Raw genomic sequence first — 57,080 nt, forward strand, 5'->3', positions numbered from 1 at the left:
ATCGGCATCGCGCCGAGGGAGACACCGGCCTCCAGGGTGATGGCGACCGAGGAGTCGACACGTGCCAGTTCCTCCAGGGCCACGCCGAGGGCCAAGTAGTCGCCGCCCATGCCGCCGTACTCCTCGGGGAACGGCAGGCCGAACAGGCCCATGCGGCCCATCTCCCGGACGATCTCGTACGGGAACTCGTGCCGCTCGTAGAAGTCGCCGATCTTCGGCGCCACCACCTCGTGTGCGAACTCCTCGACCGTGCGGCGGAGTTCCTCCAGCTCGGGGGAGAGACGGTAGTCCATGGTGATCAGTGCTCCTCGGTGTCCTCGTGGGACAGGGCTCGGACGGTGCGGGAGGGGCTGGGTCGGCCCAGTCGGGCGGCCATCCACGCGCTCGTGGCGACGAGGCGGCCGAGGTCGATTCCGGTGTCGATGCCGAGGCCCCGCAGCATCCACACAAGGTCTTCGGTGGCGAGGTTGCCCGTCGCCGACTTCGCGTACGGGCAGCCGCCCAGGCCACCCGCGGAGGCGTCGACCGTCGTCACGCCGTGCTGGAGCGCGGCGAGGGTGTTGGCGAGGGCCTGGCCGTAGGTGTCGTGGAAGTGCACGCCGAGGGCCGGCACCGGGACGCCCGCCTCGTCCAGGGCCGCGAGGAGTGCGACCACATGGCCCGGGGTGGCCACGCCGATCGTGTCACCCAGGCTCAGCTCGTCGCAGCCCATGTCCAGCAGGGCCCGGCAGACCTGCACCACCTGGGCGATGGGGACCGGGCCCTCCCACGGGTCGCCGAAGCACATCGAGAGGTAGCCGCGGACGTGGACCGACTCGGTCTTCGCCCGGTTCACCACCGGCTCGAACATCGCCAGGGCCTCGTCCACCGTCCGGTTGAGGTTGGCCTTGGCGAAGGACTCCGTGGCGCTGGCGAAGACCGCCACCCGGCGGGCTCCCAGCGTCAGGGCGCGGTCCAGGCCCCTCTCGTTCGGCACGAGGACCGGGAGCGCCACCGGGAGGTCGCCGACGAGTGGGAACAGCTGCTCCGCGTCCGCCAGTTGGGGCACCCACTCGGGGTGGACGAAGCTCGTCGCCTCGATCGTGGTCAGGCCCGCGTCGGCCAGGCGGCGGATGAACTCCGCCTTGATCTGCGTGGGGACCGTCGCCTTCTCGTTCTGCAGGCCGTCGCGCGCGCCGACCTCGTGGATGCGGACCCGGGTGGGGAGGTCCCCGGCCGGGACGGCCATCGGGAGTCCTGGGGCTGTCATTCCGCCGCCTCCTCGTGCGGTGCGATGACCGCCAGGACCTGGTCCATGGCGACCGTGCTGCCGGGTGACACGTCCAGTTCGGCGACCTTGCCGGCGTGCGGGGCGGAGATGACGTGCTCCATCTTCATCGCCTCCACCACCAGCAGGCTCTGACCGGCGCTCACCTCGTCGCCCACCGCGACCTTGACCACCGTGACCGTGCCGGGCATGGGCGCCGTGAGGGAGTCGGCGCCCGCGTGCGCCGACCGGGTCAGGGACGCGGCCACCGGGTCGTGGTCGCGCACGTGCCAGGCGTCGCCGTCGCGGCCGAGCCAGTCGGCGGCGCGGTGGAAGGTGTGCCGGACGCCGTCCAGCGTGACGGTGACCCGGTCGTCGGTGACCGTCGCCGTGCCGCGCGGGGTGCACTCCGATGGTTCCCGCACCCGGAGGTGGAAGGCGGGTGGTTTGCGGGCGCCGCCCAGACGCCAGCCGCTCGGCACCGAGAAGGGGTCCGTCCAGCCGCCCGGCTCGGGCTTCAGGGCCTCAAGGCGTACGGCCGCGGCCGCCTCGTACACCTCCTCCGGTACGTCCGCGGTGACCAGGTCCTCCACCTCGCGCTCGACCAGCCCGGTGTCCATGTCGCCGGAGACCACCGCCGGGTGGGCGAGCAGGCGGCGCAGGAAACCGGCGTTGGTCTGCACGCCGAGCGTGACCGTCTCGGCCAGGGCCGCGCGGAGCTTGCGCAGGGCGGTCGCGCGATCGGGGCCGTAGGCGATGACCTTGGCGAGCATCGGGTCGTAGAGGCTGCCGACCTCCGTGCCCTCGGTGAGGCCCGAGTCGGTGCGGACGCCGTCGCCCTGCGGCTCGCGGAGCCTGAGGACCGTGCCGCCGGAGGGGAGGAAGCCGCGGGCCGGGTCCTCGGCGCAGATGCGGGCCTCCACCGCGTGGCCGGTCAGCGTCACGTCCCGCTGCGTGAAGCCGAGAGGCTCGCCGGCCGCCACCCGCAGCTGCCACTCGACCAGGTCCAGGCCGGTGATCAGCTCCGTGACCGGGTGTTCCACCTGGAGGCGGGTGTTCATCTCCATGAAGTAGTACGACGACGGGTCGGTGCCGGGGACGATGAACTCCACCGTGCCCGCGCCGCGGTAGCCGCAGGAGCGGGCCGCCTGGACCGCCGCCTCGCCCATCGCGGAGCGCGTCTCCTCGGTCAGGAGGACGCTCGGCGCCTCCTCGATGATCTTCTGGTGGCGGCGCTGGAGGGAGCACTCGCGCTCGCCCAGGTGCACCACGTTGCCGTGGCCGTCGGCCAGGACCTGGATCTCGATGTGGCGGGGGCGGTCGATCCAGCGCTCCACCAGCAGGGTGTCGTCGCCGAAGGAGGCGCGGGCCTCGCGGCGCGCCGAGGCGATCTCTTCCTCCAGGCGGGTCAGGTCCCGCACCAGGCGCATGCCCTTGCCGCCGCCGCCCGCGCTGGGCTTCAGCAGCACGGGCGCGCCCAGTTCACGGGCCGCTTCCGCCAGGTCGGGATCGCGTCCACCGGGCACGACCGGCACCCCGGCCTGCTGGACCGTCTCCTTGGCGCGGATCTTGTCGCCCATCAGCGCGATCGCGTCCGCCGGAGGGCCGATGAAGACCAGCCCGGCCTCGGCGCAGGCACGCGCGAAGGCGGCGTTCTCCGCGAGGAAGCCGTAGCCCGGGTGGACGGCCTGCGCGCCCGTGCGGGCCGCCGCCTCCAGCAGGCGCTCCACCGAGAGATAGCTCTCGGACGCCGGGGCCGGTCCGATCCGCACCGCCGTGTCCGCCTCGCGGACGTGCCGGGCGTCGGCGTCCGCGTCGGAGAAGACGGCCACCGAGCGCACGCCCATCGACCGCAGCGTACGGATCACCCGTACGGCGATCTCGCCCCGGTTGGCCACCAGTACTGTCTCGAACATCGTCGTCCGTCCCCTCACATCCGGAAGACGCCGAACTGGGGGTCACCCAGGGGCGCGTTGGCGCACGCGGTCAGGGCCAGGCCCAGGACCTGACGGGTGTCCAGCGGGTCGATGACACCGTCGTCCCAGAGGCGGGCCGTCGCGTAGTAGGCGTTGCCCTGGCGCTCGTACTGGGCGCGGATCGGGGCCTTGAAGGCGTCCTCGTCCTCGGCCGGCCAGGCCTCGCCGCGGGCCTCCAGCTGGTCCCGCTTGACGGTGGCGAGGACCGAGGCGGCCTGCTCACCGCCCATGACCGAGATCTTGGCGTTCGGCCACATCCACAGGAAGCGGGGGGAGTACGCCCTGCCGCACATGGAGTAGTTGCCCGCGCCGTACGAGCCGCCGACCACGACCGTGAGCTTCGGTACGCGCGTGCAGGCCACGGCCGTGACCATCTTGGCGCCGTGCTTGGCGATGCCGCCCGCCTCGTAGTCCTTGCCGACCATGAACCCGGAGATGTTCTGCAGGAACACCAGCGGGATGCCGCGCTGGTCGCACAGCTCGATGAAGTGGGCGCCCTTCTGGGCGGACTCGGCGAACAGGATGCCGTTGTTGGCGACGATGCCCACCGGGTGGCCGTGGATCCGGGCGAAGCCCGTGACCAGGGTCTGGCCGAACTCGGACTTGAACTCGGCGAAGCGGGAGCCGTCGACCACCCGGGCGATGATCTCGCGCACGTCGTAGGGGGTGCGGGAGTCGACCGGGACCGCGCCGTAGAGGCCGTGCGGGTCGACTTTGGGTTCCGTCGCCTCCGTGGCCTCCCAGGGGAGCGGCCCCCGGGCGGGGAGCGTGGAGACGATGGTGCGGACGATGCGCAGCGCGTGCGCGTCGTTCTCCGCGAGGTGGTCGGTGACGCCCGAGACGCGGGAGTGGACCTCGCCGCCGCCGAGCTCCTCGGCCGTGACCACCTCGCCCGTGGCCGCCTTCACCAGGGGCGGGCCGCCCAGGAAGATCGTGCCCTGGTTGCGGACGATCACCGCTTCATCGCTCATCGCCGGGACGTACGCCCCGCCGGCCGTGCAGGAGCCCAGGACGGCGGCGATCTGGGGGATGCCGGCGCCGGACATGCGGGCCTGGTTGTAGAAGATGCGGCCGAAGTGGTCGCGGTCCGGGAAGACCTCGTCCTGCATGGGGAGGAAGGCGCCTCCGGAGTCCACCAGGTAGACACAGGGGAGGCGGTTGTCGAGGGCGACCTCCTGGGCGCGGAGGTGCTTCTTGACCGTCATCGGGTAGTACGTGCCGCCCTTGACCGTGGCGTCGTTGGCGATGACCACCGTCTCGCGGCCGCTGACCCGGCCGATGCCGGCGATGACTCCGGCCGCCGGGGCCTGGCCCTCGTACATCCCGTCGGCCGCGAGCGGGGCCAGCTCCAGGAAGGGCGAGCCCGGGTCGAGGAGGGTGTCCACGCGGTCGCGGGGGAGCAGCTTGCCGCGGGCCGTGTGGCGGGCGCGGGCCTTCTCGCCGCCGCCCTGTGCGGCCGCGGTGAGCTTGCCGCGCAGCTCCTCGACGAGGGCGTGGTGGGCCTCCTCGTTGGCCCGAAAGGCCTCCGACGCGGGGTCTGCCGCGCTCGTGAGCTCCGGTGCCTCGTGCATCCTGCGGGTCCCCTCACTTTGTTAATGAGCGTTAACGCATTTCCTTCAGGTTAACGACCGCTAACCTCCCTGTCTAGAATTGTTTTCATGGCCATCAGAACCGACGCCCCCACCCGCCGTGAGCAGATCCTCAAGGAGGCCGCGCGGCTGTTCGCCGAGCGGGGCTTCCACGGGGTCGGAGTCGACGAGATAGGCGCCGCGGTCGGGATCAGCGGGCCCGGGCTGTACCGGCACTTCGCGGGCAAGGACGCGATGCTCGCGGAGCTGCTGGTGGGGATCAGCGGGCAGTTGCTGACCGGGGCGAAGCGGCGGCTGGCGGAGGCGGACGGGGGTGGGGCGGAGCAGGTGCTCGACTCGCTGATCGAGGGGCATATCGACTTCGCGCTCGACGACCGGCCCCTGATCACCCTGCACGACCGGGAGCTGGACCGCCTCCGGGACACCGACCGGAAGATGGTGCGCCAGCTCCAGCGGCAGTACGTGGAGCTGTGGGTCGGGGTGGTGCGGGCGGTGTACCCGGGGCTCGAAGAGCCCGCGGCCCGGTCGGCCGTGCACTCGGTGTTCGGACTGCTGAACTCGACGCCGCACCTGGGCAGGGCGGGATCGTTGCCGGGGCGGGGGGTCATGGCGGAGCTGCTGCACCGGATGGCGCGGGGGGCGTTCGCGGCGGCGGAGGGCTGACGTGTGCGCCCCCGGCACCCCGCGGAGGTGATCGGCGTGACGAGCGTTACCCCGCGCACTGCGCCCGCGCCCTGGACGCGTCTCGATACTCGCCGGTATCTTTGACTGAGCAAGCGCTTAGACATGCGAAGTCGTGGAGGTGGCGGCGTGCGCCGTACGGTGTTCAACGAGGATCACGAGGCGTTCCGGGAGACCCTTCGCGCCTTCATCGAGGCCGAGGTCGTACCGGTGTACGACGAGTGGTTCGCCGCCGGTCAGGCGCCGCGCGACTTCTACTACAAGCTCGGTGAGCTGGGCATCTTCGGCATCAACGTGCCCGAGGAGTTCGGCGGCGCGGGCCTGGACAGCCACAAGTTCGAGGCCGTCCTCTACGAGGAGACCGCTCGCGCCGGCGTCCAGTTCGGCGGCTCCGGCGTGCACGTGCTGCTCGCCCTGCCGTACATCAAGATGCTCGCCACCGACGAGCAGAAGAAGCGCTACCTGCCGAAGTTCGTCTCCGGCGAGGAGATGTGGGCCATCGCGATGACGGAGCCGGGCACCGGTTCCGACCTCGCGGGCATGAAGTCCACCGCCAAGCTGAGCGAGGACGGCACCCACTACGTCCTCAACGGTGCCAAGACCTTCATCACCGGCGGCGTGCACGCCGACCGTGTGATCGTCTGCGCCCGCACCTCCGCCCCGACCGCCGAGGACCGCCGCCACGGCATCTCCCTCTTCGCCGTGGACACCAAGTCCGAGGGCTACTCCGTCGGCCGCAAGCTCGACAAGCTCGGCCTGAAGACCTCCGACACCGCCGAGCTGGCGTTCGTCGACGTCAAGGTGCCCGTCGAGGACCTCCTCGGCGAGGAGAACAAGGGCTTCCACTACCTCGGCCACAACCTGGCCTCCGAGCGCTGGGGCATCGCCTTCGGTGCCTACGCCCAGGCCAAGGCCGCCGTCCGGTTCGCCAAGCAGTACGTGCAGGAGCGCACCGTCTTCGGCAAGCCCGTCGCGCACTTCCAGAACACCAAGTTCGAGCTGGCCGCCTGCCAGGCCGAGGTGGACGCCGCCGAGGCCGTCGCCGACCGCGCGACCGAGGCCCTGGACGCCGGTGAGCTCACCCCCGCCGAGGCCGCCTCCGCGAAGCTGTTCTGCACCGAGGTCGCCCACCGTGTCATCGACCGCTGCCTCCAGCTGCACGGCGGCTACGGCTACATGAACGAGTACCCGATCGCCCGCCTGTACGCGGACAACCGCGTGAACCGCATCTACGGCGGCACCAGCGAGATCATGAAGACGATCATCGCCAAGGACATGGGCCTGTAAGGCCCCCGACACCGGCACGCGATCACTGGCCGGTACAACTCATCCATGACCCAGGCACTACAGGACCTCCTCGATCTGCTCGACCTGGAGCAGATCGAGGAGGACATCTTCCGCGGCCGGTCCCGGTCCGCCGTCGTCCCCCGGGTCTTCGGCGGACAGGTCGCGGCCCAGGCGCTCGTCGCCGCGGGACGCACGGTCCCCGAGGACCGGCCCGCGCACTCGCTGCACGCGTACTTCCTGCGCCCCGGCGACCCCGGCGCGCCCATCGTCTACACCGTCGACCGGATCCGCGACGGCCGCTCCTTCACCACCCGCCGGGTGGTCGCCGTCCAGCACGGCAAGCCGATCTTCCATCTCTCGGCGTCCTTCCAGACGTACGAGGAGGGACTGGATCACCAGGAGCCGATGCCCGACGCCCCCGATCCCGTGACGCTCCCGACCGGTGCGGAGCGGCTGCGCGGGTACGGGCACCTCGACCCCGTCGTGGTGGAGAAGTTCCTCGAGGCCCGCGCCGCCGTCGATCTGCGGTACGTCGACGAGCCGCCCTACGGGAAGTTCGGCGAGCCGCGCGAGCCGCACTCCCAGGTGTGGTTCCGCACCAACGGCAAGCTCGACAGCGATGTCGACGACCCGCTGCTGCACGTCGTCCTCGCCACCTACGTCTCCGACATGACGCTGCTCGACTCCGTGCTGCTCGCGCACGGGCGCGGCGGCTGGGCCGTCGGGGACGTCGTCGGGGCCTCGCTCGACCACGCGATGTGGTTCCACCGGCCGTTCCGCGCCGACGAGTGGCTGCTGTACGACCAGGAGTCCCCGTCCGCGTACGGCGGCCGGGGACTGGGGCAGGCGAGGATCTACACGCAGGACGGGCGGCTCGCCGTCACCGTGATCCAGGAGGGCGTGGTCCGCGTCCCGCGCGAGCGGGGTCCTAACTGAGGCCCGCCTCCGCCAGCAGGTACGCGGTCATCGGGTCGTAGTGGCGGGGGCTGACCACGTGGTCGTCCAGGGGCACCGCCACCTGCACGGTGCCCTCCGCCTCCGCGAGGAACAGGGCCGGGTCGTTGCAGTCGGCGTAGCCCACGGAGTCCACGCCGTGCCGTCCCGCGTAGCCCGCCCAGCCGTGGTCGGCGACGACCAGGTCGGGCAGCGGGCGGCCCTCGCGCTCCAGGCCCTTCAGGATCGCCTTCATCGGCTCGCCCGAGTGGGTGTGCCACAGGGTGGCGCCGTGCTCCAGCACCGCCACGTCCGCGAACTGCATGACGTAGCCCTCCTCGGTCGTCAGCCCGTCCGGGATGACGACGATCTCGCAGCCGGCCGCGCGCAGGGCGGACGCGGTCGCGCGGTGGACGTCGAGGAGACCGCCGGGGTGACCGGTGGCGAAGAGGACGCGCTGCTGACCGTCCGCCGCCTTGCGCAGCCGCCCGGCCATCCGCTCCAGACCGGCCACGGTCAGCTCCGGGTCGATGGTGTCCTGGCCGTAGCGGTGTTCGGGGTCGTCGTTCACGCCGACACGTTCCGCCATCACCGCCAGAACGTCCTGCTCGTCGCTCCAGCGGTCGCCGAGTTCCAGCCCGAGCCAGTAGTGACGGTCGCCGTTCGCCAGCTTGCGGTAGTGGGAGAGGTTGTTCTCGCGCGGGGTGGCGACGTCGCCCGCGATGCGCGTCCTGACGAGGTGTTCGACGAGTTCGGCGCGGCTGGGTGTCCCGGATATCGGCATGGCATCCATTGTGAGGCAGCGGCCTGCGGGCGTCCCTGGCGTATCGAACGCTGGGACGTGCGTCACGTACTCAGCGGGACCCCGCTCACGTACTCGGATCCGCCACAGCGCGAACCCTGCATGAGCCCCGGTCCTCACACCAGGCGGATGCCCGGATCCCGAACATCGGTCCCGGCGTGATGGACGTTTCCTCCATGCCTTCGCGCTGCGGTGTACGAAATGTACATGTCGCAGTCGTGGGCGGGTGTCTAGTGTCGACCGGACCGGTCGCCCCGGATTCAGACCGGATGTGCTGTGACTGAATGCCGTCGCTCGGGGGCTACGGCGCCGTCTCCTCGAGGGCGAGGCCGGCCGGCGTGGTCGTCTCGCCGCCCGGCGCGAACGCGTCGCCGGGCGGGCATCCGAACCCGTGTCCGAGCCGGTCCCGGCTCCCCGGTAAAGTCGTACGACAAGCAGTACATACGCGATGAAGCGTAGGAAAGAAGGCATTCCTCCATGAGCAGCAACGAGACTCCGCGCGGACCCGTCGACTCCTCCCGCGTCCCGCGGTACGCCGGTCCCGCGACCTTCGCCCGGCTGCCCCGGCTGGACGAGGTCGGCCGGGCCGATGTCGCGGTGGTGGGCGTGCCGTTCGACTCGGGCGTCTCGTACCGGCCGGGCGCCCGCTTCGGCGGCAACGCGATCCGTGAGGCGTCCCGGCTGCTGCGCCCGTACAACCCGGCGCAGGACGCCTCGCCGTTCGCCCTCGCCCAGGTCGCGGACGGCGGCGACATCGCCGTCAACCCGTTCAACATCAACGAGGCCGTCGAGACGGTCGAGGCCGCCGCGGACGACCTGCTCGGCACCGGCGCCCGCCTGATGACCCTCGGCGGTGACCACACCATCGCCCTGCCCCTGCTGCGCTCGGTCGCGAAGAAGCACGGCCCCGTCGCCCTGCTGCACTTCGACGCCCACCTCGACACCTGGGACACCTACTTCGGCGCCGAGTACACGCACGGCACCCCGTTCCGCCGCGCGGTCGAGGAGGGCATCCTCGACACCTCCGCCCTGTCCCACGTCGGCACCCGCGGCCCGCTCTACGGCAAGCAGGACCTGACCGACGACGAGAAGATGGGCTTCGGCATCGTCACCTCCGCCGACGTCTACCGGCGCGGCGCCGACGAGGTCGCCGACCAGCTCCGCCAGCGCATCGGCGACCGCCCGCTGTACATCTCCATCGACATCGACTGCCTCGACCCGGCCCACGCCCCCGGCACCGGTACCCCCGAGGCGGGCGGCATGACCTCGCGCGAACTGCTCGAGATCCTGCGCGGCCTGGCATCCTGCAACCTGGTGTCGGCCGACGTCGTCGAGGTGGCCCCCGCGTACGACCACGCGGAGATCACATCGGTGGCGGCCTCGCACACCGCGTACGAACTGACCACGATCATGTCGCGCCAGATCGCCGCGGCCCGGAAGGACTCGGAAGCCAAGTGACTCACGACCACGACCTGGTGCTCCGCCCCACGCCCGCCCAGACGGAGGCCGCGCTGAACCCTCCTCCGGGCCGCACCGGCGGAGACCTGGTCGTGGAGACGCTGGCCGGGCTGGGCGCGACGACCGTCTTCGGTCTGCCCGGCCAGCACGCCCTCGGCGTGTTCGACGCGCTGCGCCGCTCCGACCTGCGCTACATCGGCCTGCGGGTGGAGAACAACGCCGGGTTCGCCGCGGACGCCTACGGCCGGATCACCGGCGAGGCCGCGCCGCTGCTGCTGTCGACGGGCCCGGGCGCCCTGACCTCGCTCCCCGCGCTCCAGGAGGCCGCGGCGGCCTCCGCGCCCGTGCTGGCGATCAGCAGCCAGGTCCCGACGGCGGGCCTGGGCGGCGGCCGGCACGGCTACCTCCACGAACTCCCGGACCAGGCCGCCTCGTTCCGGGGCGTGGTCAAGTCCGTCCACACGGTCCGTGCCCAGTCCCAGATCCCCTCCGCGATCGAGGCGGCCTGGACGTCGGCGCTGTCGGCCCCGCACGGCCCGGTGTGGGTGGAGATCCCGCAGGACGTCCTGCTCGCCGAGACGGCGATCCCGGTGGTGACGGGCGGCGACGCGTTCCCCGAGGAGCTGCCGCCGCGCCCCGAACTGACCGCCCTGGCCGCCGACCTGCTGTCCAGGGCCGCCCGTCCGGCGATCATCGCGGGCGGGGGCGTGGTCCGCGCGGACGCCTCCGGCAAACTGAGGCAGCTGGCGGAGCGGCTCCGGGCGCCCGTCGTCACCACCCCCGGCGGCAAGGGCGCCTTCCCCTGGACCCACCCGCTGTCGCTCCAGTCCTGGATCGAGGACCGGCACACCACCGACTTCCTGGAGGACGCCGACGTCCTCCTGGTCGTCGGCTCGGGCCTCGGTGAACTCTCCTCGAACTACCACACGTTCAAGCCGCGCGGCCGGGTCGTCCAGATCGAGGCCGACCTTGGCAAGCTGGAGTCCAACCACCCGGCGCTGGGCATCCACGCGGACGCGCGGCCGGCGTTGCAGGCGCTGCTGGAGACGGTGCGGGCCCGCGAGGACGCGACGGCGGCGGACCGCGTCCGGGAGCTGCTCGCGAAGGTCGCCGAGCGCATCGCCGCCCAGGAACTCACCCTGGAACAGGACGTCCTGGCGTCCGTCCGCAAGGCGCTCCCGGCCCACTCCCCGTCCTTCTGGGACATGACGATCCTCGCCTACTGGGCCTGGTCGGCGTTCGACGCCAAGGGCCCCAACCACATGCACTCCGCGCAGGGCGCGGGCGGCCTCGGCTACGCCTTCCCGGCGGCGCTCGGCGCGGCGGTGGCCGACCCGACCCGTCCGGTCCTCGCCGTCTCCGGCGACGGCGGGGCCCTGTACTCCATCGCCGAACTGGCCACGGCCCGCCAGTACGACCTGAACGTCACGTGGCTGATCGTCGACGACGGCGGCTACGGCATCCTGCGCGCGTACATGAACGACGCGTTCGGCGAGGCGACCGCGACGGAGCTGACCCGGCCCGACTACGTGGTCCTGGCGGAGTCGTTCGGCGTCCCCGGGGTGCGTACGACCCCGGAGAACCTGGAGCAGGACCTGGCCGCCGCGCTCGCCGCGCCGGGCCCGCGTGTGGTCGTCCTCCCGGCGATGCTTCGGATGTTCGCGCCGACCCACCTGGGCTCGGACTGATCACCCGATCGGCCGGGCGCGACGACCTTCACGGGATATGTTCCGTGAGGTCGCAGGCGTCCCGGCCGGGCCGATGTCAGATGCGGCCATTACTCTGAGCCCGGAGAGGAGGACAGTGTGCTGCTGCGGTTCCGCGTCGCGAACGTACGGTCCCTGCGAGATGAGCAGGAGCTGTCCTTCGTCGCGCCCGGCGACGAACAGGGCGGGTCGGCGAACCCGGTGGATCTCGCAGGCGGCGGATCCGTCTCCGTTTTCCCGCTGATCGGCATTTTCGGGGCCAACGCCTCCGGCAAGTCCAACGTGCTGACCGCGATGACCGACATGCGCAATGCGGTCCTCAACTCCTACGCGCACTGGGCCTCTTACGACGGCATCCCGCGCCAGGTCTTCTCCCTGGACCCCAAGAGCGAGAGCGAACCCTCCTTCTTCGAGGTCGACGTCGTCATCGACGCGGTCCGCTGGACGTACGGCTTCGAGCTCGGAGCCACCCGCGTCGAGTCCGAATGGCTGCACAGCTACCCGCGTGGTCGCCGTCAGGAATGGCTCGACCGTGACGCCTCCCGGCCGGATGTCTTCAAGTGGCCCGGTGGACGGGTCAAGGACCGATCCCAGCTCGTACGGCGTACGCGGCCGAACGCCCTGCTGCTCTCCACGGCCGGCACGGACAACCACCCGCAGCTCTCCCCACTGTTCCACTGGTTCCGCCGCAACTTCTGGATGATCAACCCGGAGGTCGAGCGGGACGAGCGCGCGCGGTACACCACGAAAGAACTGTCCGGTCCGAGGGCCACCAGGATCCAGGAGCTGCTGAGGGTCGCCGACCTCGGCATCACCGGAGCGACGGTCGTCCAGGACGGCCCGGGCCAGGACACGGTGAAGCTGACGCACCACTCGGCTGCCGGGGACGTCTCCTTCGACTGGCAGGAGGAGTCCTACGGCACCCGGTCCTGGTTCGCCCTCCTGGGCCCACTGCTCCTCGCCCTCGACGAAGGCGCGGTCCTGCTCGTCGACGAACTCGACGCCAGCCTGCACTCCCGGTTCGCGGCCGAGGTCGTCCGGCTCTTCCACGACCCGTACGCGAACCCCAGGGGCGCCCAGCTGGTCTTCACGTCGCACGACGCGACGGTGCTCACCACCCCGAGCGGCGAGCGGCTCCTCGACCCGGCGCAGGTGTGGCTGACGGAAAAGGACAAGGACGGGGCGACCGAGCTGTATCCGCTCACCGATGTGGAGCCGGGCGAGGACGAGGACCTCACGCAGTCCTATCTCGCGGGGGCCTTCGGCGGGGTTCCGGCCCTCTTGGAGGGGCAGATCGCGCGGCGGCTGCTGGTGGCACGCGAGGCCGGCACGTACGACGAGACAGGCGAGCGAGCGGACGGGGCGGGGCGCGACTGATGGGGCGGGCGCAGAGGGGCAGGGACTCGTGGGAGCGTCCGGCCCGGCGGGGCGGACAGCGCAAGCGCCAGGTCTTCATTTTCACCGAGGGCAAGGTGACCGAGCCCTCGTATCTCGACATCCTCAAGGACCAGGGCGTCCCACTCGCCGACGAGGTCCCGGTGGAGATGCACATCGCCAACCGCAGGGCCGACAGCGGACGCAAGCCGCTCGACCTCGTCGAGCAGGCGATCAGTCTGAAGCGCGAAGAGGACCGCAAGGCGAAGCGGGCCAAACTGGAGGAGAAGTACCTGCCTCAGGTCTGGTGCCTCTTCGACCACGACAACTACAAGTACGTCCGCGACGCACTGGATCAGGCGGCGCAGGCGGGCATCGGCGTTGCCTTCTCACACCCGTGCTTCGAGGTGTGGCGCCTCGCGCACTACAAGCCGGTCAGCGGCTCGTTCGCCGGGGTGTGCGGAGGGGCGGCCGACCGGCTCCCGTTCCAGCGGGGCTCCCAGGACGCCAAGACTCCCAAGGTCGTCCTTCCGCACCAGGTCCTGGGCCGCTACAAGGCGGCGCGGAAGAACGCCGAGCGGATGAATGGCCAGCACCCGGCCCATGTGGGCAAGTGGGACAAGGACCCTTACACGGACGTGCACGAGTTCGTGGAGAAGGCACTGCACATCGACACGTACTGACACCTCTCGGCCATGATCATGCGCTGATTTCGGTATGACCCGAACGGGGTCATAGGGTCTCTCCGTCATCACAGGTCGGGTCGTAGGGAGTCGTACGTGGCCAAGCTGACGCTCGCCCAGTTGGAACGGCATCTGTGGGCCGCCGCGGACATTCTGCGCGGCACGATGGACGCCTCCGAATACAAGGACTACATCTTCGGACTGCTCTTCCTGAAGCGGGCCAACGACGAGTTCGAGGCGGCCAGGGACAGGCTCAGGCAGTACGCCGTCGAGGAGCTGAAGCTCAGCGACGAAGATCTTCCCGGCTACCTGGAGCAGGCAGGCCCTTACCGCAAGCGCGATGTGCTGTATGTGCCGGAGGAGGCTCGTTGGCACAACGTCTCCGCTGCCACCTCCAACATCAACGAGATGACCCTGCGTCCGGCTCTCCAAGCACTCGAGGGACAGAACGCGAAGCTCAAAGGCCTCTTCGACCACCTCGACTTCAACCGCATCGGTGGATCGGGTGCCGCGTCCAGCACGGCCAAGCTCGCCGACCAGCGCCTGAAGCTCCTCATCGCGCACTTCGGGCGGATCCGGCTGCGGACGGAGGACTTCGAGTTCCCCGACCTGATCGGTGCCGCCTACGAGTACCTGATCAAGGAGTTCGCGGACACAGCCGGACGCAAGGGCGGCGAGTTCTACACCCCGCGCGCCGTGGTTCGGATGATGGTCGAGCTCCTCGCCCCCACCGAGAACATGAGGACTCATCCACGCGGCGGAGTACGTGGAGGAGCACGGCGGCGACACGTCGTCGATGTTCTTCGCCGGACAGGACGCCAACTCCGGTTCCTGGATCATGTCGACGATGAACATGGTCCTGCACGGGGTACGCCGCTTCGACCTGGCCACCGGGGACACGCTCTCGCAGCCGGCACACGTCCCGCGCTCGGACGAGGACCGATTCGACGGGGTGCTCAGCAATCCGCCGTTCTCCCTGGACTACGCCCTCGCTGATCTGGCGTACTCGGCCGAGCGCGCCAAGTACGGGGCGACGAGCGAGCGCGGCAAGGCCGACCTGATGTTCCTCCAGCACATGCTGTGGGAGGCCAAACGGGAGGGCTCCCGCGGCGGCATGGTGATCACGGTCATGCCGCACGGAGTGCTGTTCCGTGGTGGCGGCGAACAGGCCATCCGTACGGAGCTGCTGGAGAAGGACGCCATCGAGGCGGTCATCGGCCTCGCGCCGAACCTTTTCTACGGGACCGGCATCCCGGCCTGCATCCTGGTGCTCCGCCCGCCGGGCCGGAAGGACCGGGCGCGGGAGGGCAAGGTGCTGTTCATCAACGCCGACCGCGAGTTCCACGCGGAGCGGGCGCAGAACGTCCTGCTCCCCGAGCACGCCGAGAAGATCGTCTCGACGTTCCACGCGTACGAGGAGGTACCCGGCTTCTCGCGGATCGTGACCCGCGAGGAACTTGCCGCCAACGACGACAACCTCAACATCCGCCGGTACGTGGACAACACGCCGCCTCCCGAGCCACAGGACGTGCGGGCGCACCTGGTGGGCGGGGTGCCGCGCGCGGAGATCGAGGCGAAGAAGCCGCTGCTCGACTCGTACGGGATCGGGGTGACCGATCTGTTCGTGGAGCGGGAGCCGGCAGACCCGGCGTACGTGGACTTCCGGGACGAGGCGGCGGGCGGCCGTCCCGAGCTGGGCGAGCTGGCTCGGCCCCAGGAGGAGGCGCTGAGGGCGGAGTTCGGCAAGTGGTGGGAGGAGGAGGCCGCCCTGCGGCTGGAGGCGGTGGCGGCCACGCCCGAAGCTCTCGCTTCGTCCACGTCCTCCGAGCGCAAGGCCGCGTTGATGGCGGTGCGGGGGCAGCTGATGAAGTCGTTCGGGGAACGGCTGGGACGGGTCGGGTTGCTTGACCGGTACGCGTTGGCGGGGGCGGTCGCCGGTTGGTGGTACGACGCGAAGTACGACCTGCTCGCGCTGTCGGAGAACGGGTTCGGGGGTGTCGTCGACGGGTGGGTCGAGAACGTCGACACGTTGCTCTCGCCCGAACAGGACGCGCGGACGAAGAAGCTGCGCACGAGGACGGCGGCGGAACGACGTCAGGCGTACGACCACAAGGTGGTCGCCGCGATTGCTCCGCGGTTCCTGGAGGAGCTGGCGGAGGCGGACGCGCGCAAGGCGGAGGCGGAAGCACGGTTCAAGGAGCTGAGCGCGCGGCTTTCCGGGGGCGGGGAGGAGCCGGAGGCCGAGGGTGATCCGGCCGACGGTGAGGTCGACTCGGAGGAAGTCGCCCTGAGCGCAGAGGAGTTGGACCGGCTCACGGCTGAGCTGGCGAAGGTGAAGAAGGCTCGCACGAAGGCGGGCGCCGACATCAAACGCCTTGAGGCGGACTTCCACCGGTATCCGTACCCGAGCGATCCGCCGACGCTGGGTGAGGAGCCGCCGCGACTGTTCCGGGCGCGGGCGGAGCTGGACGTGGAGGGGGAGCGTCGGGTGGTGCTCGACCTGCTGCGGGACGATCTGGCAGCGAAGTTGGACGGGCATGTGGTGCGGTGGCAGCGGGAGTTGGTGGCGTCTTATGAGACGTGGGAGAAGAAGTACGCGGTGTCATTGAGAGAGATTCGGGCAGGGCGGGAAACTGCGGCGGGAAAGCTGGATGGGTTCCTTGAAGAGATGGGGCTGAATGTCCAGTGAAGGAGGGAAGTGGCCCCTCAAACCTCTCGGTGGTCTGTGCCGAGTGAGTTCTGGAACGACTCCTAGCAGGGCGGCCGGTAGTCGGTACTTCACCCATCAGGGCATCCCATGGGTAAAGACCCTAGATCTTAACGAAGGTTCACTCCACGCGACTGACGAATCACTGACTGAGGTTGCTGTCGCCGAGACGGGAGTGCGTGTATACCCGGCACAGTCGGTGCTCCTCGCCATGTACGGCGGTTGGGAGCAGATCGGCCGCACGGCGATTCTTGCGGTGCCGGCAGCGGTCAATCAGGCAATCTCGGTCCTGGAGGTTGGTCCGCAGATAGAAGCGCGTTACCTATTGCTCGCGTTGCAGCACGGTAGGCCGCGGTGGAGTCGCTATGCGGCGAGTACGCGCAAGGATCCCAACATCACTAAGTCGGATGTCTTGGAGTTTGGAGTTCCTGTTCCACCGCTGCCTGCTCAGCGGCGGATCGTTGAAACAATCGACAGCATCACGGAGATGGAGCGGGCTATCGCGACATCGATCGCCAAGCTTCGCAGCGTTCGGCAGGGCCTGATGGCCTCGTTGCTCTCTCCCTTTGCGGGAGTACGGGGGGCTTGGGTTGTGAGGTCTCTGGAGTCAGTCGCTGAAGTGAGTGGCGGCCTCACTCTCGGAGGAATATCGGCGACTGGTGGCTCGGTTGAGCTTCCCTATTTGCGAGTTGCCAATGTTCAGGACGGTTTCATTTCAACAGCCGAGATGAAGACGGTTCGCGTTACTCCCGTTGACGCGCAAAGGTTCCGACTCAGGCGTGGCGATCTGCTGGTGACGGAGGGAGGGGACTTCGACAAGGTTGGCCGGGGAGCGGTTTGGGACGGGCGGATTGAACCGTGCCTGCACCAGAATCATGTGTTCCGCGTTCGCTGCCGAGAGGGTGTCATGGCCCCTGAATTCCTTGCCTTCTATATGGCCTCACAGGCAGGGCGTGCATACTTTCTAAGCGTGGCCAAGCAGACGACCAACTTGGCGTCGATTAGCTCTTCGCAACTCAAGGCAATGCCGGTGCCCTGCCCGCCGCTGCCTGACCAGAAACGAGTGGTTGAGGTACTCGCTGTCTGTGACAAACAGATCGGCCGCGAAACCAACGAACTCGGCAAGTTGCGGAAACTGAAGCAGGGGCTTATGGATGATCTGTTGTCGGGCCGGGTAGTGGTTTCCGCGGCGGCGGCTTGAGTGAACGATGTCTGGCCCTCCTATGGGAGGGCCAGACAGATCGCGGTGTGTACGTGGTCAGGCAGTGAGGCTTCCACCCTTGACCGCTGAAATGAACGATGTCCAGCCAGCTGACTGGAAGACCAGAGCTGGCCCCTGTGGGACCTTAGAGTCGCGGACCGGGACGCCGGTCGGGTAGCCGTCCAGGACCTCGATGCAGCTGCCGCCTTCGTTGCCGCTGTACGTCGACTTGCGCCAGCCGTGCAGGGAAGAGGCGTCAGGGATGGTGTGTTCATTCACGGGTTTCGTAGTCCTTTGCTGTCGCCCGACTCATGCGCCGATGCTCCCGACGTCTGCCGCTGCGAACCTCAAGCAGCTTTGGCCGCAGCCACATCGCGCGCACGGCGCGCAAGTGCACGTACCGGACTGGCGGCGGGGTGCCGGCGCAGTTCCGTGCTCATCGTGCGGAAGTGGTCGTCACCGCGGTTGGATGAGACGTGTTCGTACTCGTCCAGGAAACGTGACCAACTCTCGCAGGCCGCGTCCAAGTGGCCGACGCGTAGTTGGCGTTGGGCAAGAAGTGCATAGGCGTGCACGCGGCCTTGGCGTTCCTGCTTCGGCTGGAGGCGGATCGACTGTTTCAGGGCTTTGATGGAGCCTGCGAAATCCTTCTCCTCGTACAGGACGTGGGAGACGTGGAAGAGATAGGCGGTTTGGTCGTAGCCGCCGATCGCATCCCTGTTGTTGTCAGCCTTCGACAGTGCGTCCTCCGCTTCTCTCAGGCGGGCGTGGGCTTGTTGCTTCAGCCCCACCATGGACGCGGAGTGGGCCTGCTGGCCGCGTAGGAAGGCCACGAGACGTGGGCCCGCAGAGGGTGCTGCTTCTGCCGCGGAGTCCGCGAGCTCCAATGCCTTGGGGCCGTAGCCCAGGCTGGAGGCTTGGAGAGACATACCGCGCAGGGTCCTGCAGTAGGTGACGTGGTCCTCAGCCTCGCGCGCTAGGCCGAGGGCTTGGACGTAGTAGCGCTGCCCGAGGCCGTGGGCCTTCTCATACATGGCCATCCAGCCGGTCAGGTACGTGAGGTCGGACGCGGCGGCCAGCATGTCCTTGCGGACAGGTTCCGTGGCCTGTGCCTGGAGCCAGGGGCCGACCGTGTTCACGAGGAACGCGGACGCCATGGGCATCGCGTGCCCGGCGCCGAGTTCGTCGAGGATGTCCGCGATCCGGTCGGTCATGGTGCGGATCGACTGCACCTGTGAAGCACCGATACGGACGGTTTTCTTGCCAGGAGTCACCGAGTCGTCCGTTGCTCGCGCGGGGAGGGTGAACGCCGGAACTGACAGTGCGGCAGAGAAGACCGTGGCAGCCAGCACGCTGCGGCGGGACGGATCCATCGTTGCCCTTCCGAGGTCGATCAACTCCTCGACAGCGTCGTTGCTTTGGGAGCCTATGAGTGATGGCGCGGGCTTCAGACCGGCTTCCGCGTGGGTGACGAGGCGTCCCAGCCGTGCCGAGAGCGCCTCGACGATCAGCGCCCTGACCTGAGGTTTCGGTTGGACCCCCGCAATCCAGTGCGCAACTGCGGTGCGGTCGTACGTGAGGTCGAGTCCTGCCTGAGGGCCGAGGCGGTTCACCTGCTGTGCGAGCTGGGTCCTGGTCCATCGTGCCTGGTCAAGCAGGTTGTCCAGGGCGCGGTTGGGGGTGCGCTTCCGTGCCATGTCCTCAACTCCCGACGGCTTGCATGGTGTTCAACGACGGCGTTCACGGTGTTCACGGTCCCACCGTCTCTCAACGGTACCTGCGGAGGGTGTCCGAGCGGTTACCTCTTGCACATGCGCCGAGTGATCTCGGCCGAAAGCAAGGACCCCCGCGACCGCTTGCGACGGCCCGGGGGCATGGCCCTCAACCACTGTGGAGTTGAGAACGTGTTGCACCATATCGCCCGCCTCGTCGAGCCGCTGCTCCGGCTCCTGTGGCCCGCCTCCGGGCGCCACCGCCACCGGCGCCGCGCCGAGGGAGGGGCGCGGCCCACCCCCGTGCCGGCCGCCCCCGTCACACCCCGCCGCCGCGCCTCCTCGCACGAGGCCCTCCTCCGGGGCGAGGGCTCCCCGCTCGTCCGCCCCTACCTCCTCGCCCACGAGCAACGCGAGCAGGCCAAACGACAGCGCGCCCGGCGGCGAGTCCTCTGGCTCGCCGTGCACGGCATCGACGTAGGGCCACGGCGCATCCACGGTGTCGACGTCGGCTCCCGGCGGTGCCACGCCACCGAGGGGGCTGCCGCATGATCTACGAGAGTCACGACATCGCCACCACAGCCACCCGCCCCCGCCTCCTCCCCTGGTCCAACCCCGAAGGCAACCCCTGCTACCTCGTCGCCGACGCCTCCGGCACCGGTCCTCTCTCCCGCGTCGCCGACAACGTCGAGGCCGTTCAACTCGGCATGGCCGGCGACCTCCTCGACCATGCCGCCGATCTCCTCGATGACGCCAAGGCCACCGCGCCTCAACTCCGTTTCCTCGCGGCCCGATTGACCGAATCCCTGCACGACGTGCACCGCATCGCCCGCAGTCGAGGCGCCCGCCTCCCCGTCCCGGACGATGACGACGAGGCTCCTGAGGAGGATCCCGGCGCCTGACCCCCGCCTCCACCGAGCGTGCGGACGTACCGGCCCAAAGCCCCGTACGTCCGCGCGCTCAGCCATGTCCTCTGCCCGGATCCCTTCCCCTCACCCCGACCCCTGGGCACAGAATGGATCTCCGGGGAACGGCGGGACGTACGGAGAGGCGCGGGGCTGTGGTGGTGCACGTCGAACGGGACGAGGTGGAGCGGCCGTTAGTCGCGCAGTTGGAGGCCATGGGGTGGACGCACGTCCCGGGTGCGGAGCTGGACACGCTCGACGCGGCGGTTCCGTTGCTCGTCGACCAGCTCGGCCCCGCGCTGCGGCGGATCAACCTCCGGGGCGGTGACGGTCAGCCCTGGATGGGCGAGGACGACATCCGGCGGGCGGTCAGCGAACTCGCCTCTCTCTCCCTCGGCAAGGGCGTCGTGCAGGCGAACCTCGCCGCCACCGACATGCTGCTCCACGGCTGGACGCTTCCCTCGCCCTCCGCCGCGCACGGCGGCCCGTCCGCCACCGTGCAGTACATCGAGTGGCATCCGGACCTCGTCACGCGCAACACCTTCACTGTCGTCGACCAGCTGCGCGTGCGCAGTCGGTCCGGCGAGTTGTCGATACTCGACCTCGTCCTGTTCGTGAACGGCATCCCGCTCGTCGCAGTCGAGTGCAAGAGCCCCGATTTCGCCGAACCCGTCCGCAGTGCCGTGCTCGATCTGCGGCACTACGCGGGGAACCCCGTTCTGGACATCGACACCACCGGTACCCCGGTCCCCGCCGGTGTGCCGGAACTGTTCCGGACCGTGCAGCTCCTCGTCGCCGCGACCGGCGAGACTGCCCACCTGGGCACCGTCACCTCCGAGCCCGAGCACTTCCACCCGTGGCGCAGCGTCGAACCGGAGGAGGAGAGCAGACTGCGGCGGGAGTTGCGTACCGCCGGACTGCTCGTGGACGGCGCCGACCCGGCCGCGCCCGCGCCGCTCGGCGAACAACAGAAGCTCGTCGGCGTGGTCCTGCGGCCGGCCGCCCTGCTCAACGTCGTACGGCACTACGTGATCCCGATGGCCGTCGAGTCGGGGGCGGACGGCGGGGCCGTGCGGACCGTGAAGGCCGTCGCCCGGCACCAGCAGTACCGGGCCGCAGAGAAGGCCGTACGCAGACTGCTGACCGGGCGGGCCCGTGCCGGGCGGGACACCGAGGACGAGCGCGGCGGTGTCATCTGGCACACGCAGGGCTCCGGCAAGTCGCTGACCATGACGTTCCTGGTGCGACGGGTGCACCTGCACCCTCGGCTCAGCGAGTTCATGGTGGTCGTGGTCACCGACCGCACCCAGTTGCAGACCCAGCTCTCACGGACGCTGAAACTCAGCGAGTCCGACGTCGAGACGGCGAAGACCCGGACGCAGATGGTGGGGTTGCTGCGCGACGCCGGGCGGCGCGTCGTCTTCGGCATGATCCAGAAGTACGGGACGGGATTCACCTTCGCCGGGGACGCGGAAGGCAGCGGGGACGACCGGGATCTGACGGGAGAGGGAGCGGGCCGGAGCGAGGACGAAAGCCCCGGCCCCGTACCGGACTTCCCCGAGTGCAACAAGTCGCCGGACATCCTCGTCCTCGTCGACGAGGCGCACCGCTCGCACACCAGCGTCCTGCACGCCGCTCTGCGCAAGGCGATCCCGAACGCCGCCAAGATCGGGTTCACGGGTACGCCGATCATCACCGGACGCGAGGAGGACACGCGCCGGATCTTCGGGCGGGGCGACTCGCCGCGGGGCTTCCTCGACGAGTACCGGATGGAGGACGCCCAACACGACGGCGTCGTCGTCCGCATCCGCTACGAGGGGCGGACGGGCAAGGGCGAGGTCCGTGATGGAGAGGTCCTCGACAAGGGTTTCGACGACCTCGTCCGGGACCGCACCCCCGAGGAGCGGGCCGCGCTGCTCAAGCGGTGGCCCACCGAGCGGGACGTCGCCGAGTCCGTTCCCATGATCGAGGCGAAGGCCGAGGACATGCTGGAGCACTGGGTGACCACCGTGCTGCCCGGCGGCTTCAAGGCACAGGTCGCCGCCGTCAGCCGGAAGGCGGCCGTGCAGTACCACCACGCCCTGCGCAAGGCCCGCGACGAACTGCTGGCGCAGCTGGCCGGGTTCGACCCGGAATCGGTGACGGGGACACCGCTGGAGAAGCTGTCCGCCAGACAGCGCTATCTCCACCAGGCCCACCGGTTCCGGGCGTTGCTGCGGCGGATCGACTTCGTTCCCGTCATCTCCCCGGGTGCCGGTCACAAACGCGGGGAGTGGCGGGAGTGGACCGACGCCGGCCGCCAGGAGGCCTACACCGAGCGCTTCCAGAAGGCGTTCCCCGAGCTGGCGCCCGATCCGGAGTGGGTCGCCGTGACTCCCTTCAACCCACCGCGGGCCCCGACTCCTCCCACCCGTCCCGCCGGAGGGCTGAACACCCCGTGGTCCGAGGCCGCGAACAGCGAGCCGCCGCCGCTTCCCGCCTCGGTGCCCGACCCCGTGCACCCCGACAGCCCCATCGCGTTCCTGATCGTGAAGTCCATGCTGCTCACGGGATTCGACGCGCCGCGCGAGCAGGTGCTCTACCTGGACCGGCCGATCCGGGACGCCGAGCTGCTCCAGGCCGTCGCGCGGGTCAACCGCACCTCGCCCGGCAAGGAGGTCGGATACGTCGTCGACTACTACGGCGTCTTCGAGCACCTCTCCAGCGCACTCGCCGGGTACCGGAACACCGACGTCACCGACACCATGCGCGATCTCTCCTACGAGGTGGACAAACTCAAACCCGCCGCCCAGAAGGTCCGTGACTTCCTGCGGCAGAACGGCATCGACGACGCGCAGCTCGATCAGCTCGCCCAGCTGGGGCCCGCGGCCCTCGCACTGCAACCCGAAGACCGGCGGTTCGACTTCGACGAGGTGCTGCACGAATTCCTTGCCACCCTCGAACGCGTCCTTCCGCACGAGGACGCCCTGGACTATGTGGCGGACGCCCGGCGCTGGAGCCTGCTCCAGAAGCGGGTGCGGCGGCTGTGCCGGGACGACGAGGGCGGCACGTTCACCCTGCGCCGGTACGGGCGCAAGGTCCGGGCGATGATCGCCGACCACCTCGAAGGGCCGGAGATCGACCAGGTCATCCCGCCCGTCTCACTCACCGCACTCACCTTCGACGACGCCGTGCGGCGGCTGCCGCCGCAGGAGGCGGCGGCGGAGATGGGCCACGCGCTCCGCTTCCATCTGGAGGAGCGGACGAAGCGGGAGGACCCAGCGAAGTACGAGCGGCTCTCCAAGCGTCTGGAAGAGATCCTGCGCACGATGCCGGGGCGCTTCGAGGAGCAGATCGAGGAGTTCGGCCCGCTGATCGAGGAGGCCAGGCAGGAGCAGGAGGAGTCCCCGGAACTCGCCGGTCTCACGCCGCTCGAACAGAGGGTGTACCGGCTCGTGGAGCAGATCCTGGCGGACACACCCGGGATCAGGCTTGCCAATGGCGGAGACGTCAGGCGGCTCACGGGCAAGGTGTGCGACATGGCCACCGGGGTCATGGCCAGGGCGTCGTACCAGGGGCAGCACCAGGACATCAGCATGCTGGCCGGAGACCTCCAGGATGTCCTGCTCAGTAGCGATGTCCGGCCCGTGGGCGGGGACTGGGCGTCGTTGGCGAACGCGGCTGAGCGACTGGCGTCCTTCGCGCAGAACAACCTGCGGCAGTTCCGAAGCAGGGCGAGGGGAGAATAGGCGGGTGACCGCGCCGGCCGATCCTTCGACGTACTCCGCCCCCGAAGCCCTCCTCACCGTGGACGGGCTGTCTCTGCGGGTGCGTGCCAGCGCCCGAAGGAAACGGTTCGCGCTGACCGTCGAGACCGATGCGACCCTCACCCTGCACACCCCGGCCGGACGCTCGACGGCCGAGGCGGAGCAGTTCGTCCGCGCGCACGGGGACTGGCTGCTGACCAAGCGGCGGGAGCGGGAGCGCACACGCCCGCTCAGCCCCGTTAAACAGCTCGTCGACGGAGAGGCCTTCCGCTATCTGGGGCGGACGTACCGGCTGGCTGTGTCCGGTGAGGAGGGGGCGGGCGGAGGGGTCCGGCTGATCGCGGGGCGGCTTGTCATGGGCCCGGATCTGGCGGCGGATCCGCAGGCGGGCCGGGCGGCGCTGGTCGACTGGTACTGCCGGGCCGGCCGGAACTGGACGGGACACCGGCTCCAGCCTTGGGCGGCCCGCATGGGTGTGACCGAGCCGGAACTCGACGTGCGGGACCTGGGGGGCCGATGGGGTTCCTACCGGCCGCCGCAGGCCGGGTCGGGCGCCAAGGGGCTGATGAGTCTCGGGTGGCCGCTCTTCCAGCTGCCCATGCACCTGATCGACTACGTCATCGCCCATGAACTGGCCCACGTGAAGGTGTCCGGGCACCGGGAGGACTTCTGGCGGCTGCTGCGGACCGCGCTGCCCGAGTACGAAGAACGGCGGGCGGACCTCGACGAGCTGGGGCGGCGGCTCTGGATGGGTGATGTTCGGTAGGCCGGGCTGAACTCCCTGAGGGAGTTCAGCCGCGGTGAGGCCTACCAGATCGACTCGACCCACTCCGGGTGGTCGATGAACGGGTTGCGGTTGTGCTGGTAGGAGTCGTGGATGACGTCGTTGCGGCGCTGCTCGAAGGCGTCCGGCGGGTCCTCCTGGTGCCAGGCCTTGAGCACGGAGAGCTTGCCCATGTAGGGGTTGGTGCCGTTGCCGACCTGGCCGTTGACCTCCAAGTCGGCCCAGCCGTCGCCGCCCTCGTAGCGGACCGCCATGTAGAAGATCATGCGGGCCACGTCGCCCTTGACGGCGTCGCGGGGCTCGAAGGAGTCGGAGTCGGTGAGGCTGCCGCCGCTGTCGGTGAAGCCGCTGCCGCCGTTGTCGAAGTCCTTGTTGCCCCGGATCGAGTTGACCCGGACGTCCGAGGGGCGCAGGTGGTGCAGGTCGGTGCCGGGACCGGTGGAGGTGCCGAAGTCGCCGTGGGACTTGGCCCACACGTGCTCGCGGTTCCAGTCGCCCACGTCGCCGCCGTTGAGGGACTTGCTGCGGGAGATGCCCGAGTACAGCAGGATCACGTTGTTGCTGTTGTTCGGGTCCTGGTCGGTGACCTTGAGGGCGTTCCAGACCGCGGAGTACGAGATCTTCGTCTGGCTGCTGATGATGGTGTGCAGGGAGGACTTGAGACCGGTGCCCGTCTTGCCGACCGCGTTCTTGTAGTACGTCGTGTCGTACGCGGTCGTCGTGGCCGCGGCCGGGGGAGCGGTCAGAGTGGACGCGGTGAGGCCGGCCAGGGCGGCGGCGGTGGCCAGCGCCACCGGCTTCCATCGGCGTATCCGTCTTGTCACCAGCATGTGGGGTCCCCTCTACGCGGGTTGATCGGAGGCGATAACCGGGAGAGTGACATGGACATGCGACCGTGTAAATGAATCCGACATGGCGATCAGGTGACGGAAACCGGCAGTTCGGTGGTGTTCTACGCGAGTTGACGCGACCTGGACGTCCTCAGGCTGATCGTCGACGACGGTGGCGACGGCATCCTGCGCGAGTGCGTGGGTTCTCCGGGGTCGGGACGACCCCGGAGAACCGGGAACGGGACCTCGCGAAGGCCCCCTGGACGCGCGGGCCTTCGGTGGTCCTGCTCCCGGCCGTGGTGCGCGTGTTCGCGCCGAGGCACCTGGGTTGAGCGAGGGCCCTGCTGACTACAGGCCGTCGCGGACCATCGCGGCGACGATGTGGACGTGCCGGTCGGCCGCCGTGCCCGACCACTCGTTGTCGTAGTTCAGGCCGTAGGGCCAGAAGTGGCCGCCCCCGGTGGAGATCTTGGCGCCCGAGCCGTCGTACTGCCTGACGAGGGCGGTGGCCTGCCCGCCGGTCCAGGTGCCGCTGCCGCCGAGGCGGGACCAGCCCGAACTGGTGCCCACGCCGATGGTGTGGGCGATCTCGTGCAGGGCCGTCCGCTCGTTCATGTAGCTGCGGTTGCTGCCGAAGCGGATGGTGCCGTTGATGTTGCCGTCGGCGGTGGGGACGCCCGGCTCGTAGCGGACGGTGAGGGTCTTGCCCAGGTCGCTGAGGTTGTTGTAGCGGGCCACCGCCGCGTTCATGGCCCTGGTGATGAGGTCGTAGGCAGCGCGCTGGTCCGCGGTGGGGCTGCTCGCGCGGACGAGGGACCAGGTGATGGTGGCGGCCGCCGCGCGTTCCCGGGCCGGGGCGGGCGGGGCCTGGTCGGTGGCGGCCTGGGCGGCGACGCCGGGACCGGCCAGCAGTGCGGCGGTCAGGGCGGCTATGAGTGCCTTGCGTGGGCTCATGTGCGGATCCTCCAGTGGGGGGTGGCCGTCACGAAGGTTTCGAAGCTTCGCACGGCGTTCGGGATCTCGTACAAACAGCGCCGCCGTCTCTGCAACGCCTGTGTGTGACACGGCAGTTGGCGCGCTGTCGACCGCAAGTATCCCGGTGGGGAAGACCGCGTCAAGAGGTGCGGCGGAGGTCAGTGGAACCAGAAGAGCAGCGTGTCGGGGTTGGTCCCGAGCCTGCGTGCGCTGTCCCACTGCTCCGCCTCGAACCGCATCGCGTCGGCGAACCGGCGGGCCGCGCCCCGGAATTCGGGGTCGAGGCGGTCGAGTACGCGCGTGTAGGCCTCGGCGAGGGCGGCGGCCCGCCGGGTCGGCAGCGTGCCGATCGCGGGCACCGCGTCGCCGGGGTGGGGCAGCCGCAGCGGCGGGCCGCTGAACAGGAACATGCCCGGGAGCAGATCAGCCGGTACGCCGTGCCGGGCCAGTTCGTCGTCCATGGCGTGGAACCAGGACGGGCGGCGCCAGGCGCCGAGATCGGTCGGGTCGGAGAAGTGCGCCGCGACGGTCAGGTAGAAGGCGTAGCTGTACGCCGGGCAGAGGTCGGTGCTCGGGGTGCCGTCGGCCAGCTCGTCCAGGGCCTGGCTGATGGAGACGGCGAGGTCGATGCCCTGCTCCCGGAAGCGGGCGTCGGTGCGTGCGCACTCCGTGCGTACCCGGGCCAGTGTGCGCTCCTGCCGCTCGGTCCGCTCCACCGCGGTGAGCAGCCGCACCACCGTTCTCATGTCTCCGGTGCTCATCTCCAGGCAATGGCCCACCGTCGCGTTTCCCTTCACCCGTTCGCCAGACACCGGTGTCCATGATCGGGGACAGGGGAACGGCCCCGGGCCAGGGCGTCGGGGGCCGTTCGTATGTGCGGGGTTGTGGCGGATCAGCTGACGTCGGCCGGGTCGAGACGGTAGACGGCCGACTGACTCGACTGCGTCGAGGAGCCGGAAACCGGAAGTCGAGGAGCCGGAAGCCGGAAGTCGAGGAGCCGGAAGCCGGAAGTCGAGGAGCCGGAAGCCGGAAGTCGAGGAGCCGGAAGCCGGAAGAGGAACCGGAAACCGCAAGAGGAACCGGAACTTGAGCCCGAGCCCGTGCGGTCCTGATGGTCAGCGACGACAACCAGAAGCCGCCCAGACGACCCGCTTCTACTTCTTGCGTGTGCGGCCCAGGCACCGCCTCTGGACCCGGCGCCGGGCGCTGACCGGGCGCTGACCGGGCACTGACGGGGCACCGACCCGGCGATGGCCGGAACGGCAGGGTGTCGAGGCCGCCCGCCGCCCGGCCGAAGCCGACGGCCTAGCCCCGATACGAGGCCAACGCCTCCTCGATCCCCGCCGCGTCCGCGTCCTCCGCCGCCCAGGCCACGTATCCGTCGGGCCGTACCAGGACGGTCGTCCGGCGGTCGCCCGCCCAGCGCTCCACGGTCAGCCACCCCTCACGGACACCTGGGCCTTCGTACGTCCCCGGCGTGATCAGCACGAACCGGCCGCCGCGCAGCGCCTCGTAGAGCCGGCCGACCTTCAGGGCGACGTCGGGGACACGGGTGCCGGTGAGGCGGTGGGCGCCGCGGGGGGCGGGGTAGGCGTAGCCGATCCCGGTGATCTGCCCCAGGGCCTTGCGCTGGACGGGCGGGGCCATGTCGACGAACGCGGAGACCAGGGCGCGGACGGCACGCAACAGCGGATTGCGCGCGCGGGCCAGCCGGACCAGTCCGCCACTGCTGCGCAGCACCGCCCTGCCGACCGGGTGGCGCTCGGCCTCGTAGCTGTCGAGGAGCCCTTCGGGCGCCCCGCCCCGGACGGCCGCGGCGAGCTTCCAGCTCAGGTTGGCGGCGTCCTGGAGGCCGGTGTTCATGCCCTGCCCGCCGGCCGGGGAGTGGATGTGCGCGGCGTCCCCGGCGAGGAAGACGCGCCCGACCCGGTAGTGCGGTGCCTGGCGCTCGTCACTGTGGAAACGGGAGAGCCAGCGGGCGTCGTGCATGCCGTAGTCGGTGCCCAGGGCACGGCGGGTGATCTCCTTGACCTCGTCGAGGTCGAGCGGGGCGTCGTCGGAGACCTCGTTGCGGCGGTTCCATCCCATGACCCGGTACCAGCCGTCGCCGAAGGAGGCGATCATCGCGAAGGCGTCGCCGCGGCCGTTGACGGTGAGGACACCCTCGGGTTTCTCGGCCAGCCGGACATCGGCCAGGATCAGCGACTTGATGACGGAGACACCGGGGAAGTCCAGGCCGATCGCCTCCCGCACGGCGCTCCGGTGACCATCGGCGCCGACGACATAGGCCGCCCGGCGGGTGACGACCGCCCCGTCCGCGCCGCGTACGTCGAGGTCGACCCCCTCCTCGTCCTGCCGCAGCCCCACGACCTCGCTCTCGTACGCGAACTCGACCCCAGCCTCCCGGGCCCGCCGCTCCAGGAGCCGCTCGACCTCGTACTGCGGGGTGATGAGCAGGAACGGGAAACGCGAGGGCAGCGTGCTCAGATCGAGGGAGAGGCGGCGGAAGAGCCGCAGGCCGGTGATGGTGGCGCCAGTGGTGAGGAGTTCGTCGGCGAGGCCACGGGCGTCGAGCTGCTCCAGGGTGCGGGCGTGCACGCCGAAGGCGCGGGAGAGGTTGCTGATCTTGCGCGGACGCTTCTCGACGAGGGTCACGGAGACGCCGGCAGTGGCGAGGTCACCGGCGAGGAGGAGACCGGTGGGGCCGGATCCGACGACGATCACGGTGCGGTGGGTGGCGGTGCCGTTCATGGTGGCCTCCTGTAGCCAACGCTTGTTTTCCAACGTTTACCTGCCAACGTTTGCTTGCCATCGCTCGTTGGCCAACGTGTGTTTGCAAACGTTCGTTGACGAACATAGTGAAGCGCCGGGTGAGATGTCAACAGACGTTGGCAAACACACGTTGGCCAACGATTGTTGACCTACACCCGTTGGCCTGTGCCCTGTTGGTCTGCACCCGTTGGCCTGCACCCGTTGGCCTGCGCCCATTGGCCTGCACCCGTTGGCCTACGCTTGTTGACCTACACTCGTTGGTCTACGCTTGTTGGCATGAACGGCAGCGACAGCACCTCCACGGTTCCCGGCTCCGGGACCCCCCGCCGCTCCGACGCCACCCGCAGTGCGATCCTCATGGCGGCCCGCGAGCGCTTCGCGACCGACGGCTACGAGCGAGCCACCATCCGCGCCATCGCCAAGGACGCGAACATCGATCCATCGATGGTGATGCGGTACTACCGCAACAAAGAGGGTCTCTTCGCGGCGGCCGTCGCCATCGACCTGCACCTGCCGGACGTGAGCGGGGCGGATCGCCGGCAGGACGCGGGGCGGACCCTCGTCGAGCACTTCCTCGACATGTGGGAGAACAACGAAGTCCTCACCGCCCTGCTGCGGGTCGGCGTGACCAACCAGGCCGGAGCGGAGCGCATGCAGGGCATCCTGCGGGACCAACTCCTGCCGGTCGCCCGGCAGGTGTGCCCCGACCCCGAGCAGGTCCCGGCGCGGGCGGCACTCATGGCGTCACAACTGCTGGGGTTGGCGCTCACGCGGTACGTGCTGCGGATGCCGCCGGCGACGGGTCTGGCGCGGGCGGAGATCGTGGCATGGCTGGCACCGACGATCCAGCGGTATCTGACCGCGCCGAGTCCCTGAGCCTCGCCGAGCACCCGTATCCGCCGAGCACCCGTATCCGCCGGGCACACGGGGCCGCGGGACCACGGGACCGGTAGGGCGCAGGAAGGCCGACCGCCCAGCACATGACACCCCCCGGGCGCCGAGGCATCCGGGCCCGGAAGGCCGACCGAGCGCCGAGAGCCGGCCAATCCCCTGACACACAACAGACGTCGAGCCCCTGACGCAACTGACGCAACTGACGCAACTGACGCAACTGACGCCGAGCCCCGGCACGACTGAGCCGAGCTCCCGAAAACCACCACCAGGGCCGCAGGCGAACCGCCCCGCCCTCCACCCCGCCGTCCCCCCACCCCGACGCGAATCGAAAACGTTACGGCGGGATGAAAGCGGCTTCCGATCGCGTTGATGCCTTCCGGCAGCGCTCAGGACGACGGCAGCTCAGGACGACGGGAAGGTACCGGTGTGACACCGCGACGGGGATGGGCACGACGGCTGTGGGCTTACGCATGGCGCCACCCGAAGGACGTCGTACTCGCCCTCGGCTCCTCGCTGGCGGGCATGGCCGTCATGGCCCTCGTCCCGTTGATCACCAAGGTGATCATCGACGACGTCATCAGCGAGCACACCCGGTCCATGACCACCTGGGCCGGGCTCCTCGTCGCCGCCGCGCTGATCGTCTACGTCCTCACCTACGTCCGCCGCTACTACGGCGGGCGCCTCGCCCTCGACGTCCAGCACGACCTGCGGACGGAGATGTACGACACGATCACCCGGCTCGACGGCCGCCGCCAGGACGAGCTGTCCACCGGCCAGGTCGTCGGCCGCGCCACCAGCGACCTCCAGCTGATCCAGGGTCTGCTCTTCATGCTCCCGATGACCATCGGGAACTTCGCGCTGTTCCTGATCTCCCTGGTCGTCATGGCGTGGCTGTCCGTGCCGCTGACCCTGGTCGCCCTGGCGGTGGCGCCCGCCATCTGGTGGATCGCCAAGCGCAGCCGCACTCGGCTGCACCCCTCCACCTGGTACGCCCAGGCCCAGGCCGCGGCGGTCGCGGGCGTGGTCGACGGCGCCGTCAGCGGCGTACGCGTGGTGAAGGGTTTCGGGCAGGAGGAGCAGGAGACCGGCAAGCTCAGGGAGGTCTCCCGCCGGCTCTTCGCGGGCCGCCTGCGCACTATCCGCCTGAACTCGGTCTACACCCCGGCCCTGCAGGTCGTCCCCGCGCTCGGCCAGGTCGCGATGCTGGCCCTCGGCGGCTGGCTGGCGGTGCGCGGGCAGATCACGCTCGGCACGTTCGTCGCGTTCTCCACCTATCTCGCCCAGCTGGTCGGCCCGGTCCGCATGCTCGCGGTGGTGCTCACCGTCGGCCAGCAGGCCCGCGCCGGCACGGAGCGCGTCCTGGAGCTGATCGACACCGAGCCGTCCATCGAGGACGGCCACAAGGACCTGCCCGCCGACGCCCCCGCGACGGTCGAGTTCGACGACGTCTCCTTCGGCTACGGCGACGACCGCGGCGTCCTCGACGGCCTCTCCTTCGAGATCCGCCCCGGCGAGACCCTCGCCGTCGTCGGCTCCTCCGGCTCCGGCAAGTCCACGGTCTCCCTGCTGCTGCCGCGCTTCTACGACGTCACCCGCGGGGCCGTCCTGATCGGCGGCCACGATGTGCGCGAGCTGACCCTGCGGTCGCTGCGGGCGGCGATCGGGCTGGTCCCGGAGGACTCGTTCCTCTTCTCCGACACGGTCCGTGCCAACATCGCCTACGGCCGTCCGGACGCCACCCTGGAGGAGATCGAGAAGGCCGCCCGCGCCGCCCAGGCGGACCGTTTCATCAGAGAGCTGCCCGACGGCTACGACACCACGGTCGGCGAGCACGGCCTGACCCTCTCCGGCGGCCAGCGCCAGCGCGTCGCCCTCGCCCGGGCCATCCTCAGCGACCCGCGCCTGCTGGTCCTGGACGATGCCACCTCCGCCGTGGACGCGCGGGTCGAGCACGAGATCCACGAGGCCCTGAAGGAGGTCATGCGGGGCCGCACCGCCCGCCCGTCGCCCGACCACCACCCCTCAACGAGCGCTGACGCGCGCACCACCCTATTGATCGCCCACCGCCGCTCCACCCTGAACCTCGCCGACCGCATCGCCGTCCTGGACGGCGGCCGCCTCGCCGACATCGGCACCCACGAGGAACTCCGGCAGCGCTCCGCCCTCTACCGGCGCCTGCTCACCGACCCGGAGGAGCTGGGCGGGGTCTCCCCGGGTCACACCCAGCCGGCGTGCCCCCAGGAGGACACCTCGGTACGGGACGAGCTGGACGCCGAGTTCGACGCCGAGCGCGGGGTCACCCCACGGCTGTGGAGCGGCGACCGCGAGCGCGAGGACACCGCCCTCGCCGAGAGCCCCGCCACCCCCGAGCTGCTCGCCCAGGTCGAGGCGCTGCCCCCGGCCACCGACGTCCCGGACATCGACGAGTCGCGGGCCGTCCGGCCGGAGCACTCCTACGGCCTGCGCCGCCTGCTGAGCGGCTTCGGACTGCCCCTGCTGGTCAGCCTCGCCCTGGTGGCCACCGACGCGGGCATGGGCCTGCTGCTGCCGGTGCTGATCCGGCACGGGATCGACTCCGGCGTCACCCAGGCCGCCCTCGGCGCGGTGTGGGTGGCGGCCCTGCTGGGGCTGCTGACGGTCGCGGTGCAGTGGGCGGCCCAGGTCGGTGAGACCCGGATGACCGGGCGCACCGGCGAACGGGTCCTGTACTCGCTCCGGCTCAAGATCTTCTCCCAGCTCCAGCGCCTCGGGCTCGACTACTACGAGCGGGAGCTGACCGGGCGCATCATGACCCGGATGACGACCGACGTCGACGCGTTGTCGACGTTCCTCCAGACGGGCCTGGTCACGGCCTTCGTCTCGATCGTCACCTTCTTCGGCATCATGGTCGCCCTGCTGGTGATCGACGTGGAGCTGGCGCTGGTCGTCTTCGCGACGCTGCCGCCGCTGATCATCGCCACGTACTTCTTCCGCCGGGCGAGCGTGAAGGCGTACGAACTGGCCCGCGAACGCGTGTCGGTCGTCAACGCCGACCTCCAGGAGTCGGTGTCCGGGCTGCGGATCGTGCAGGCCTTCCGGCGGGAGCGGGACGGCGGGCGGCGGTTCGCGGAGCACAGCGCCGACTACCGCCGGGCGCGCATCCGCGGCCAGTGGCTGATCTCGGTGTACTTCCCGTTCGTGCAGTTCCTGTCGTCGGTGGCCGCGGCGGCCGTGCTGATCGTGGGCGGGGCCCGGGTCGACGCCGGGACGCTCGCGATCGGCTCGCTGGTGGCCTACCTGCTCTACATCGACCTGTTCTTCGCGCCCGTGCAGCAGCTCTCCCAGGTCTTCGACGGCTACCAGCAGGCGTCCGTCTCGCTGGGCCGCATCCAGGAGCTGCTCCGCGAGCCGACGTCGACGAAGTCCGCCGAGGAGCCCCGCGAAGTCCCCTCCCTGCGCGGCGACATCGCCTTCGAGGACGTGCACTTCGCGTACGGGGACGACGAAGAGGCCCTCGTCGGTGTCGACCTGCGCATCCCGGCCGGGCAGACCGTCGCGTTCGTCGGCGAGACCGGCGCGGGCAAGTCGACCCTCGTCAAGCTGGTGGCCCGCTTCTACGACCCCACCGGCGGCCGGGTCACCGTCGACGGCACCGACCTGCGGGACCTCGACCTCACCTCGTACCGGCACCGCCTGGGGGTCGTCCCGCAGGAGGCGTACCTCTTCCAGGGCACCGTCCGTGACGCCATCGCCTACGGCCGGCCGGACGCCACCGACGCCGAGGTCGAGGCGGCGGCCCGCGCGGTCGGCGCGCACGACATGATCGCCACCCTGGAGGGCGGCTACCTCCACGAGGTCGCCGAGCGCGGACGCAACCTGTCCGCCGGGCAGCGCCAGCTGATCGCGCTGGCCAGGGCCGAGCTGGTCGACCCCGACGTCCTGCTGCTCGACGAGGCCACGGCCGCCCTGGACCTGGCGACGGAAGCCCGCGTCAACCAGGCCACCGACCGGCTCGCGGGCCGCCGCACCGCCCTCCCGTCGCCCGACGGCCACGCCCCGGCGAGCGCTCAGGCGCGCACCACCTTGATCGTCGCCCACCGTCTCACCACCGCCGCACGCGCCGACCGGGTCGTCGTCATGGACCGCGGCCGGGTCGCGGAGGACGGCACGCACGAGGAGCTGCTCGCCCGCGGAGGCCGGTACGCGGAGCTGTGGCGGACGTTCATCGGCGCCGCCGAGCCGGAGGAGCCGGTCGGGGCCACCCGCTGACGGCACCCCCTTTGCCGCGGGTCCGTGACGTCCGCGCAACCGTCCGACATACGTCATGCGTCCGTACTGGCGTACGCCGATGGTCGCGGACGACGCGGTACGGGAGGACGACAGTGGACAGTGGAGCGATACGCCGGCGGCTCGCGCTCGGGCTGGCCGTGCTGACCGCCTCCGGGCTGCTGGCCGTCGCGGTGCCGGGGGACGCGCAGGCCGCCGCCACCGCGCTCTGCCCCGGGCGCAAGGTGCGCACCCTGCCCTTCTCCACCGGGAAAGTGCTCGTCTACAAGCGCGGCGGCTACGTCTGCGCCGTCACCCTCCCCAAGAGAACCGGCGGGAAGCGCAAGATGTCGGTGAGCGTGCAGGCGCGCGGCAACCGGCCGGTCGTCGACGCGGGCACGTACGGTCATCACGCGGGCCCGGTCACCGTGCACGCCGGGCGCCGCTGCGTCTGGCTCAAGGGCCAGGTCGGGAGGGGCAAGTTCAGCTCCGGCTGGATCCTGTGCTGACGCACGACATGCGGCGACGCGCCCGGCGCGCACAGGGTTTTCCCCATGTCCCCTGGTGCTCAGGCGAGTTGGTGAGCTAGCTTCCGGCGCACATCTGTCTCACAGGGGAGTGCGCATGCGCAAGGCGCTCAGATGGCTGCTGGCGCTCACGGTGCTCATAAGCACACTGGGCACGGCGGGAGCGGCCACCGCCGCCGACGCCGCCGGCACCGACAGCACCACCGACATCAAGGAGAGACTGCTCTCCATACCGGGCATGAGCCTGGTCGAGGAGAAGCCGTACACCGGCTACCGCTTCTTCGTCCTGAACTACACGCAGCCGGTCGACCACCGGAAGCCCTCGAAGGGCACCTTCCAGCAGCGCATCACCGTGCTGCACAAGGACGTCTCGCGCCCGACGGTGTTCTTCACCAGCGGCTACAACGTCTCCACGACGCCCCGCCGCAGCGAGCCCACCCAGATCGTGGACGGCAACCAGGTCTCCCTGGAGTACCGCTTCTTCACCCCGTCCCGGCCCACCCCGGCCGACTGGTCCAAGCTGGACATCTGGCAGGCGGCCAGCGACCAGCACCGCGTCTTCAAGGCCCTGAAGGGCATCTACGGCAAGAAGTGGATCTCCACGGGCGGCTCGAAGGGCGGCATGACCGCCACCTACTACGAGCGCTTCTACCCGCGTGACATGGACGGTGTGGTCGCCTACGTCGCCCCCAACGACGTGGTGAACGAGGAGGACTCCGCCTACGACCGCTTCTTCGCGCGCGTCGGCACCGAGGAGTGCCGCGACCGGCTGAACGGCGTGCAGCGCGAGGCGCTGGTGCGCCGCGAGCCGCTGGAGAAGAAGTACGCCGCCTTCGCGCAGGACAACGGCCTCACCTTCGACACCATCGGCAGCCTGGACAAGGCCTTCGAGGCGACCGTCCTCGACTACGTGTGGGGCTTCTGGCAGTACAGCGGGCTGTCCGACTGCGACCAGATCCCGGCCGACGCGAAGAACGCCACCGACGACGAGATCTGGACCTCCGTCGACACGATTGCCGGCTTCTCCGCCTACGCCGACCAGGGCCTGACGACCTACACGCCGTACTACTACCAGGCCGGCACGCAGCTCGGCGCCCCGACCATCGGCTTCCCGCACATCGAGAAGCAGTACATCCGCTACGGCTACCAGCCGCCGCGCAACTTCGTCCCCCGGGACATCCCGATGAGGTTCCAGCCGTCGGCGATGCGGGACGTGGACACCTGGGTCCGGCACAACGCCCGCCGCATGCTCTTCGTCAACGGCCAGAACGACCCGTGGAGCGCGGAGCCGTTCCGTCTCGGCAAGGGCGCGAAGGACTCCTACGTCATGACCGCTCCCGGCATGAACCACGGAGCCAACGTCGCGGGCCTCGTGCCCGAGCAGAAGGCCCTGGCCACCGCCCGCATCCTCGACTGGGCCGGTGTCGCCTCCGGTTCGGTGCAGGCGGACCCGCAGGCGGCCAAGCCGCTGGCGAAGTTCGACGCCAAGCTCGACAAGCGGGAGACCCGGCGTGAGATGACGCTGCGTCCGTAACCACCCCGCTGCCCCGCACCCGACCGCCCCTCGCTCTGCGGACCGAGGGGCGGTTGGCATGTCCCTGCGCACGCGGTGAATGCTCCGTACGGTGACCTGATGGACAGTTCTGTCGTCTTCAACGTCGTGACCACGGCCATCGCCGTCGTCGCAGTGGTGACCTCCATCGTGTTCAGCGCACGGCAGGCCCGCACCGCGAAGCACGCCAACCACATATCGGTGCTGATCGACCTGCTCAGGGAGTTCCGGTCCGCGGAGTTCCACGAGCAGCACGACTACGTGTGCACCCGCCTGGGCACCGAGCACGACCCGGAGAACGGAGTACGCGGGTTGCCGGCCGAGGCCAGGACGGCCTTCTGCAGCGTCGTGTACTACTACCAGTCGTTCGCCAATCTCGCCGTCTTCGGTCTGCTCGACCAGACCCTGCTGGTCACGGTTCTGCGCACCCGGATCGTCTCGGTCTGGAAGGCCGTCCGGCCGTTCGTGGAGCGGGAGAGGGAACTGCGGGGCGAGGGCAGCAGCGGAACGTACCTGTCGACCTTCGAGGAACTGGCCCGACTGGCGGCGGACCTCCCCCCGGAACACGTCCGCGACCAGCTGGCCGAGGCCCGGCGACGCAGTTCACGCAGGGGGCTGATGCGTTGACACGGGCGGTGGCGAACGCCCCGCTCACATCGGCCGGGCGCACCCCACCGGCCGTTTCCCGCCGAGCCGGACGTACAGGGCGGTCCCGCCGGGACAGTCGGACCGCCCGGCGACCGCCCGGACCACCTCGTACTGCGGGCGCCGTTCGCCCGTGCCGTCGCAGGCGGTCTCACGGACCTGCCGGTCGCCCGAGCTGTAGACGCAGTCGCCGACGATCGTGCGGGGCCCGCCCCCGCCGCCCGGGTCGCCGGGGTGCGGCGGCTGGAGGTTGCGCATGCAGGCGAAGCCCCGTGGCACCGCCCCGTCGCCGTCCTCGTCGGACGCGGGCCGCTGCTCGCTGATGTGCAGCACGAAGTCGGTGGTCGACGGGCAGCGCGGCCCGTCCCGCACCGTGCCGTCGTGCCGCGCCACGACCCGGGCCGCCGCCCGCTCACCGGCACACGGCACCTCGGTGAAGCTCGTCGTACCGAAGGAACTGCACTCGCCGACCGCGAGGAACACCGCCCCGTACCCGGACGGCCGGGTCGGCACCGGCGACACGGCGGCGGTCCTTCCGGTCCCCGCCTCGCTCAGCCGGCCGTCCTCGGCCACGCCGCCCGCCGGGCTCTGACAGCCGGTCAGCAGCGCGCCGAGCAGTACCAGCAGCCCGCCGGCCACCCCCAGGCCACTTCTCTCACGCATCGCCGTCCCCCCGAGTGTGCCCGCCCAGCGTGACCCGCCGTAGCGGGCGCACGCCAGGCACATGGGACGGTTTGCGCACCTTGGGGGTGGTGCGCCCGGTCCGGGGCGTACGTCTAGTACGACAGCCCGTAGCCGATGGGGTACAGCACCTGCTCCGGATCATCCGCCCGCCGCACCGCCACCGGCAGTTTCCCGCGCGGCCTCACCCGCCCCGCGATCACCCGTGCGGCGGCCCGCAGTTCGACGTCGGTCCAGGAGTAGGCGGCCAGGCAGGCCGGTACGGACGGCAGCAGGGCCACGTCGTACGGGTTGCGGATCGCCACCGCCACGACCGGCCTCCCCGTCGCCACGAGCTGCTCCACCAGTGCCGTCTGACCGCTGGCCGCCGTGACGTTGTACGTGGCCACGACCACCGCGTCCGCGTCCCGCGCCGCCGCGACCGCCTTCGTGACGGCTGCCGCGGAGGGGGCGGTGCCGGTGGACAGGGCGCTGGCGGTGAAGCCCAGTTCGCTCAGCGCGCCGGCGAGCACACCGGTGGGCGGCCCCGTCGTGCCCGACGGCGAGGCCGGATCCGCCCCGGTCACCAGCACCTTGGAGAACCGGCGCCGCGACAGGGGCAGCAGCCGCCGCTCGTTGACGAGCAGCGTGGTCGTCCGCTCGGTGATCCGGTCGGCCGCGGCCCGGTGCGCCCGGGTCCCGACGGCCCGGTCCACCCCGCCCTGAGTGACGTACGGCGAACGGAAGAGCCCCAGCCGCGTCTTCAGCCGCAGCACCCGCAGGATCGATTCGTCGAGCCGGGCCTCGGTGAGCTCACCCGCGCGCACGGCCGTCAGCACGGCGTTCCAGGCGAGGTCGAGGTCGGGCGGGTTGAGCAGCTGGTCCACGCCCGCCTTCAGCGCGAGCACCGGCACCCGGTCGTCGCCGTACTTGCTCCGCACGCCCGCCATGCCGAGGGAGTCGGTGACCACGACCCCGTCGTAGCCGAGGCGTTCCCGCAGGATTCCGGTGAGGATCGGGCGGGAGAGGGTGGCCGGGTCGCCGGAGTCGTCGAGGGCCGGGACCATCAGGTGCGCGGTCATGATCGAGTCGATGCCCGCGGCGATCGCCGCCCGTAACGGCGGTGCGTCCAGCTTCTCCCACAGTTCCCGGCTGTGCGTGATGGTGGGGAAGCCGGTGTGGCTGTCGACGTTGGTGTCCCCGTGCCCGGGGAAGTGCTTGGCGGTCGCGGCGACGCCGGACCCCTGGTACCCGGTGACCTCGGCGGCCACCAGCGCGGACACCGCCAGCGGGTCGGCCCCGAAGGACCGTACGCCGATGACCGGGTTGGCGGGGTTGACGTTCACGTCGGCCACGGGGGAGTAGTTCTGCCGGATCCCCATCGCCCGCAGCTCGGCGCCCGCGATCCTGCCGAGCGCGCGGGCGTCGGACCGCGACCCGCCCGCCCCGAGCGCCATGGCCCCCGGGAAGAGCGTCGCCGGCCGCCCCACCCGGGCGACGATCCCGTGCTCCTGGTCGGTGGAGATGAGCACGGGCAGCCCGCGCGGCAGCTCCAGGGAGGCCTTCTGGATGCCGTTGGACAGATCCGCGATCTGGTGCGGCTCACGGGTGTTGTGCGCCCAGGTGAAGTAGATGATGCCGCCGACCCGGTACCTCGCCACCAGCTCGGCGGCCGTGCGGACCCCGATCTCCTCGAGGTTGGCGTCGATGTCGGCCTGGTCGGGGGCGGTGGCGGAGTGGCCGTAGACCCGCGTCACGAAGAGCTGGCCGACCTTCTCCGGAAGCGTCATGCGGGAGATGAGGGCGCGCAGTCGGCTGTCGTCCGGGGCCGCCGCGTGCGCGGACCCGGGGGCCGCTAGGGCGGCGGTGACGCCGGCCGTGGCGGCCAGGACGGTGCGTCTGGAGGGCTGGGCGGTGTTTCCCGTGCTTCCCGTGCCGGTGTCGTGCACGTGCGCTCCTTCCGGAGGTGATCCGCTCGTGGATCCACTGAAGGAAACTTCCAAGAGGTCACCAATATCCAGGAAGTTTCTGCCAGTCAAGGGAGCGCGCGCCGACCGCGCGAGGGGCCGCCATCGGCGCGGTTGGAGGGGGGCGCGCCGATGGCGACGGTGCCGCCGGCCGCGGTACGGCGGAGAGGGTGGTCAGCGATCGCAGCCAGTGGCGAGGGCCGACACCGCACCGCGGTGACTCTCCGGCGGTCTGCCCTTGGACGGGGACGGTCCGCCCCGGGTTCCCGACTCGTCCCGGATTTCCGCAAGTCGGTGCGCACGGTGCGGCGGGGGTTCACCGGGGCGGATGAGCCGCCACTTCCGGCCACTGCTCACCGAGCACCCGTACGGTTTCCGCGATGGCCGGACGCCGGGCCGCCCCCGTCCGCCACAGCGCGTACAGCCGCCGCACCGGCAGCGGATCCAGCGGCACCTCCACCACCCCGGCGGGCAGCGGCCCGCGCCCCAGCCGGGGGATGAGCGCGACACCGAGCCCGGCCGCGACGAGGGCCACGAGAGTGGGGTTCTCGTCCGCCTGGTGGACGATGTCCGGCTCGTGCCCGGCCGTGCGCAGCGTCCGCAGCAGCCAGTCGTGGCAGACCCGCCCCGGCGGCTGGCAGATCCACCGCTCGCCGCCCAGCTCCTCCCGCCGCACGGTGGCCCGCCCGGCGAAGGGATGCCCCTCGGGGACGAGCAGATCGCACAGGTCGTCCCCGATGACCGCCTGCTCCAGACCCGGAGGGGCGGGCAGCGGCGCGATGTCCCAGTCGTGCGCGACGGCGAGGTCGACGGCGCCCTTCGCCACCAGGTCGACCGACAGATGCGGGTCGACCTCCGAGAGCCGGGCGTCCAGGGCGGGGTGCCGGCGGCCCAGCTCGGCCAGCACGCCCGGCATCAGCCCGCGTGCCGCGGACGCGAACGCGGCGATCGTCAGCCGCCCCGCCGGCCGCCCCCGCCGCTCCTCCAGCTCGGTCTCCGCACGCTCCACGATGGCCAGCAACTCTCGGGCGGTCGCGACCAGTTGCCGTGCCTCGTCGGTGAGCCGCACGCCGCGTCCCTCCCGCTCCAGCAGAACGGTCCGGGTCTCGCGCTCCAGCTTGGCGATCTGCTGGGACACCGCGGAGGGCGTGTACCCGAGGGCGAGCGCGGCGGCGCCGACGGTGCCGTGCACGGAGACGGCGTGCAGGGCGCGCAGCCGCTGGAGATCGAGCACGGGATGCCCCTTTCCGCTGAGCGGTTCGCTCGGGGATTTGCTTAGCGATGCTTCATCCAACCATGCGGCAATCATCGCTGGTGCTTCACGGTCCAGGAGGGCGTGTCACGCCCGGGAGGCGGACGCGTCCGGGGTGGCGTGGGCGGCCCCCACGCGCCGCTGCCCCGCCCCCGGTACGGGGAGCAGGGCAGCGAGCGTGGTCGGGGACGAGGTCACCCGGTGTGCTCGGTGAACCGCGCGGCCGTCTCGGCCAGGACCTCCTGGCCGTCCCGCGCCCAGAGGCCGTCGTTGAACAGCTCCACCTCGATGGCGCCGGTGTAGCCGGCCGCCTCCACGTGGCCCTGCCACTCCCGCATGTCGATCGACCCGTCGCCGATCTGGCCGCGGCCGGTGAGGACTCCCTCCGGGAGGGGGGTCGTCCAGTCGGCGAGCTGGAAGGTGTGGATGCGCCCGCCCGCGCCCGCCCGGGCGATCTGCGCGGGGGCGGTGTCGTCCCACCAGATGTGGTACGTGTCGACGGTGACGCCGACCTGGTGCGCCGGGAAGCGTTCGGCGAGGTCCAGGGCCTGGGCCAGGGTCGACACCACGCAGCGGTCCGAGGCGTACATGGGGTGCAGCGGCTCGATGGCCAGGCGTACGCCGTGCCGCTCCGCGTAGGGGCTCAGCTCCGACAGGGCGTCCGCGACGCGTTCACGGGCGCCGCGCAGGTCCTTGGAGCCGGCGGGCAGACCACCCGAGACCAGGACCAGGGTGTCCGTGCCCAGCGTCGCCGCCTCGTCGATCGCGCGGCGATTGTCGGCCAGGGCCTGCGCCCGCTCCCGTGGGTCGATCGCCGTGAAGAAGCCGCCCCGGCACAACGTCGTCACCGTGAGACCCGCGTCGCGGACCAGCTTGGCGGTGGCCTCCAGTCCGTACGTCCGCACCGGCTCGCGCCAGAGCCCCACGTTGCGGATGCCCAGCCGGGCGCAGCCGTCCGCCAGTTCGGGCAGCGACAGCTGCTTCACCGTCATCTGGTTGACGGAGAAGCGTTCCAGCGACCCGCTCACTGGTCCACCCCGTACACGCTCAGCAGCGTCTTCATCCGTTCCTCCGCCAGCTTCGGGTCGGGGAACAGCCCCAGTCCGTCGGCCAGTTCGTACGCCGTCGCGAGGTGCGGCAGCGAGCGGGCCGACTGCAGACCGCCGACCATCGTGAAGTGCGACTGGTGGCCCGCCAGCCAGGCCAGGAAGACCACGCCCGTCTTGTAGAAGCGGGTCGGGGTCTGGAACAGGTGGCGGGAGAGCCCGACCGTGGGGTCGAGCAGATCGCGGAAGCCCCGCACGTCGCCCGTGTCCAGGGCCCGGACCGCCTGCGCCGCCAGCGGGCCCAGGGGATCGAAGATGCCGAGCAGGGCGTGGCTGAAGCCCTGCTCGTCGCCCGCGATCAGCTCGGGGTAGTTGAAGTCGTCGCCCGTGTAGCAGCGCACGCCCTGCGGGAGGCGGCGGCGGATGTCGATCTCGCGCCGGGCGTCCAGCAGGGAGACCTTGATGCCGTCGATCTTGTCGGGGTGGGCGGCGACGACCTCCAGGAAGGTGTCCGTCGCCGCGTCCAGGTCGGACGAGCCCCAGTAGCCCTCCAGGGCCGGGTCGAACATCGGGCCCAGCCAGTGCAGGACCACCGGCTCGGCCGACTGGCGCAGCAGGTGAGCGTAGACCTCCAGGTAGTCCTCGGGTCCGCGGGCGGCCGCCGCGAGCGCCCGGGAAGCCATGAGGATGGCCTGCGCGCCGGACTCCTCGACGACCGCGAGCTGCTCCTCGTAGGCCGCGCGGACCTCCGCGAGCGAGCCGGAGGCGATCTGGTCGGTGCCCACGCCACAGGCGATGCGGCCGCCGACCGCCTTGGCCTCGGCCGCCGACCTGCGGATCAGCTCCGCCGCGCCCGCCCAGTCCAGGCCCATGCCGCGCTGGGCGGTGTCCATGGCCTCGGCGACGCCCAGACCGTGCGACCACAGGTGGCGGCGGAAGGCGAGGGTGGCGTCCCAGTCGACCGCGGCGGGCGAGTCGGGGGAGACGTCCGCGAACGGGTCGGCGACGACGTGCGCCGCCGAGAAGACGGTACGGGAGGTGAACGGCGTGCCGGGGGTCACGGCCAGGGGCTCCGTGCGCGGCTCGTAGGTCCGCGACGTTCCGTCGCCGCCGGGGAGTCGGATGGTCACAGCGCGATCTCCGGTACGTCGAGGCGGCGGCCCTCGGCCGAGGAGCGCAGGCCCAGCTCGGCGAGCTGCACACCGCGGGCACCGGCCAGCAGGTCCCAGTGGTAGGGGGCGTCGGCGTAGACGTGCCGCAGGAACAGCTCCCACTGGGCCTTGAATCCGTTGTCGAACTCGGTGTTGTCCGGCACCTCCTGCCACTGGTCGCGGAAGACCTCCGTGGCGGGGATGTCCGGGTTCCAGACCGGCTTGGGGGTGGCGCTGCGGTGCTGCGCACGGCAGTTGCGCAGACCCGCGACCGCGGAGCCCTCGGTGCCGTCGACCTGGAACTCCACCAACTCGTCGCGGTTGACGCGCACGGCCCAGGAGGAGTTGATCTGGGCGATCGCGCCGCCCTCCAGCTCGAAGACGCCGTAGGCGGCGTCGTCGGCCGTCGCGTCGTACGGCTTGCCGTTCTCGTCCCAGCGCTGCGGGATGTGCGTGGCGGTCAGCGCCTGGACGGACTTCACCCGGCCGAACAGCTCGTGCAGCACGTACTCCCAGTGCGGGAACATGTCGACGACGATGCCGCCGCCGTCCTCGGCCCGGTAGTTCCAGGACGGGCGCTGGGCGGTCTGCCAGTCGCCCTCGAAGACCCAGTAGCCGAACTCGCCGCGCACGGAGAGGATCCGGCCGAAGAAGCCGCCGTCGATGAGGCGCTTCAGCTTCAGCAGGCCGGGCAGGAAGAGCTTGTCCTGGACGACGCCGTGCTTGATGCCGGCCTCGTTCGCCAGCCGGGCGAGGTCCAGGGCGCCGTCGAGGCCGGTGGCGGTGGGCTTCTCGGTGTAGAGGTGCTTGCCGGCCGCGATGGCCTTCTTCAGTGCCTCCTCGCGGGCGGAGGTGACCTGGGCGTCGAAGTAGACGTCCACCGTCTCGTCGGCGAGGACCGCGTCCACGTCCGTCGACCAGTGCTCCAGCCCGTGCCGGTCGGCCATCGCCTTCAGCGCGTGCTCGCGGCGGCCGACCAGGATCGGCTCGGGCCACAGCACGGTGCCGTCGCCGAGGTCGAGCCCGCCCTGCTCGCGGAGGGCGAGGATGGAGCGGACCAGGTGCTGGCGGTAGCCCATGCGCCCGGTCACGCCGTTCATGGCGATACGCACCGTCTTGCGTGTCACGTCGTTCCCTTTCGTACGCGGTCGTCGCGCCGCGTACGCCCCACCCTTCACGGGCGGCCCGGCGAAACGGGCCGTGGACTGGTGAACGTCACAGCAAGCGCTTTCTACATACGGAGAAGCTAGCCTCTGAACGGCGGTCCGGACAAGACCGTGACCAGGACGAGTTGTTCGAGGGGGCGAACAACGCGGGGTCGGGGGCTTAAGGTCTGCTCGGAACCATGGCCATGGGTTCGTCGGAGCAGAGGCGGTCGACCTGCTGCTCCGCGCGGAACCATGGCCAGTGGTCTGGGTGTGTACGAGGGCGGAGACGAGATGCGCGACCGGAGGACGACGAGATGACGGTGACCCTGGCGGACGTGGCGGCCCGCGCGCAGGTCTCGCCCGCGACGGTGTCGCGCGTGCTGAACGGGAACTACCCCGTGGCGGCCTCCACCCGCGAACGGGTGCTGAAGGCCGTGGACGAGCTGGACTACGTGCTCAACGGGCCCGCGAGCGCCCTGGCCGCCGCCACCTCCGACCTGGTCGGGATCCTGGTGAACGACATCGCCGACCCCTTCTTCGGGATCATGGCGAGCGCGATCCAGGCCGAGATCGGCGGGCCGGGCGGCCGTGCGGGCGGGGAGAGACTCGCGGTGGTCTGCAACACGGGCGGCTCCCCCGAGCGGGAGCTGACCTACCTCACGCTGCTGCAACGGCAGCGCGCCGCGGCCGTGGTGCTGACCGGCGGAGCGATCGAGGACGCGACGCACCAGGCGGCGATGGACGCGAAGGTACGGAGACTGGCCGACGCCGGGACGCGGGTGGTGCTGTGCGGGCGGCCGCCCGCGCCGGAGACCGGGGCGATCGCGCTGACCTTCGACAACCGCGGCGGTGGGCAGGAACTGACCGAGCACCTCATCGGGCTCGGGCACCGGCGGCTCGGCTACATCGCCGGCCCCGAGGAGCGGACCACCACGCGGCACCGGCTCGAAGGACACCGGGCCGCGCTGGCCGCGCACGGGATCGAGGAGGACCCCCGCTGGACGGTGCACGGGCGCTACGACCGGCGGTCCGGCTACGAGGCGACGCTGGAACTGCTGCGGCGCGACCCGTCGCTGACGGCGGTCGTCGCGGCGAACGACTCCGTCGCGCTGGGGGCGTGCGCGGCCCTGCGCGAGTCGGGCCTGCGGATCCCGGAGGACGTGTCGGTGGCCGGCTTCGACGATCTGCCGTTCAGCATCGACGCGGTGCCGTCGCTGACGACGGTGCGGCTGCCACTGGCGGAGGCCGGGGCCCGGGCCGGACGGATCGCCATGGGCCGGGAGGAGGCGCCGCCCGGGGGGATCGCGTCGGTGCGGGGGGAGCTGATGGTGCGGGGGTCCTCCGGGGTGCCGCGGCCTTCTTGAGGTGCCTGGATCTTCTTCAGGTGCCTGGGTCTTCTTGAGGTGCCGTGGTGCGACGGCCGGTCGTCGATCGGGCCGCGGAATGATTCGACGCGGGGAACGCGGGGCCGGGTGCCGCGAAGGCCGACGCTCCGGCCCGACCGGTGCCCGGCATCGGTGCCGGGTCCGTGCGGGGGCAGGACTGCCGCGAGGGCGCCGGGCACGGTCCGCACCGCCTTGGGCATCCACTGCCGGTCCGTGCCCCCGCTTCCGGGCCGCCGCCGGGGCAAGTGGGGCCGGGTGGAGGTCCCGACCGCCGACCGCAACCCCGGAACGCGTCCTCATGTGATCCGGCGTCCGCCGAGCGGACCCCTCCGGCGGGAGCCACGTCCGGGGGCGCGACAGCGGGACGAGTGCGGGGGCCTCGTCAGCGAACGACGTCGAAGACGTTCTTTTGCAGCCCGTTGGCGTAGGCCTCGTGCTCGACGAGCCGCAGCTTCTGGGTGTCCTTGTCCGTGGCGCTGAAGAGCCGCTTGCCCGCCCCGAGCAGGAGCGGAAAGACGAGCAGGTGGTAGCGGTCGATCAGGCCGGCGTCGGAGAGGGCCCGGTTCAGGGAGGCGCTGCCGTGGATGATGATCGGACCGCCCTCGGTCTCCTTCAGCGCGGCGACGTCGTCGAGCGAGCGCAGGATCGTCGTCTCGCCCCAGTTCGACACCAGGTCGCCTTCGGTGAGGGTGGTGGAGACGACGTACTTCGGCATCACGTTGTAGTCGGCGAAATCCTCCATGCCGGGCCACACCGGGCTGAACGCCTCATAGCTGGTGCGGCCCATCATCATCGCGGTGGCCTCCTTCTGCTCCCGGTCCTTGATCTCGAAGGCCTCGGGAAGGAACTCGACGTCCTTGAAGGTCCACCCGGAGTTCCGGTAACCGGGCTCGCCGCCCGGGGCCTCCACGACGCCGTCGAGCGAGATGAAAGCGGTGCTGATCAGGGTGCGCATGTCGGGTTCCTCGGTCTCACGTGTCGGGTTCTCGCGGGTTCCGTCGGTGCACGCTGCCACACCACTCGCGGCTGCGACGCACGAACACCCTTCATGACCGCGTAACACGCGAAAACTCATCGGCCATGGCCTGCTCGCGCCGTCCCGTCCTGGTCGCAGGTGCCCTGGCAGGATCCGACCGGTCAGGACCGGTGACTGGATCTTCACGCAACACCCGGGGGGCGGAGGGGAGTCACAGGCGGGGGTGCCGGGTAGATTCCGTCCACATGAAGCTGGCGTTCTCCACCCTCGGTGTCCCTGGCCTGCCCCTGCCCGACGTCCTGCGGCTCGCGACCACGCACGGCTACCACGGCGTGGAGCTGCGCACCCATCCCGAGGAACCGGTTCACACCGGCCTCGGCCCGGCCGAACGGGCGGACGTCGCGGCCGAGTTCAAGGGGGCGGGCGTAGAGCTCCTCAGCCTGGCGGGTTACACACGGGTCGCCGCGCCGGGCGACGACGAGCCCGTCCTGGCCGAGATCCGCGCCCTCCTGGATCTGGCCCACGACCTGGGAGCCCCGTACGTGCGGGTCTTCCCCGGCGGCGACCTCGACGTCCAGACCCCCGAAGAGGCCGACGCGACGGCGGCCCGCCGACTGGGCACGGCCGCCGAACACGCCAATGACCTGGGCGTGCGCATCCTTCTCGAAACCCACGACTCGCACCGCACCGCCGCCGACGCGATGCGGATCCTGGGCCTCGTCGGCCACCGCCAGGTCGGCGCCCTCTGGGACGTGATGCAAACCTGGCTCGGCGGCGAACAGCCCTCCGAGACCCACGCGGCACTCTCCCCCCACCTCGGCTACGTCCAGGTCAAGGACATCGCCTCCGTCGAGGACACGACACCTCTGGCCCTCGGCGCGGGCGTCCTCCCACTGGCCGAGTGCGTCGAGGTCCTCTCCCGCCACGGCTGGGACGGCTGGCTGTGCTGGGAGTACGAGAAGCGCTGGTACGAGGAGGCGGCGCCCCTGCCGGACCTGCTGGAGCCGGGGCGTGAGCACCTGAGCAGGCTGCTGAACGACTCGGCGTGACGCGTCAGCGGGCAGCGGAGCGGACATCCCCTGCGGGGGGTACGGCGCCGTACGCGATGCCCCACAGGAGCAGCGGTGTGACCGCGCCCGCTTCCCGGCCGGTGAGGAACCGACGCCCGGGATCGCTCGGCGGGCGCTGGGCTTGCCGCCTGCTCAGCCCGTGAGGTGCCCGTCCTTGACGGCGGTGACGAACGCCGTCCAGCCGCTTCGTGAGAAGACCAGGGCGGGGCCGTGGGCGGCCTTGCTGTCCCGCACCGGGACGTCGGGGTGGCCGGGGGCGACTTCGAGGCACTCGCCTTGATCGCCGCCGCTGTAGCTGGACTTGTACCAGCCGGTGAGGGCGATGTGCTCACTGCCGATCATGTGCATGATCCTCCGCTGCCGCCCTGACGAGAGCCAGTGACTCCTGCTGCGACAACGCGTCGCTCAGAGCCAGAGCGTAAGCGGTCTGACAGGCGCTCACCAGGGCCGGGTCGTCCATCAAGTTGCCCGTCTGGAAGAGGCAGACAGACGTGGCAGACCTCATTGTCCGGCTCCTCGAACCGTTCCTCCGCTTCCTCTTCCCGCCCCGCGGCAGGCGTCGGCGGTCGGCGGCACCGCCCTCGCGGCCGTACGTGTGCGCGGTGGCCCGCCGCCGACCCGACGAGCGTCCGCTCCGGGGCGAGGACAACCGACTGGTGCGCCCCTACCTGATCGCGGAGGCGAACGCATGACCGGCGGGGCGCGCGACTGAGGGCCTGCCCACCGTCTACGTCAGCGGCGACAACGCCTCACTCGACGCGGTCCGCGAGATCGCCGGCCGTTTCGGCCCCGTCGACACCGCCGTGCTCTTCGCCGGTGCTCCCCGCTTTCCCGTGCTCTTCGGCAACCGGGTCATCGTCCTGGACAGCGCGATGGCCGCCGAGGCCGCGCGGCTCCTCGGCGCCCGCCGTGTGGTGCCCGTCCACTACGACAGCTGGGCCCACTTCACCGAAGGCCGCGACGAACTGGCGGCCGCCTTCGCCGCCGCCGCGCTCGCCGACCGCCTGGACTGGGGCAAGGACGACTGAGCCGCCGCTACGCTACTTCCGCCAGAACAGGTGGTGCGTCACCCCGCTCGGGCTCGGCACGACATCGCAGTGGAAGCGGTCGAACAGTTCCTCGGGGGACTCCCACAGCCGTGAGCCGGACCCGAGCACCACATCGGGCGAGACCGCCACGTGCAGCGTGTCGACGAGATCGGCGTCCAGGAACTGCCGGACGGTCGTGGCCCCACCGCCGAGCCGGACGTCCTTGCCCCCGGCCGCCTCGCGCGCCCGGGCGAGGACCTCGGCCGGATCCCCGCCGACGAAGTGGAACGTCGTGTCGGAGAGGGTGAACGAGGGGCGCTCGTGGTGGGTCATGACGAACACCGGCGTGTGGAACGGCGGCTCCTCGCCCCACCAGCCCTGCCACGCGTGGTCCTGCCAAGGGCCGCGCTGCGGGCCGAACTTGTTGCGGCCCATGATCTCGGCGCCGATGTTGTGGTGGAAGTCGCGCACCAGGTGGTCGTCGAGGCCGCGGCTGCCTCCGGGGTCGGTGCGGTTCGGCCAGCTCGCGGTCGCCACGGCCCAGGCGAACATCGTGCCGGGATCGGCATGGCCGAACGGCCGCTCCAGGCTCTGGCCCTCACCGGCACCGAATCCGTCACTCGAGACGCTGAAATTCTGCACGCGCAGCAGCTGCGACACGGGCTCCTCCTGTGATCGATGAGGGATGGACCGCTCGGCCGCCGAAACTCATCGGTGCCCGGGAAATCCCCCACCACCTCACGGGGCCTGTGCCACCACGTGGTCGATCACCTGCTGGAAGTCCTCACTCGGCGAGAACTCCACCAGCTCGCTGTCCTCCAGCGCGACCGGCACATGGCCGGGGCCCCAGTAGTACGCCTGTCCTGCCTCGTACTCCTCCTCGCCCGCGGCCGTGCGCATCCTGATCCGGCCCTTGAGCAGATAGCCCCAGTGCGGGCACTGGCAGGCGTCGTCCGGCAGGCCCTTGAGGGCCGGGCCCATGTCCGTGCCCCGGGGCAGGGTGAGGTAGCCGACCGACAGGCCGCCGCCGATGGGCTTGATGCGCAGTTCCACTCCGTCGCCTTCGAGGGCGACGGGCACGTCGTTCCGGGTCGCCGCCGTCATGGCTCCTCCGCTCGCCGTGAAACGAACCTCTCCTTCCAGCCTGGACCTCCGGGAAGCCGCCCGCGACATCACGATCCGGTCAAGAGGTGCCGCCGGGGGCTTGATTCGGATGCGTGTAATCGATTCCATGCACCCGTCGGTGTAATCGATTCCACGAGCGCTCACCCGGCGCTCCCCACGACTGATCCACAAGGAGGTGGAGCGGCGGTGGCCAGCATCAAGGACGTCGCTGCCGAGGCAGGCGTCTCCGTCGCCACGGTCTCGCGCGTCCTGAACGACCATCCGTCGGTCAGCGCCGACGCGCGCACGCGCGTGCTGGCCGCCGTCGAGACCCTGGGCTACCGCCCGAACGCCGTCGCCCGCTCCCTGCGCACCGACCAGACCCACACCCTCGGCCTGGTCATCAGCGACGTACTGAACCCGTACTTCACCGAGCTGGCACGCTCCGTCGAGGAGGAGGCCCGCGCACTCGGCTACAGCGTCATCATCGGCAACGCCGACGAGCGGCCGGACCTCCAGGACCACCACGTACGGAACCTGCTGGACCGGCGCATCGACGGGCTGCTCGTCTCGCCCACGGACGGCGGCTCGCCGCTGATGCTGGACGCCGTGCGGGCCGGGACGCCCATGGTGTTCGTGGACCGGTGGATCCCGGGCGTGGACGTGCCGGTGGTGCGGGCGGACGGGCGGAGCGCCGTACGGGACCTCGTGGCGCATCTGCACGGGCTGGGGCACCGGCGGCTCGCCATCATCGCGGGTCCGGCGGCCACCACGACCGGCCGCGAGCGCGTCGAGGTCTTCCGGGAGGCGCTCGGCGCGTACGGGCTCGAACTGCCCGACGCCTACATAGGGCAGGGCGACTTCCAGGCCGAGAGCGGCCGCCTGGTCACCGAGGGCTTCCTCGACCTGGCCGAGCCGCCCGAGGCCGTCTTCGCCGCCGACAACCTGATGGCGCTCGGCGCGCTGGACGCCGTACGGGCGCGTGGCCTGCGGGTGCCGGACGACCTCGCGCTGGCCGCGTTCGACGACATCCGGTGGTTCGTGCACACCGATCCGCCGATCACCGCGATCGCCCAGCCCACGGGCGAGCTGGGCCGGGCCGCCGTACGGGCCCTGGTCGACCGCATCGAGGGACGGCCCGGCGAGTCCGTCACCCTCCCCGCCCGTCTCGTCGTACGCCGCTCGTGCGGCGAGGACCCCACCCCAGCGCAAAGGAGCACGACGTGAGCGACGCGGACGAGTTGCTGCGCATCGAGGGCATACGCAAGACCTTCCCGGGCGTGGTCGCGCTGGACGGCGTCGACTTCGACCTGCGCCGGGGCGAGGTGCACGTGCTGCTCGGTGAGAACGGCGCGGGCAAGAGCACCCTCATCAAGATGCTCTCCGGCGCCTACACCCCCGACGCCGGGCGGATCCTGGTCGGCGGCGAGGAGACGCGCATCCAGGGCGCGCAGGACTCCGAGCGGCTCGGGATCGCCACCATCTACCAGGAGTTCAACCTGGTACCCGACCTCACGGTCGCCGAGAACATCTTCCTCGGACGCCAGCCGCGCCGGTTCGGGATGATCGACCGGAGGCGCATGGAGGCCGACGCCGAGGTCCTGCTGAAGCGGGTCGGCGTGAGCGTCTCCCCCCGCACGCGGGTCCGTGAACTCGGCATCGCGCGCCTGCAGATGGTCGAGATCGCCAAGGCGCTCAGCCTGGACGCCCGCGTGCTGATCATGGACGAGCCGACCGCCGTGCTCACCTCCGAGGAGGTCGACAAGCTCTTCGCGATCGTGCGCACGCTGCGCGAGGACGGCGTCGGCATCGTCTTCATCACCCACCACCTGGAGGAGATCGCCGCACTCGGCGACCGGGTGACGGTCATCCGGGACGGCAAGAGCGTCGGGCAGGTCCCCGCCTCCACGCCCGAGGACGAGCTCGTCCGGCTCATGGTCGGTCGCTCCATCGAGCAGCAGTACCCGCGCGAGCGGGCCGACCGCGGCGCCGCCCTGCTGTCCGTCGAGGGGCTCACCCGGGACGGCGTCTTCCACGACATCGGTTTCGAGGTGCACGCCGGTGAGGTGGTCGGCATCGCCGGACTGGTCGGCGCCGGGCGCACCGAGGTCGTCCGGGCGGTCTTCGGGGCCGACGCCTACGACCGGGGCACCGTGAAGGTCTCCGGTGCCCCGGTCGCCAAGTACGACATCAACGCGGCGATGACCGCGGGCATCGGACTCGTCCCCGAGGACCGCAAGGGCCAGGGCCTGGTGCTGGACGCCTCGGTCGAGGAGAACCTCGGCCTGGTGACCCTGCGGTCGGCCACACGCGCGGGCCTCGTCGACCTCAAGGGCCGGCGCCGGGCGGCCGAACGCATCGCCCGGCGGCTCGGCGTGCGGATGGCGGGCCTCGGCCAGCACGTGCGCACCCTCTCCGGCGGCAACCAGCAGAAGGTCGTCATCGGCAAGTGGCTGCTGGCCGACACCAAGGTGCTGATCCTCGACGAGCCGACGCGCGGCATCGACGTCGGCGCCAAGGTCGAGATCTATCAGCTCGTCAACGAACTCACCGCCGCCGGCGCGGCCGTCCTGATGATCTCCAGCGACCTTCCCGAGGTGCTCGGCATGAGCGACCGGGTGCTGGTGATGGCCCAGGGCCGGATCGCCGGTGAACTCTCCGCCGCCGAGGCGACCCAGGACGCCGTGATGGCACTCGCCGTCAGCACCCCGACGACCACGAACACGACCGGAACGGAGGCCTCCCGTGGCCACTGACACGCTCAAGAGCACGACGGGCGCGGGCGGCGCCTCGGGAGGCCTGCGCCGCCTCCTGCTCGACAACGGCGCGCTCACCGCGCTCATCGTCCTCGTCATCGCGATGTCGGCGCTGTCCGGCGACTTCCTGACGACGGACAACCTGCTCAACGTCGGCGTGCAGGCGGCCGTGACCGCCATCCTCGCCTTCGGCGTCACCGTCGTGATCGTCTCCGCGGGCATCGACCTGTCGGTCGGCTCGGTCGCCGCCCTGTCCGCCACGGTCCTCGCCTGGAGCGCCACCTCGGCGGGCGTCCCGGTCTTCCTCGCCGTGCTCCTGGCCATAGCGACGGGCATCGTCTGCGGCCTGGTCAACGGCATCCTGATCTCCTACGGCAAGCTGCCGCCGTTCATCGCCACGCTGGCCATGCTGTCCGTGGCCCGCGGCCTGTCCCTGGTGATCTCCGAAGGCTCCCCGATCGCCTTCCCCGACTCCGTCTCCCACCTCGGCGACACGCTCGGCGGCTGGCTGCCGGTGCCGGTCCTGGTGATGGTCGTGATGGGCCTGATCGCCGCCCTCGTGCTCGGCCGGACCTACATCGGCCGCTCCATGTACGCGATCGGCGGCAACGAGGAGGCCGCGCGGCTGTCCGGCCTGCGCGTGAAGCGACAGAAGCTCGCCATCTACGCCTTCTCCGGCGTGTTCGCCGCCGTCGCCGGTGTCGTGCTCGCCGCCCGGCTCTCCTCCGCGCAGCCCCAGGCCGCCGACGGCTACGAGCTGGACGCGATCGCCGCCGTCGTCATCGGCGGCGCCTCCCTCGCGGGCGGCACCGGCAAGGCGTCCGGCACCCTCATCGGCGCCCTGATCCTGGCCGTGCTGCGCAACGGGCTGAACCTGATGAACGTCTCGGCGTTCTGGCAGCAGGTCGTCATCGGTGTCGTCATCGCGCTGGCGGTGCTGTTCGACACGCTGCGGCGCAAGGCGGGGGCGACCCCGGTGGCCGGTGCGTCCTCCGGAGGCAAGGGCAGGCAGACGGCGACGTACGGGCTCGCGGCCGTGGTCACCGTCGCGATCGTCGGCGCCACGTCCTTCCTGCACAGCGGCTCCTCCGCCACGAGCAGCCCGAAGGTGGGTCTGTCGCTGTCGACCCTCAACAACCCCTTCTTCGTGCAGATCCGGGCCGGCGCCCAGGCCGAGGCGAAGAAGCGGGGCGTGGACCTGACCGTCACCGACGCCCAGAACGACGCCTCCCAGCAGGCCAACCAGCTGCAGAACTTCACCAGTTCCGGCCTCGGCGCGATCATCGTCAACCCGGTGGACTCGGACGCCGCGAGCAACTCCGTCCAGGCCGCAGACCAGGCGAAGATCCCGGTCATCGCGGTCGACCGGGGCGTCAACAAGGCACCGGTGGACGCCCTGGTCGCCTCCGACAACGTCGCCGGCGGCGAACTCGCCGCCAAGACCATCGCCGACAAGCTGGGCGGCAAGGGCAAGATCGTGATCCTCCAGGGCCAGGCCGGCACGTCCGCGGCCCGGGAGCGCGCGCAGGGCTTCGCGAACGGCCTCAAGGCCTTCCCGGGCATCCGGGTCGTGGCCCAGCAGCCCGCCGACTTCGACCGCACCAAGGGCCTCGACGTGATGTCGAACCTGCTCCAGGCCCACCCGGACGTCCAGGGTGTCATCGCCGCCAACGACGAGATGGCCCTCGGCGCGATCAAGGCGCTGGGTTCCAAGGCCGGCACGTCGGTCTCGGTCGTGGGCTTCGACGGCACGCCTGACGGACTGAAGGCCGTGGAGGGCGGCACGCTGTACGCGTCCGTGGCGCAGCAGCCGTCCCAGCTCGGGAGGATCGCCGTGGACAACGCCCTGCGGGCCCTGAAGGGCGAGAAGGTCGAGGAGACGGTGAAGGTGCCGGTGAAGGTGGTCACCAAGGAGAACGTGGCCGGCTTCAGCGGCTGACCTCGGGGAACGGCGGGCGGTCGCGCACGGCGTGCGGTGGCCGCCCGCCCATGTCACTCAACATGGGGAGACAACGGATGTACGACTACGACCTCCTGGTCGTGGGGTCGGCCAACGCCGACCTGGTAATCGGAGTGGAGCGCCGGCCCGCGGCCGGTGAGACCGTGCTCGGCTCCGACCTGGCCGTCCACCCGGGCGGCAAGGGCGCGAACCAGGCGGTCGCGGCCGCCAGACTCGGCGCCCGTACGGCGCTGCTGGCCCGGGTCGGCGACGACGCGCACGGCCGGCTGCTGCTGGACTCGCTGCGCGAGGCGGGTGTCGACACGGTGGGTGTCCTGGTGGGCGGTGCGCCGACCGGGGTAGCCCTGATCACGGTCGACCCGTCCGGCGACAACAGCATCGTCGTCTCGCCCGGCGCCAACGGCCGCCTCACCCCGCAGGACGTGGCCGCCGCCGGGTGCCTCTTCCACAGCTCCCGGGTGGTGTCGGCGCAGTTGGAGATCCCGCTGGAGACGGTGGTGGAGGTCGTGCGGAACCTGGCGCCGGAGAGCCGTTTCGTCCTCAACCCCTCGCCGCCGCGCCCTCTCCCGTCGGAGGTGCTGGCGGCCTGCGACCCGCTGATCGTGAACGAGCACGAGGCGAAGGTGATCCTGGGCGACTCGGCCGTCGGGGACACCCCCGAGGACTGGGCGCGGATCCTCCTCGCCAAGGGCCCGAAGTCGGTGGTGGTGACGCTGGGCGAACAGGGTGCCCTGGTGGCGTCGGCGGCGGGCGTCTCGCGCGTTCCGGCCGTGAAGGTGCACGCGGTGGACACGACGGGGGCGGGCGACTCCTTCACCGCCGCGCTGGCCTGGCGGCTGGGCGCGGGCGCGTCGCTGGCGGAGGCGGCGTCGTACGCGGCGCGGGTGGGTGCCGTGACCGTGACGAAGGAGGGCGCGCAGGCGTCCTTCCCGACGGCGGCGGAGGTCGCCGGCTCATGAAGAAGGCCGGAATACTGAACCGTCACCTCGCCGGCGCGCTGGCCGAACTCGGCCACGGCGACGGGGTGCTGGTGTGCGACGCGGGCATGCCCATCCCCGAGGGGCCCCGGGTGGTGGACCTGGCCTTCCGGGCCGGTGTGCCGGCGTTCGCCGAGGTGCTGGACGGGCTGCTGGCCGAGCTGGTGGTCGAGGGGGCGACGGCGGCGCGGGAGCTGCGGCAGGCCAACCCGGAGGCGTCGGCGCTGCTGGAGAGACACTTCCCCGGGCTGGATCTCGTCCCGCACGAGGGGCTCAAGGAGCTGTCGGCGGGGGCCCGGCTGATCGTCCGCACGGGCGAGGCACGGCCGTACGCGAACGTCCTGCTGAGGTGCGGCGTCTTCTTCTGATGTCCGCGAAGGGCGTATGAGCGGTTTCGAGGGGGCCCGGTCCGTCGACCGGGCCCCCTCGGGTTTTCCCCTCCCGCCAGAACCCCGCGATCCCCCCGGATCCCCCCTCCAGAAGCCCTGACGCCCAGTACGACCCCTTGAGGGCAGAAAGGGTTGCACGGCGGAGCGAGAATTTCTCACCGGGTTCTCGAGGGCCCCGGGCCGGGGCGGTCACGACGGGCCGCGCAGGGCGCACGCCCCGGTCGGCGGCGCCCTCAGCGCCGCAGGCTGTAGCTCACCATCGACGCTCCCACCACCGACCCGAACGCCGGGAGCAGGAACTGCGTGAAGGCCTCCCAGCCCCACACGATCCCCGCGCACACCGCCGTGACGTTGATGGCCAGGGACATGATCCACAGGGCGACACTCTGAACCTGGGGCGACATCGTTCCTCGTCGTCGTTCGGGGCGGGGTGATGAGTGGGGCGGGGGGAAATCAGCCCGGTCCCGGGCTGGGGGAAGGGCGGAATTGCGGCACGGGTACCGGGAGCGGCGGGGGAGGGCCGGGGGTGTTCCGGTTCGGCCCGGGGGAGCCCGGAGCCACGATCGCGTGCTCCCCGGACAGCACCGGAGCCACCGCGAGCAGCGTCAACGTACCGACGGTGCACAGCCACACGAGGAGCGTGCCCGTCGTGTGCCCGCGTCTGGGGGCGCTCTCGCCATGGGGACGCATCGGCATCACGGTCGCTCCGGAATCGAGTCCGCCCCCTCTTTATGAACTCCTGAATTCTTCCACGGCAGAGAATCGAAAAGGGGCCAAGACGAATGCTTGAACTGTAAAGCTTCTTGCTCTCCTGTGAATCCACGGTGAAAAGTGAGCCCCGGCCCCCATACTGATCGGTCGCTTTGGGCGAGAGTGGCCGGGCGGATCGCCCCGCCGCACTGTCGTACCCGGGCGGTACCGTCGGATCATGACCGATCAGGCGGGGGCCGCCCAGCCGGGCGAGCGGCGACTGGCCACATT

49 protein-coding genes and 3 pseudogenes (2 of these 52 cut by a window edge) are annotated in these 57,080 nt (G+C 70.8%); 30 read left to right on the forward strand and 22 right to left on the reverse strand.

Translation table 11 applies throughout. The features are described 5' to 3' along the window. The 4 genes in view from ABTX62_RS12955 to ABTX62_RS12970 are tightly spaced (at most 14 nt apart) and all read right to left on the reverse strand, a layout consistent with a single transcriptional unit that may run on beyond the window. Positions 1-293, reverse strand: the start of a protein-coding gene (locus tag ABTX62_RS12955; protein ID WP_352116203.1) for an acyl-CoA dehydrogenase family protein. It extends 868 nt beyond the left edge of the window; the window shows 293 of its 1,161 coding nt (coding positions 1-293); the start codon lies at positions 291-293; its stop codon lies off the left edge, out of view. A 5-nt stretch (positions 294-298) separates the two neighbouring features. After that, positions 299-1,249, reverse strand: a complete 951-nt coding sequence (locus tag ABTX62_RS12960) for a hydroxymethylglutaryl-CoA lyase (protein WP_352116204.1) — start codon at positions 1,247-1,249, stop codon at positions 299-301. Further along, the gene (locus ABTX62_RS12965) at positions 1,246-3,162 is read right to left on the reverse strand and encodes an ATP-binding protein (RefSeq protein WP_352116205.1); all 1,917 of its coding nucleotides are present in this window, start codon (positions 3,160-3,162) and stop codon (positions 1,246-1,248) included. Before ABTX62_RS12965 ends, ABTX62_RS12960 begins: the two co-directional genes overlap by 4 nt. Before the next feature lie 14 nt (positions 3,163-3,176). After that, on the reverse strand, positions 3,177-4,793 hold the full coding sequence (locus ABTX62_RS12970; RefSeq protein WP_352116206.1) for a carboxyl transferase domain-containing protein: 1,617 nt from the start codon (positions 4,791-4,793) through the stop codon (positions 3,177-3,179). 87 nt (positions 4,794-4,880) lie between these two features. On the opposite strand from ABTX62_RS12970, the gene ABTX62_RS12975 reads away from it, so the two are divergent. The 3 genes from ABTX62_RS12975 (at position 4,881) to ABTX62_RS12985 (ending at position 7,715) form a co-directional block, all read left to right on the forward strand. After that, complete coding sequence (locus ABTX62_RS12975; protein ID WP_352116207.1) at positions 4,881-5,474, forward strand: SACE_7040 family transcriptional regulator; 594 nt, start codon at positions 4,881-4,883, stop codon at positions 5,472-5,474. 147 nt (positions 5,475-5,621) lie between these two features. Beyond that, positions 5,622-6,779, forward strand: coding sequence for an acyl-CoA dehydrogenase family protein (locus ABTX62_RS12980; RefSeq protein ID WP_283973722.1), 1,158 nt, complete (start codon positions 5,622-5,624; stop codon positions 6,777-6,779). Between the two features lie 45 nt (positions 6,780-6,824). Further along, positions 6,825-7,715, forward strand: a complete 891-nt coding sequence (locus ABTX62_RS12985) for an acyl-CoA thioesterase (RefSeq protein WP_352116208.1) — start codon at positions 6,825-6,827, stop codon at positions 7,713-7,715. Here the strand turns inward: ABTX62_RS12985 and ABTX62_RS12990 are convergent. Next, complete coding sequence (locus ABTX62_RS12990) at positions 7,708-8,496, reverse strand: phosphatase (RefSeq protein ID WP_352116209.1); 789 nt, start codon at positions 8,494-8,496, stop codon at positions 7,708-7,710. The two genes, ABTX62_RS12985 and ABTX62_RS12990, sit on opposite strands and share 8 nt — an antisense overlap. A gap of 495 nt (positions 8,497-8,991) precedes the next feature. Here ABTX62_RS12990 and speB point away from each other — a divergent pair, with 495 nt between their 5' ends. The 7 genes and pseudogenes from speB to ABTX62_RS13025 all read left to right on the forward strand — a co-directional run bounded on the left by speB (position 8,992) and on the right by ABTX62_RS13025 (position 17,643). Beyond that, positions 8,992-9,972: an agmatinase gene (speB, locus tag ABTX62_RS12995; protein WP_030838119.1), complete on the forward strand. Its 981-nt coding sequence runs from the start codon at positions 8,992-8,994 to the stop codon at positions 9,970-9,972. Further along, positions 9,969-11,660: a thiamine pyrophosphate-binding protein gene (locus ABTX62_RS13000; protein ID WP_352116210.1), complete on the forward strand. Its 1,692-nt coding sequence runs from the start codon at positions 9,969-9,971 to the stop codon at positions 11,658-11,660. Before speB ends, ABTX62_RS13000 begins: the two co-directional genes overlap by 4 nt. A gap of 117 nt (positions 11,661-11,777) precedes the next feature. Continuing rightward, positions 11,778-13,055, forward strand: a complete 1,278-nt coding sequence (locus ABTX62_RS13005) for an AAA family ATPase (RefSeq protein ID WP_352116211.1) — start codon at positions 11,778-11,780, stop codon at positions 13,053-13,055. After that, on the forward strand, positions 13,055-13,735 hold the full coding sequence (locus ABTX62_RS13010) for an RloB family protein (protein WP_352116212.1): 681 nt from the start codon (positions 13,055-13,057) through the stop codon (positions 13,733-13,735). The genes ABTX62_RS13005 and ABTX62_RS13010 overlap by 1 nt, the downstream gene beginning before the upstream one ends. 165 nt (positions 13,736-13,900) lie before the next feature. Then, positions 13,901-14,413: pseudogene (locus tag ABTX62_RS13015) on the forward strand (type I restriction-modification system subunit M N-terminal domain-containing protein); the annotation flags it as partial. A 118-nt stretch (positions 14,414-14,531) separates the two neighbouring features. Further along, on the forward strand, positions 14,532-16,424 hold the full coding sequence (locus tag ABTX62_RS13020; RefSeq protein ID WP_352116213.1) for an N-6 DNA methylase: 1,893 nt from the start codon (positions 14,532-14,534) through the stop codon (positions 16,422-16,424). After that, the gene (locus tag ABTX62_RS13025; protein ID WP_352116214.1) at positions 16,414-17,643 is read left to right on the forward strand and encodes a restriction endonuclease subunit S; all 1,230 of its coding nucleotides are present in this window, start codon (positions 16,414-16,416) and stop codon (positions 17,641-17,643) included. The genes ABTX62_RS13020 and ABTX62_RS13025 overlap by 11 nt, the downstream gene beginning before the upstream one ends. Before the next feature lie 57 nt (positions 17,644-17,700). Here ABTX62_RS13025 and ABTX62_RS13030 read toward each other — a convergent pair whose 3' ends face one another. Further along, a complete protein-coding gene (locus ABTX62_RS13030) occupies positions 17,701-17,922 on the reverse strand; it encodes a DUF397 domain-containing protein (protein WP_352116215.1) in 222 nt (73 codons plus the stop codon). Positions 17,923-17,990: 68 nt separating this feature from the next. Beyond that, positions 17,991-19,340, reverse strand: a complete 1,350-nt coding sequence (locus tag ABTX62_RS13035) for a tetratricopeptide repeat protein (protein WP_352116216.1) — start codon at positions 19,338-19,340, stop codon at positions 17,991-17,993. A gap of 207 nt (positions 19,341-19,547) precedes the next feature. Here ABTX62_RS13035 and ABTX62_RS13040 point away from each other — a divergent pair, with 207 nt between their 5' ends. The 4 genes from ABTX62_RS13040 (at position 19,548) to ABTX62_RS13055 (ending at position 24,772) form a co-directional block, all read left to right on the forward strand. Continuing rightward, a complete protein-coding gene (locus ABTX62_RS13040) occupies positions 19,548-19,907 on the forward strand; it encodes a hypothetical protein (protein ID WP_352116217.1) in 360 nt (119 codons plus the stop codon). Further along, positions 19,904-20,257, forward strand: coding sequence for a hypothetical protein (locus tag ABTX62_RS13045; protein ID WP_352116218.1), 354 nt, complete (start codon positions 19,904-19,906; stop codon positions 20,255-20,257). Before ABTX62_RS13040 ends, ABTX62_RS13045 begins: the two co-directional genes overlap by 4 nt. A 158-nt stretch (positions 20,258-20,415) precedes the next feature. After that, positions 20,416-23,988, forward strand: a complete 3,573-nt coding sequence (locus tag ABTX62_RS13050; RefSeq protein WP_352116219.1) for a type I restriction endonuclease subunit R — start codon at positions 20,416-20,418, stop codon at positions 23,986-23,988. A gap of 4 nt (positions 23,989-23,992) precedes the next feature. Continuing rightward, positions 23,993-24,772, forward strand: a complete 780-nt coding sequence (locus tag ABTX62_RS13055) for a M48 family metallopeptidase (protein ID WP_352116220.1) — start codon at positions 23,993-23,995, stop codon at positions 24,770-24,772. Positions 24,773-24,813: 41 nt separating this feature from the next. On the opposite strand, the gene ABTX62_RS13060 is transcribed toward ABTX62_RS13055, so the two are convergent. Then, positions 24,814-25,620 (reverse strand): endonuclease I family protein, encoded by an 807-nt coding sequence (locus ABTX62_RS13060; protein WP_352116221.1) that lies wholly within the window; start codon positions 25,618-25,620, stop codon positions 24,814-24,816. Between the two features lie 138 nt (positions 25,621-25,758). Between ABTX62_RS13060 and ABTX62_RS37890 the strand changes: the two are divergent. Beyond that, positions 25,759-25,952: pseudogene (locus ABTX62_RS37890) on the forward strand (thiamine pyrophosphate-binding protein); the annotation flags it as partial. A 16-nt stretch (positions 25,953-25,968) separates the two neighbouring features. On the opposite strand, the gene ABTX62_RS13065 reads toward ABTX62_RS37890, so the two are convergent. From ABTX62_RS13065 to ABTX62_RS13075, 3 genes are all read right to left on the reverse strand, one after another. Then, positions 25,969-26,574, reverse strand: a complete 606-nt coding sequence (locus tag ABTX62_RS13065; protein ID WP_352116222.1) for a hypothetical protein — start codon at positions 26,572-26,574, stop codon at positions 25,969-25,971. Between the two features lie 179 nt (positions 26,575-26,753). Then, positions 26,754-27,407, reverse strand: coding sequence for a DUF7691 family protein (locus ABTX62_RS13070; protein ID WP_502997942.1), 654 nt, complete (start codon positions 27,405-27,407; stop codon positions 26,754-26,756). A gap of 493 nt (positions 27,408-27,900) precedes the next feature. Then, the gene (locus ABTX62_RS13075) at positions 27,901-29,346 is read right to left on the reverse strand and encodes an FAD-dependent monooxygenase (RefSeq protein ID WP_352116224.1); all 1,446 of its coding nucleotides are present in this window, start codon (positions 29,344-29,346) and stop codon (positions 27,901-27,903) included. A 297-nt stretch (positions 29,347-29,643) separates the two neighbouring features. Here ABTX62_RS13075 and ABTX62_RS13080 point away from each other — a divergent pair, with 297 nt between their 5' ends. From ABTX62_RS13080 to ABTX62_RS13100, 5 genes are all read left to right on the forward strand, one after another. Next, positions 29,644-30,243 carry a TetR/AcrR family transcriptional regulator gene (locus ABTX62_RS13080; protein ID WP_352116225.1) on the forward strand — a complete coding sequence of 200 codons (600 nt, stop codon included), beginning with the start codon at positions 29,644-29,646 and terminating at the stop codon, positions 30,241-30,243. Positions 30,244-30,687: 444 nt separating this feature from the next. Then, positions 30,688-34,509, forward strand: a complete 3,822-nt coding sequence (locus tag ABTX62_RS13085) for an ABC transporter ATP-binding protein (RefSeq protein ID WP_352116226.1) — start codon at positions 30,688-30,690, stop codon at positions 34,507-34,509. A 113-nt stretch (positions 34,510-34,622) separates the two neighbouring features. Then, entirely contained in the window at positions 34,623-35,015 is a 393-nt protein-coding gene (locus ABTX62_RS13090) for a hypothetical protein (RefSeq protein WP_352116227.1), read from the forward strand. Between the two features lie 115 nt (positions 35,016-35,130). After that, on the forward strand, positions 35,131-36,567 hold the full coding sequence (locus tag ABTX62_RS13095; RefSeq protein ID WP_352116228.1) for a S28 family serine protease: 1,437 nt from the start codon (positions 35,131-35,133) through the stop codon (positions 36,565-36,567). Positions 36,568-36,666: 99 nt separating this feature from the next. Next, positions 36,667-37,212 (forward strand): DUF4760 domain-containing protein, encoded by a 546-nt coding sequence (locus tag ABTX62_RS13100; RefSeq protein WP_352116229.1) that lies wholly within the window; start codon positions 36,667-36,669, stop codon positions 37,210-37,212. A 24-nt stretch (positions 37,213-37,236) separates the two neighbouring features. Here ABTX62_RS13100 and ABTX62_RS13105 read toward each other — a convergent pair whose 3' ends face one another. The 6 genes from ABTX62_RS13105 to ABTX62_RS13130 all read right to left on the reverse strand — a co-directional run bounded on the left by ABTX62_RS13105 (position 37,237) and on the right by ABTX62_RS13130 (position 44,433). Next, a complete protein-coding gene (locus tag ABTX62_RS13105) occupies positions 37,237-37,893 on the reverse strand; it encodes a hypothetical protein (protein ID WP_352116230.1) in 657 nt (218 codons plus the stop codon). Positions 37,894-38,006: 113 nt separating this feature from the next. Then, positions 38,007-39,839: a glycoside hydrolase family 3 protein gene (locus ABTX62_RS13110; protein ID WP_352116231.1), complete on the reverse strand. Its 1,833-nt coding sequence runs from the start codon at positions 39,837-39,839 to the stop codon at positions 38,007-38,009. Between the two features lie 334 nt (positions 39,840-40,173). Beyond that, complete coding sequence (locus ABTX62_RS13115; protein WP_352116232.1) at positions 40,174-41,091, reverse strand: LysR family transcriptional regulator; 918 nt, start codon at positions 41,089-41,091, stop codon at positions 40,174-40,176. A gap of 212 nt (positions 41,092-41,303) precedes the next feature. Next, entirely contained in the window at positions 41,304-42,101 is a 798-nt protein-coding gene (locus ABTX62_RS13120) for a sugar phosphate isomerase/epimerase family protein (RefSeq protein WP_352116258.1), read from the reverse strand. Positions 42,102-42,133: 32 nt separating this feature from the next. Further along, positions 42,134-43,285, reverse strand: coding sequence for a dihydrodipicolinate synthase family protein (locus ABTX62_RS13125; RefSeq protein WP_352116233.1), 1,152 nt, complete (start codon positions 43,283-43,285; stop codon positions 42,134-42,136). Beyond that, positions 43,282-44,433, reverse strand: coding sequence for a Gfo/Idh/MocA family protein (locus ABTX62_RS13130; protein ID WP_352116234.1), 1,152 nt, complete (start codon positions 44,431-44,433; stop codon positions 43,282-43,284). The genes ABTX62_RS13125 and ABTX62_RS13130 overlap by 4 nt, the downstream gene beginning before the upstream one ends. Before the next feature lie 335 nt (positions 44,434-44,768). On the opposite strand from ABTX62_RS13130, the gene ABTX62_RS13135 reads away from it, so the two are divergent. Beyond that, positions 44,769-45,818 (forward strand): LacI family DNA-binding transcriptional regulator, encoded by a 1,050-nt coding sequence (locus ABTX62_RS13135; RefSeq protein WP_352116235.1) that lies wholly within the window; start codon positions 44,769-44,771, stop codon positions 45,816-45,818. A 403-nt stretch (positions 45,819-46,221) separates the two neighbouring features. Here ABTX62_RS13135 and ABTX62_RS13140 read toward each other — a convergent pair whose 3' ends face one another. Then, positions 46,222-46,794 (reverse strand): dihydrofolate reductase family protein, encoded by a 573-nt coding sequence (locus tag ABTX62_RS13140; RefSeq protein WP_352116236.1) that lies wholly within the window; start codon positions 46,792-46,794, stop codon positions 46,222-46,224. A 266-nt stretch (positions 46,795-47,060) separates the two neighbouring features. On the opposite strand from ABTX62_RS13140, the gene ABTX62_RS13145 reads away from it, so the two are divergent. Next, entirely contained in the window at positions 47,061-47,864 is an 804-nt protein-coding gene (locus ABTX62_RS13145) for a sugar phosphate isomerase/epimerase family protein (RefSeq protein ID WP_352116237.1), read from the forward strand. A gap of 153 nt (positions 47,865-48,017) precedes the next feature. On the opposite strand, the gene ABTX62_RS13150 is transcribed toward ABTX62_RS13145, so the two are convergent. Continuing rightward, entirely contained in the window at positions 48,018-48,227 is a 210-nt protein-coding gene (locus tag ABTX62_RS13150; RefSeq protein WP_502997943.1) for a DUF397 domain-containing protein, read from the reverse strand. Between the two features lie 149 nt (positions 48,228-48,376). Between ABTX62_RS13150 and ABTX62_RS13160 the strand changes: the two genes are divergently transcribed. Both ABTX62_RS13160 and ABTX62_RS13165 read left to right on the forward strand, forming a co-directional pair. Beyond that, on the forward strand, positions 48,377-48,577 hold the full coding sequence (locus ABTX62_RS13160) for a hypothetical protein (RefSeq protein ID WP_352116239.1): 201 nt from the start codon (positions 48,377-48,379) through the stop codon (positions 48,575-48,577). Positions 48,578-48,595: 18 nt separating this feature from the next. Continuing rightward, positions 48,596-48,913: pseudogene (locus ABTX62_RS13165) on the forward strand (MBL fold metallo-hydrolase); the annotation flags it as partial. Between the two features lie 12 nt (positions 48,914-48,925). On the opposite strand, the gene ABTX62_RS13170 reads toward ABTX62_RS13165, so the two are convergent. Both ABTX62_RS13170 and ABTX62_RS13175 read right to left on the reverse strand, forming a co-directional pair. Next, positions 48,926-49,573 (reverse strand): dihydrofolate reductase family protein, encoded by a 648-nt coding sequence (locus tag ABTX62_RS13170; protein ID WP_352116240.1) that lies wholly within the window; start codon positions 49,571-49,573, stop codon positions 48,926-48,928. Between the two features lie 78 nt (positions 49,574-49,651). Beyond that, positions 49,652-50,017, reverse strand: a complete 366-nt coding sequence (locus tag ABTX62_RS13175; protein WP_352116241.1) for a cupin domain-containing protein — start codon at positions 50,015-50,017, stop codon at positions 49,652-49,654. A gap of 207 nt (positions 50,018-50,224) precedes the next feature. Between ABTX62_RS13175 and ABTX62_RS13180 the strand changes: the two genes are divergently transcribed. From ABTX62_RS13180 to rbsD, 5 genes are all read left to right on the forward strand, one after another. Further along, positions 50,225-51,244 carry a LacI family DNA-binding transcriptional regulator gene (locus ABTX62_RS13180; protein WP_352116242.1) on the forward strand — a complete coding sequence of 340 codons (1,020 nt, stop codon included), beginning with the start codon at positions 50,225-50,227 and terminating at the stop codon, positions 51,242-51,244. Continuing rightward, complete coding sequence (locus ABTX62_RS13185) at positions 51,241-52,773, forward strand: sugar ABC transporter ATP-binding protein (protein ID WP_352116243.1); 1,533 nt, start codon at positions 51,241-51,243, stop codon at positions 52,771-52,773. The genes ABTX62_RS13180 and ABTX62_RS13185 overlap by 4 nt, the downstream gene beginning before the upstream one ends. After that, positions 52,763-54,712, forward strand: coding sequence for an ABC transporter permease/substrate-binding protein (locus ABTX62_RS13190; RefSeq protein ID WP_352116244.1), 1,950 nt, complete (start codon positions 52,763-52,765; stop codon positions 54,710-54,712). Before ABTX62_RS13185 ends, ABTX62_RS13190 begins: the two co-directional genes overlap by 11 nt. A gap of 77 nt (positions 54,713-54,789) precedes the next feature. Further along, the gene (rbsK, locus tag ABTX62_RS13195; protein WP_352116245.1) at positions 54,790-55,692 is read left to right on the forward strand and encodes a ribokinase; all 903 of its coding nucleotides are present in this window, start codon (positions 54,790-54,792) and stop codon (positions 55,690-55,692) included. Continuing rightward, positions 55,689-56,078: a D-ribose pyranase gene (gene rbsD / locus ABTX62_RS13200; protein WP_352116246.1), complete on the forward strand. Its 390-nt coding sequence runs from the start codon at positions 55,689-55,691 to the stop codon at positions 56,076-56,078. Before rbsK ends, rbsD begins: the two co-directional genes overlap by 4 nt. 254 nt (positions 56,079-56,332) lie before the next feature. On the opposite strand, the gene ABTX62_RS13205 is transcribed toward rbsD, so the two are convergent. Further along, positions 56,333-56,503 carry a hypothetical protein gene (locus tag ABTX62_RS13205; RefSeq protein WP_352116247.1) on the reverse strand — a complete coding sequence of 57 codons (171 nt, stop codon included), beginning with the start codon at positions 56,501-56,503 and terminating at the stop codon, positions 56,333-56,335. 524 nt (positions 56,504-57,027) lie between these two features. Here ABTX62_RS13205 and recD2 point away from each other — a divergent pair. After that, positions 57,028-57,080: the 5' end (the start) of an SF1B family DNA helicase RecD2 gene (gene recD2, locus ABTX62_RS13210; protein WP_352116248.1), read on the forward strand. Its footprint extends 2,227 nt past the window's final position; the window shows 53 of its 2,280 coding nt (coding positions 1-53); it begins with the start codon at positions 57,028-57,030; the stop codon falls past the right edge of the window.

Origin of the sequence: Streptomyces sp. NPDC096046 (assembly GCF_040303285.1) — a bacterium.
In the GTDB taxonomy this organism is placed as follows: domain Bacteria; phylum Actinomycetota; class Actinomycetes; order Streptomycetales; family Streptomycetaceae; genus Streptomyces.

What these genes read in the sequence shown, in the direction of transcription:
- ABTX62_RS12960 (WP_352116204.1), bottom strand. Translation starts at nt 1,249, where the DNA reads ATGACAGCCCCAGGACTCCCGATGGCCGTCCCGGCCGGGGACCTCCCC.
- ABTX62_RS12965 (WP_352116205.1), bottom strand. Translation starts at nt 3,162, where the DNA reads ATGTTCGAGACAGTACTGGTGGCCAACCGGGGCGAGATCGCCGTACGG.
- ABTX62_RS12970 (WP_352116206.1), bottom strand. Translation starts at nt 4,793, where the DNA reads ATGCACGAGGCACCGGAGCTCACGAGCGCGGCAGACCCCGCGTCGGAG.
- ABTX62_RS12975 (WP_352116207.1), top strand. Translation starts at nt 4,881, where the DNA reads ATGGCCATCAGAACCGACGCCCCCACCCGCCGTGAGCAGATCCTCAAG.
- ABTX62_RS12985 (WP_352116208.1), top strand. Translation starts at nt 6,825, where the DNA reads ATGACCCAGGCACTACAGGACCTCCTCGATCTGCTCGACCTGGAGCAG.
- ABTX62_RS12990 (WP_352116209.1), bottom strand. Translation starts at nt 8,496, where the DNA reads ATGCCGATATCCGGGACACCCAGCCGCGCCGAACTCGTCGAACACCTC.
- speB (WP_030838119.1), top strand. Translation starts at nt 8,992, where the DNA reads ATGAGCAGCAACGAGACTCCGCGCGGACCCGTCGACTCCTCCCGCGTC.
- ABTX62_RS13010 (WP_352116212.1), top strand. Translation starts at nt 13,055, where the DNA reads ATGGGGCGGGCGCAGAGGGGCAGGGACTCGTGGGAGCGTCCGGCCCGG.
- ABTX62_RS13020 (WP_352116213.1), top strand. Translation starts at nt 14,532, where the DNA reads ATGTTCTTCGCCGGACAGGACGCCAACTCCGGTTCCTGGATCATGTCG.
- ABTX62_RS13025 (WP_352116214.1), top strand. Translation starts at nt 16,414, where the DNA reads ATGTCCAGTGAAGGAGGGAAGTGGCCCCTCAAACCTCTCGGTGGTCTG.
- ABTX62_RS13035 (WP_352116216.1), bottom strand. Translation starts at nt 19,340, where the DNA reads ATGGCACGGAAGCGCACCCCCAACCGCGCCCTGGACAACCTGCTTGAC.
- ABTX62_RS13045 (WP_352116218.1), top strand. Translation starts at nt 19,904, where the DNA reads ATGATCTACGAGAGTCACGACATCGCCACCACAGCCACCCGCCCCCGC.
- ABTX62_RS13060 (WP_352116221.1), bottom strand. Translation starts at nt 25,620, where the DNA reads ATGCTGGTGACAAGACGGATACGCCGATGGAAGCCGGTGGCGCTGGCC.
- ABTX62_RS13065 (WP_352116222.1), bottom strand. Translation starts at nt 26,574, where the DNA reads ATGAGCCCACGCAAGGCACTCATAGCCGCCCTGACCGCCGCACTGCTG.
- ABTX62_RS13075 (WP_352116224.1), bottom strand. Translation starts at nt 29,346, where the DNA reads ATGAACGGCACCGCCACCCACCGCACCGTGATCGTCGTCGGATCCGGC.
- ABTX62_RS13080 (WP_352116225.1), top strand. Translation starts at nt 29,644, where the DNA reads ATGAACGGCAGCGACAGCACCTCCACGGTTCCCGGCTCCGGGACCCCC.
- ABTX62_RS13095 (WP_352116228.1), top strand. Translation starts at nt 35,131, where the DNA reads ATGCGCAAGGCGCTCAGATGGCTGCTGGCGCTCACGGTGCTCATAAGC.
- ABTX62_RS13100 (WP_352116229.1), top strand. Translation starts at nt 36,667, where the DNA reads ATGGACAGTTCTGTCGTCTTCAACGTCGTGACCACGGCCATCGCCGTC.
- ABTX62_RS13105 (WP_352116230.1), bottom strand. Translation starts at nt 37,893, where the DNA reads ATGCGTGAGAGAAGTGGCCTGGGGGTGGCCGGCGGGCTGCTGGTACTG.
- ABTX62_RS13120 (WP_352116258.1), bottom strand. Translation starts at nt 42,101, where the DNA reads ATGACGGTGAAGCAGCTGTCGCTGCCCGAACTGGCGGACGGCTGCGCC.
- ABTX62_RS13135 (WP_352116235.1), top strand. Translation starts at nt 44,769, where the DNA reads ATGACGGTGACCCTGGCGGACGTGGCGGCCCGCGCGCAGGTCTCGCCC.
- ABTX62_RS13140 (WP_352116236.1), bottom strand. Translation starts at nt 46,794, where the DNA reads ATGCGCACCCTGATCAGCACCGCTTTCATCTCGCTCGACGGCGTCGTG.
- ABTX62_RS13145 (WP_352116237.1), top strand. Translation starts at nt 47,061, where the DNA reads ATGAAGCTGGCGTTCTCCACCCTCGGTGTCCCTGGCCTGCCCCTGCCC.
- ABTX62_RS13150 (WP_502997943.1), bottom strand. Translation starts at nt 48,227, where the DNA reads ATGATCGGCAGTGAGCACATCGCCCTCACCGGCTGGTACAAGTCCAGC.
- ABTX62_RS13175 (WP_352116241.1), bottom strand. Translation starts at nt 50,017, where the DNA reads ATGACGGCGGCGACCCGGAACGACGTGCCCGTCGCCCTCGAAGGCGAC.
- rbsK (WP_352116245.1), top strand. Translation starts at nt 54,790, where the DNA reads ATGTACGACTACGACCTCCTGGTCGTGGGGTCGGCCAACGCCGACCTG.
- rbsD (WP_352116246.1), top strand. Translation starts at nt 55,689, where the DNA reads ATGAAGAAGGCCGGAATACTGAACCGTCACCTCGCCGGCGCGCTGGCC.
- ABTX62_RS13205 (WP_352116247.1), bottom strand. Translation starts at nt 56,503, where the DNA reads ATGTCGCCCCAGGTTCAGAGTGTCGCCCTGTGGATCATGTCCCTGGCC.